This is a genomic window from Rubripirellula tenax (assembly GCF_007860125.1).
Lineage (GTDB): Bacteria > Planctomycetota > Planctomycetia > Pirellulales > Pirellulaceae > Rubripirellula > Rubripirellula tenax.
In genome coordinates this window covers 1-57671 of sequence record NZ_SJPW01000012.1, presented here as the reverse complement: position 1 = coordinate 57671, position 57671 = coordinate 1, and the positions used below count along the sequence as shown (strand labels likewise).

48 protein-coding genes and 1 tRNA gene (1 of these 49 running past the window's edge) are annotated in these 57671 nt (G+C 55.8%); 22 read left to right on the top strand and 27 right to left on the bottom strand.

The window, feature by feature from the left end; genetic code table 11:
* The 7 genes from Poly51_RS29100 to Poly51_RS29070 all read left to right on the top strand — a co-directional run.
* A protein-coding gene (locus tag Poly51_RS29100) for a sulfatase family protein (RefSeq protein WP_146462476.1) crosses the window boundary here: on the top strand, positions 1–360 show its final stretch. It extends 1245 nt beyond the left edge of the window; only the last 360 of its 1605 coding nucleotides appear in the window; the start codon falls outside the window, past its left edge; its stop codon occupies positions 358–360.
* A gap of 167 nt (positions 361–527) precedes the next feature.
* The gene (locus tag Poly51_RS29095) at positions 528–1931 is read left to right on the top strand and encodes a sulfatase family protein (protein WP_246114853.1); all 1404 of its coding nucleotides are present in this window, start codon (positions 528–530) and stop codon (positions 1929–1931) included.
* 260 nt (positions 1932–2191) lie between these two features.
* A complete protein-coding gene (locus Poly51_RS29090; RefSeq protein WP_146462475.1) occupies positions 2192–2806 on the top strand; it encodes a GNAT family N-acetyltransferase in 615 nt (204 codons plus the stop codon).
* A gap of 84 nt (positions 2807–2890) precedes the next feature.
* Positions 2891–3457, top strand: a complete 567-nt coding sequence (locus Poly51_RS29085) for a DUF1697 domain-containing protein (RefSeq protein WP_146462474.1) — start codon at positions 2891–2893, stop codon at positions 3455–3457.
* A gap of 431 nt (positions 3458–3888) precedes the next feature.
* Positions 3889–4530 (top strand): hypothetical protein, encoded by a 642-nt coding sequence (locus Poly51_RS29080; RefSeq protein ID WP_146462473.1) that lies wholly within the window; start codon positions 3889–3891, stop codon positions 4528–4530.
* A gap of 68 nt (positions 4531–4598) precedes the next feature.
* The gene (locus Poly51_RS29075; RefSeq protein ID WP_146462472.1) at positions 4599–4991 is read left to right on the top strand and encodes a VOC family protein; all 393 of its coding nucleotides are present in this window, start codon (positions 4599–4601) and stop codon (positions 4989–4991) included.
* An 88-nt stretch (positions 4992–5079) separates the two neighbouring features.
* Positions 5080–8001, top strand: a complete 2922-nt coding sequence (locus tag Poly51_RS29070) for a PSD1 and planctomycete cytochrome C domain-containing protein (RefSeq protein ID WP_186775896.1) — start codon at positions 5080–5082, stop codon at positions 7999–8001.
* A gap of 60 nt (positions 8002–8061) precedes the next feature.
* Here Poly51_RS29070 and Poly51_RS29065 read toward each other — a convergent pair whose 3' ends face one another.
* A complete protein-coding gene (locus tag Poly51_RS29065; protein ID WP_186775895.1) occupies positions 8062–8508 on the bottom strand; it encodes a hypothetical protein in 447 nt (148 codons plus the stop codon).
* Between the two features lie 76 nt (positions 8509–8584).
* Here Poly51_RS29065 and Poly51_RS29060 point away from each other — a divergent pair, with 76 nt between their 5' ends.
* Complete coding sequence (locus tag Poly51_RS29060; protein ID WP_146462469.1) at positions 8585–9430, top strand: alpha/beta hydrolase; 846 nt, start codon at positions 8585–8587, stop codon at positions 9428–9430.
* A gap of 18 nt (positions 9431–9448) precedes the next feature.
* On the opposite strand, the gene Poly51_RS29055 is transcribed toward Poly51_RS29060, so the two are convergent.
* Positions 9449–10186: an LON peptidase substrate-binding domain-containing protein gene (locus Poly51_RS29055; RefSeq protein ID WP_146462468.1), complete on the bottom strand. Its 738-nt coding sequence runs from the start codon at positions 10184–10186 to the stop codon at positions 9449–9451.
* Positions 10187–10279: 93 nt separating this feature from the next.
* Entirely contained in the window at positions 10280–11020 is a 741-nt protein-coding gene (locus Poly51_RS29050) for a Bax inhibitor-1/YccA family protein (RefSeq protein WP_146462467.1), read from the bottom strand.
* Between the two features lie 214 nt (positions 11021–11234).
* Here Poly51_RS29050 and dcd point away from each other — a divergent pair, with 214 nt between their 5' ends.
* From dcd to Poly51_RS29035, 3 genes are all read left to right on the top strand, one after another.
* The gene (gene dcd / locus Poly51_RS29045; protein WP_146462466.1) at positions 11235–11813 is read left to right on the top strand and encodes a dCTP deaminase; all 579 of its coding nucleotides are present in this window, start codon (positions 11235–11237) and stop codon (positions 11811–11813) included.
* 258 nt (positions 11814–12071) lie between these two features.
* A complete protein-coding gene (locus Poly51_RS29040) occupies positions 12072–14183 on the top strand; it encodes an efflux RND transporter periplasmic adaptor subunit (RefSeq protein WP_146462465.1) in 2112 nt (703 codons plus the stop codon).
* 155 nt (positions 14184–14338) lie between these two features.
* The gene (locus Poly51_RS29035; RefSeq protein WP_146462464.1) at positions 14339–16423 is read left to right on the top strand and encodes a M50 family metallopeptidase; all 2085 of its coding nucleotides are present in this window, start codon (positions 14339–14341) and stop codon (positions 16421–16423) included.
* On the opposite strand, the gene ligA is transcribed toward Poly51_RS29035, so the two are convergent.
* From ligA to csrA, 3 genes are all read right to left on the bottom strand, one after another.
* Positions 16420–18492, bottom strand: coding sequence for an NAD-dependent DNA ligase LigA (gene ligA / locus Poly51_RS29030; RefSeq protein WP_146462463.1), 2073 nt, complete (start codon positions 18490–18492; stop codon positions 16420–16422). The two genes, Poly51_RS29035 and ligA, sit on opposite strands and share 4 nt — an antisense overlap.
* Before the next feature lie 185 nt (positions 18493–18677).
* A tRNA-Glu gene (locus Poly51_RS29025) sits at positions 18678–18750 on the bottom strand.
* Between the two features lie 262 nt (positions 18751–19012).
* Complete coding sequence (csrA, locus tag Poly51_RS29020) at positions 19013–19249, bottom strand: carbon storage regulator CsrA (RefSeq protein ID WP_146462462.1); 237 nt, start codon at positions 19247–19249, stop codon at positions 19013–19015.
* A gap of 474 nt (positions 19250–19723) precedes the next feature.
* Here csrA and Poly51_RS29015 point away from each other — a divergent pair, with 474 nt between their 5' ends.
* Positions 19724–20191, top strand: a complete 468-nt coding sequence (locus tag Poly51_RS29015; protein WP_146462461.1) for a DUF2203 domain-containing protein — start codon at positions 19724–19726, stop codon at positions 20189–20191.
* Positions 20192–20215: 24 nt separating this feature from the next.
* On the opposite strand, the gene Poly51_RS29010 is transcribed toward Poly51_RS29015, so the two are convergent.
* The 4 genes from Poly51_RS29010 to Poly51_RS28995 form a co-directional block, all read right to left on the bottom strand.
* Positions 20216–20620, bottom strand: a complete 405-nt coding sequence (locus Poly51_RS29010; protein ID WP_146462460.1) for a TadE/TadG family type IV pilus assembly protein — start codon at positions 20618–20620, stop codon at positions 20216–20218.
* 27 nt (positions 20621–20647) lie between these two features.
* Positions 20648–21631: a vWA domain-containing protein gene (locus Poly51_RS29005; protein WP_146462459.1), complete on the bottom strand. Its 984-nt coding sequence runs from the start codon at positions 21629–21631 to the stop codon at positions 20648–20650.
* Positions 21632–21714: 83 nt separating this feature from the next.
* Complete coding sequence (locus tag Poly51_RS29000; RefSeq protein ID WP_146462458.1) at positions 21715–22146, bottom strand: TadE/TadG family type IV pilus assembly protein; 432 nt, start codon at positions 22144–22146, stop codon at positions 21715–21717.
* A gap of 63 nt (positions 22147–22209) precedes the next feature.
* Positions 22210–22671 (bottom strand): hypothetical protein, encoded by a 462-nt coding sequence (locus tag Poly51_RS28995; protein ID WP_146462457.1) that lies wholly within the window; start codon positions 22669–22671, stop codon positions 22210–22212.
* 416 nt (positions 22672–23087) lie between these two features.
* Between Poly51_RS28995 and Poly51_RS28990 the strand changes: the two genes are divergently transcribed.
* Genes Poly51_RS28990 through Poly51_RS28980 form a run of 3 tightly spaced genes read left to right on the top strand, consistent with a single transcriptional unit; the run spans position 23088 to position 28339 of the window.
* Positions 23088–23618 (top strand): DUF2760 domain-containing protein, encoded by a 531-nt coding sequence (locus Poly51_RS28990; RefSeq protein WP_146462456.1) that lies wholly within the window; start codon positions 23088–23090, stop codon positions 23616–23618.
* A 24-nt stretch (positions 23619–23642) separates the two neighbouring features.
* A complete protein-coding gene (locus tag Poly51_RS28985; protein WP_222435950.1) occupies positions 23643–25451 on the top strand; it encodes an Hsp70 family protein in 1809 nt (602 codons plus the stop codon).
* 35 nt (positions 25452–25486) lie between these two features.
* The gene (locus Poly51_RS28980) at positions 25487–28339 is read left to right on the top strand and encodes a hsp70 family protein (RefSeq protein ID WP_246114851.1); all 2853 of its coding nucleotides are present in this window, start codon (positions 25487–25489) and stop codon (positions 28337–28339) included.
* Between the two features lie 28 nt (positions 28340–28367).
* On the opposite strand, the gene Poly51_RS28975 is transcribed toward Poly51_RS28980, so the two are convergent.
* The 3 genes from Poly51_RS28975 to map form a co-directional block, all read right to left on the bottom strand.
* The gene (locus Poly51_RS28975; protein WP_146462454.1) at positions 28368–29945 is read right to left on the bottom strand and encodes a sulfatase family protein; all 1578 of its coding nucleotides are present in this window, start codon (positions 29943–29945) and stop codon (positions 28368–28370) included.
* A 71-nt stretch (positions 29946–30016) separates the two neighbouring features.
* Positions 30017–30400: a hypothetical protein gene (locus Poly51_RS28970; RefSeq protein WP_146462453.1), complete on the bottom strand. Its 384-nt coding sequence runs from the start codon at positions 30398–30400 to the stop codon at positions 30017–30019.
* A 36-nt stretch (positions 30401–30436) separates the two neighbouring features.
* A complete protein-coding gene (gene map / locus Poly51_RS28965; RefSeq protein WP_146462452.1) occupies positions 30437–31285 on the bottom strand; it encodes a type I methionyl aminopeptidase in 849 nt (282 codons plus the stop codon).
* 423 nt (positions 31286–31708) lie between these two features.
* Here map and Poly51_RS31655 point away from each other — a divergent pair, with 423 nt between their 5' ends.
* The 3 genes from Poly51_RS31655 to Poly51_RS28950 all read left to right on the top strand — a co-directional run bounded on the left by Poly51_RS31655 (position 31709) and on the right by Poly51_RS28950 (position 37719).
* A complete protein-coding gene (locus Poly51_RS31655) occupies positions 31709–34561 on the top strand; it encodes a secretin N-terminal domain-containing protein (RefSeq protein ID WP_261344146.1) in 2853 nt (950 codons plus the stop codon).
* Positions 34562–34613: 52 nt separating this feature from the next.
* A complete protein-coding gene (locus Poly51_RS28955; protein ID WP_146462484.1) occupies positions 34614–36302 on the top strand; it encodes a GspE/PulE family protein in 1689 nt (562 codons plus the stop codon).
* Positions 36303–36504: 202 nt separating this feature from the next.
* Entirely contained in the window at positions 36505–37719 is a 1215-nt protein-coding gene (locus tag Poly51_RS28950) for a type II secretion system F family protein (protein WP_146462451.1), read from the top strand.
* 51 nt (positions 37720–37770) lie between these two features.
* Here Poly51_RS28950 and Poly51_RS28945 read toward each other — a convergent pair whose 3' ends face one another.
* From Poly51_RS28945 to Poly51_RS28920, 6 genes are all read right to left on the bottom strand, one after another.
* On the bottom strand, positions 37771–38775 hold the full coding sequence (locus Poly51_RS28945) for a TIGR00341 family protein (RefSeq protein WP_146462450.1): 1005 nt from the start codon (positions 38773–38775) through the stop codon (positions 37771–37773).
* A gap of 44 nt (positions 38776–38819) precedes the next feature.
* The gene (locus tag Poly51_RS28940) at positions 38820–39254 is read right to left on the bottom strand and encodes a CBS domain-containing protein (RefSeq protein WP_146462449.1); all 435 of its coding nucleotides are present in this window, start codon (positions 39252–39254) and stop codon (positions 38820–38822) included.
* Between the two features lie 249 nt (positions 39255–39503).
* On the bottom strand, positions 39504–40064 hold the full coding sequence (locus Poly51_RS28935; protein WP_146462448.1) for a hypothetical protein: 561 nt from the start codon (positions 40062–40064) through the stop codon (positions 39504–39506).
* Between the two features lie 21 nt (positions 40065–40085).
* Positions 40086–40997 carry a hypothetical protein gene (locus tag Poly51_RS28930; RefSeq protein ID WP_146462447.1) on the bottom strand — a complete coding sequence of 304 codons (912 nt, stop codon included), beginning with the start codon at positions 40995–40997 and terminating at the stop codon, positions 40086–40088.
* A gap of 701 nt (positions 40998–41698) precedes the next feature.
* A complete protein-coding gene (locus tag Poly51_RS28925) occupies positions 41699–41971 on the bottom strand; it encodes a phage integrase N-terminal SAM-like domain-containing protein (RefSeq protein WP_146462446.1) in 273 nt (90 codons plus the stop codon).
* 388 nt (positions 41972–42359) lie between these two features.
* Positions 42360–42962 carry a hypothetical protein gene (locus Poly51_RS28920; RefSeq protein ID WP_146462445.1) on the bottom strand — a complete coding sequence of 201 codons (603 nt, stop codon included), beginning with the start codon at positions 42960–42962 and terminating at the stop codon, positions 42360–42362.
* Between the two features lie 333 nt (positions 42963–43295).
* Between Poly51_RS28920 and Poly51_RS28915 the strand changes: the two genes are divergently transcribed.
* On the top strand, positions 43296–43877 hold the full coding sequence (locus Poly51_RS28915) for a hypothetical protein (RefSeq protein ID WP_146462444.1): 582 nt from the start codon (positions 43296–43298) through the stop codon (positions 43875–43877).
* Between the two features lie 13 nt (positions 43878–43890).
* On the opposite strand, the gene Poly51_RS28910 is transcribed toward Poly51_RS28915, so the two are convergent.
* The 5 genes from Poly51_RS28910 to Poly51_RS28890 are packed head-to-tail and all read right to left on the bottom strand — an operon-like array spanning position 43891 to position 49042.
* A complete protein-coding gene (locus tag Poly51_RS28910; RefSeq protein ID WP_146462443.1) occupies positions 43891–45327 on the bottom strand; it encodes a DUF1501 domain-containing protein in 1437 nt (478 codons plus the stop codon).
* Between the two features lie 22 nt (positions 45328–45349).
* Positions 45350–46144 carry a hypothetical protein gene (locus tag Poly51_RS28905; RefSeq protein WP_146462442.1) on the bottom strand — a complete coding sequence of 265 codons (795 nt, stop codon included), beginning with the start codon at positions 46142–46144 and terminating at the stop codon, positions 45350–45352.
* The gene (locus Poly51_RS28900) at positions 46141–47076 is read right to left on the bottom strand and encodes an ABC transporter ATP-binding protein (RefSeq protein ID WP_146462441.1); all 936 of its coding nucleotides are present in this window, start codon (positions 47074–47076) and stop codon (positions 46141–46143) included. The genes Poly51_RS28905 and Poly51_RS28900 overlap by 4 nt, the downstream gene beginning before the upstream one ends.
* Before the next feature lie 3 nt (positions 47077–47079).
* A complete protein-coding gene (locus Poly51_RS28895) occupies positions 47080–48072 on the bottom strand; it encodes an ABC transporter permease subunit (RefSeq protein ID WP_222435948.1) in 993 nt (330 codons plus the stop codon).
* Positions 48059–49042 (bottom strand): ABC transporter ATP-binding protein, encoded by a 984-nt coding sequence (locus Poly51_RS28890; RefSeq protein WP_146462440.1) that lies wholly within the window; start codon positions 49040–49042, stop codon positions 48059–48061. The genes Poly51_RS28895 and Poly51_RS28890 overlap by 14 nt, the downstream gene beginning before the upstream one ends.
* Before the next feature lie 502 nt (positions 49043–49544).
* Between Poly51_RS28890 and Poly51_RS28885 the strand changes: the two genes are divergently transcribed.
* Together Poly51_RS28885 and Poly51_RS28880 are read left to right on the top strand one after the other, a co-directional pair.
* Entirely contained in the window at positions 49545–51197 is a 1653-nt protein-coding gene (locus Poly51_RS28885) for a Na/Pi cotransporter family protein (RefSeq protein ID WP_246114850.1), read from the top strand.
* 99 nt (positions 51198–51296) lie between these two features.
* Positions 51297–52145 (top strand): prolyl oligopeptidase family serine peptidase, encoded by an 849-nt coding sequence (locus Poly51_RS28880; protein WP_186775893.1) that lies wholly within the window; start codon positions 51297–51299, stop codon positions 52143–52145.
* Between the two features lie 66 nt (positions 52146–52211).
* Here the strand turns inward: Poly51_RS28880 and Poly51_RS28875 are convergent, their stop codons facing one another.
* Complete coding sequence (locus Poly51_RS28875) at positions 52212–53441, bottom strand: pyrophosphate--fructose-6-phosphate 1-phosphotransferase (protein ID WP_146462437.1); 1230 nt, start codon at positions 53439–53441, stop codon at positions 52212–52214.
* Between the two features lie 304 nt (positions 53442–53745).
* Positions 53746–54147: a group II truncated hemoglobin gene (locus tag Poly51_RS28870; RefSeq protein ID WP_246114849.1), complete on the bottom strand. Its 402-nt coding sequence runs from the start codon at positions 54145–54147 to the stop codon at positions 53746–53748.
* Positions 54148–54526: 379 nt separating this feature from the next.
* Here Poly51_RS28870 and Poly51_RS28865 point away from each other — a divergent pair, with 379 nt between their 5' ends.
* On the top strand, positions 54527–55816 hold the full coding sequence (locus tag Poly51_RS28865; RefSeq protein ID WP_146462436.1) for a PHP domain-containing protein: 1290 nt from the start codon (positions 54527–54529) through the stop codon (positions 55814–55816).
* A gap of 314 nt (positions 55817–56130) precedes the next feature.
* On the opposite strand, the gene tnpC is transcribed toward Poly51_RS28865, so the two are convergent.
* Positions 56131–57327, bottom strand: coding sequence for an IS66 family transposase (gene tnpC / locus Poly51_RS28860; RefSeq protein WP_261344143.1), 1197 nt, complete (start codon positions 57325–57327; stop codon positions 56131–56133).
* Positions 57328–57671: the final 344 nt, after the last annotated feature.

The following is a 57671-nucleotide window of genomic DNA, read 5'->3' as shown; positions in this document are numbered from 1 at the left end:
AAATACGCTGACGTTCAGGCCGAGCTCCTGAAAGAATTGAACGATTGGCGAGAGAACGTGATTCACGACCAAGGTGTGACCGATGAATTTCGCGCCGTCGATGTCTTCCCCGAATCCAATCCCGATTCGACGGTGAACGATTGGGTGACGGATAACGCTGGCAATTATGACTTCAACAAACATGGCTGGCCCGCGTGGTATCCCACCAGAACTTTAGCTGAATGGGAAAGTACGCTGGCGACTTGGGAGCCCTATGTGTTTCGCGCGCCCGACGAAGTGATGCCGCGACCTGGCGTGGTTCATTCGAAGTCAAAAAAGAAACCAAAGCCGAACAAGCAAAAAGCGGGTAAGAAACAGTGAACAACATGATTGATCAAAGTGTGCGGACAACGATGGCTGCGAATTATCTGCGATTGCTGGGCGGTCTTGTCGCTGTCGCGGGATCGATCGTTTTCTCGCAACTGGGGTGGTGCCAAGGTCGTACCGACAGCGGTGAATCCGCGTCGGCATCCCCCAGTTTTGTGTTGATGATCGCTGACGATATGAACTGGGACGATTGCGGCGCCTACGGGCATCCCGCCATCCGCACGCCGAATCTCGATCGGCTTGCCGGCGAGGGATTGCGGTTCCGACACGCGTACTTGACGACGAATTCGTGTAGTCCGTCGCGAGCAAGCATCATCACCGGCCAATACCCGCACAACACGGGCGCAGAACAGCTTCATTGGCCGATCCCGGCGGGAAGCAAGACATTCACCAACGCGCTGCGATCGCGAGGGTACTACACCGCCGCGGCTGGAAAGTGGCACATGGGCGATTTCATCCGTGACCACTTCGACAAAGTCTACGAAGCGTCGACGGCGGGTTTCGTCTTGCCGTCGGGCATCGACGGTGAACCGCCAAAAATGATTGCGGATCAACCCAGTGGTTGCGAGGATTGGGAAAGGGCACTGGAGGAGCGTGACATGTCGAAACCGTTTTGCATGTGGTTGGCGGCGCTCGATCCGCACCGTGAATACACTGACGGCGCACTCGATCCACCGCACCGTGCCGAAGACGTGATCGTTCCAGCGCACTTGCCCGACACGGCTGATGTTCGCGAAGACTTGCGTTTGTACTACGACGAAATCGGACGCCTGGACTCCTACGTTGGGAAGGTGATGGCGAAGCTGAACCATCAGGGCGTTGCCGAGAACACAGTGGTGTTGTTCATCAGCGACAACGGTCGGCCTTTTCCTCGTGATAAAACAAGTCTGTACGACGGCGGCATTCGAACGCCATGGATCGTCCGTTGGCCAGCCAGAATTGTGGCGGGGAATACGACGGATGCGCTTGTCAGTTCCGTGGACATCGCAAAGACTTTTTTGGAGCTCGCGGGTGAACCCGGTTGGGATGCGTTTGGCGATAGGGAAGCAAAGAGCTTTGCGTCGGTGCTATTCGATCCGACCCGATCCCATCGTCAATTCGCATTTGCCGAAGATCACTGGCACGATTACGAAGATCACGCTCGCTGCATCGTCGACCATCAATACAAACTGATTCGAAACGATTACCCCGACCTTCCGCCGACGCCGTCCGCCGATGCGGGACGCGGACTGTCATGGCAAAACATGTTGAAGCTGGAGAACGCGGGCGAGTTGACGCCACAGCAACAAACATGCTTCCGAGCCCCTCGCCCCGAATGGGAACTGTTCGACCTCCAGCGAGATCCGGGCGAGCTTAAGAATTTGATGGACGATCCCGCCTACACATCGATCCAAGAGCGGATGACTGCGGAACTTGCCGCGTGGACGGAACAAACCGGTGACTATCTGCCAAGCAAACGGACGCCGGACGAGTTCCATCGAGTCACCGGCGAGCCAGACCACAGCGTAAGGGTGCGACCGCGACCATCGAAGCAGGAAACGTTCGGCACCAACGGAAAGTACTAAGCCATGCTCTATGCTTGAAATCAAGACAATCATGAATTCAACGCAATGACTTACCGTTCTATCTCGGCGACACTCGTTGAAGCAAGTGACAATTGCGCAAATACGTTTCGCGCCGAGGACGGATTGCAAACAGTTTTTTTGATCTTATTTACATCAAGAACGAATGGATAGGCATGCTCATTCGATAACATTGGCTACGTTTCGGATCACGAGTTTCGCTGCCAGTTATTGCTTTGCAGGGTTGCCCACCGGTAGGCTCCATGACTCACGTTCCCATTGATTTCACGATCGTTCACGGAATTCCCGAGGCGATGCGATTGCCTGCTGCGGCACTGTACGAAGACGCGTTTGGTCCGAAGTTCGCCGTTGCGATTCCTTGTGCCGAACATCGCCATGCGTTGTTGTCGGAATCGCTGAATCTTGACTACGCATTCGCTGCGATCAAAGACGATGGACTCATTGGGTTGGCTGGGTACAAGACGCATGAGGGATCGTTGACCGACGGGATGACCTACAGCTCTTTGATCAAGCACGCTGGAGTGATTCGCGGAAACTGGGCCGCGCTCGTATTCAGCTTGTATGAGCGATCGCTCACCAACGGACAGTTGTTGATGGATGGTATCGTTGTGGATCCCTCGATGCGTGGCCAAGGCGTCGGGACGCAACTACTTCATGAACTGATGCAGTTCGCAGGGATAAGTGGTTTCGAGTCGGTACGGCTAGATGTGGTGGAGACGAACCCGAACGCCCGCAGAATGTATGAGCGAAACGGTTTCGCGGTAACGCGAATCGAACGATTCGGTTATCTGCGTTGGCTTCTCGGTTTCGGAGCTTCCGCTACGCTGGAACGCGCAACCGCCGTCAAAGTATCGTAAGAGACCAGACGTTTGCGTCCGCTGGGATTTGCTGCCGAACGATGCTGTTCTCTTGTCACAAGAAAAAGATTTAGCTGAAGCCTGATGAATACCTGGATCGCTCTGTTTCGAGGAATCAACGTCGGCGGTCGGAACAAGATGCCGATGGCTCCGTTGAGGTTGGCGTTGGAATCGATCGGTTGCCGATCGGTGCAAACGTATATCCAAAGCGGAAACGTGCTGTTCGATTCTGCTGCCAAGTCGAAAGCCAAGCTTACCCGTTTGGTTGGCGACGCTACTGAATCGGAATTTGGCTTTCGTCCGACCGTCTTGCTTTTGACTGCCGCCGAATTCCATTCCGCGATCGCGAATAACCCGTTTCCAGATGCTGTCGTCGACCCGAAGACGCTCCACTTCTTCTTTCTTGATTCTGTCCCGACGTCACCCGACAACGACGGGCTTGCAAGCCTCGCCACATCGACAGAACGCTATCAGTTGGTCGATAGTGTTTTCTACTTGCACGCACCCGACGGTTTCGGGCGTTCTAAGCTTGCATCGGCAGTTGAACGCAAACTTGGTGTGGCGACAACGGCTCGCAACTACAAGACGATCCACCATTTGGCGGCGAAGCTGAATGCAGGCAGAGCGTCAAAGTGTCGATCGACTAGGTAAAACTGGAGTCGCAATGGTTGGCGGAATTTGATCGAATTCGGATGTTACCGGATCGGATGCAAGACGGCATTTGACGGCTATCAATCTGGTCAGTTCTCGCAACCAGCGCGTTTTACGTTCCTCGCAGAAAGTACCTTGTTTTCATGGTCCCAAAGTCGATTGCCCATTCGTCTTGCCGCGCTCCCGCTGTGCTGGTCCGGTTGCTGGTGGCTGGAATCTGCGTCTGGATCGCTTCGACAAGCAACGTTGCGCATGCTCAGGATAAAAACTCGCAAAACGACCGAGTCACGGAGACGAAGGCAGACGTCGGTCCGCTTGAACCAGGCCCCAGGAAAGCGGCGAAAGTGAGGCGTGACGACCGAAACTGGATAAGACGCAATGCCGGTTTGTTTTTCATCGTACTCCACGCTGGCTGGATCGTGCCTATGGTGATGATCGGGGTACTTTTTCACCGTCACCAGAAGAAGAAGGAAGAGCAACGCCGTACCACATTGGGTGAAGTGGCCCAAGAATTGAACTTGGTTTTTCAGGAGTTTCCGACCGGCTTGTCGCTTGCCACCCGACTTTCGCCGCTTCCCCAATTCGCGATTGGCCGAAAGCAACAGATCACAAATTTGCTGGTCGCTGAAACCTCCGATGTCTGCATCAACTTGTTTGACTACCAATACACGACAGGACACGGGAAGAACCGGCGCGTCCACCGAGAGACCATCGCGGCAGTGTTAGCGACCGATTTGAAGTTGCCGACGTTCCACTTGCGCCCCGAGGGAACATTGGATCGACTTGGCAGCATGATCGGAATGCAAGACATCGATTTCCATGATCATCCCGAGTTTTCCAACGCGTTCGTTCTGAAAGCGGACAATGAAGCGTCGGTCCGTGAGTTACTTGACCGGCCGCTGCTTGACCACTTTGCCTCGCGACCCGGCATATCTTTCGAAGCGACGAACGGGCTGTTCGTTTACTTTCGCAAACACAAACAGGTTGAACACACCGTTGACGCGATGCGAGCCTTTCTGGGCGAAGGCTTTCAAACCCTGCAAGCGTTGCAAGAGAGATTGGAAAGAGTTTGACCGCGGGGCTACGTTAGGCGACAATCTGTGAGTTTCAGTTTTACTCGTTGACAACGAAAAGCGTTTCTATGAAGTTTGGGTACACCATCGTCTACGTCGCTGAGGTCAGCACCGCGATTAAGTTTTACTCCGACGCGTTTGGCTTCGCGACGCGATTCATTCATGACGGTGGTGACTACGCCGAACTGGACACGGGCGAGACGACGCTGGCATTTGCTGCACACTCGCTTGGGCAGTCAAATTTTCCGAACGGCTATACACCGCTCGCGGATCTTCCACAGCCCGCTGGAATCGAAGTCGCTTTTGTAACCGATGATGTTTCCGGATCAGTCGCGCGTGCGGAGGCTGCGGGTGCGACCACCATTGGTGAACCGGTCACGAAACCGTGGGGTCAAACGGTAGCCTATGTACGATCGCCCGATGGGACGTTGATTGAGCTGTGTACGCCCGTAAACAGTTGACCGGCACATAGGCCGGCGGGTATCGCGTCTATGTTAAACTTTTCGGGTTGGGGCCTATACAGTTCAAAAACCTATGCCAGTAACCGCCATGAAGTCGCAACGAGGTCTCACCGCAAGCATTCTTCGGATATGCCTGGGCGTGGTGCTGTCACTGGTCACTTTTCGGGTTCAAGCGGACGAGCCATCGCTGACCTACGAAAGCGAAGTTCTATTCGCACGCCGCATCGCGCCCCTGTTCCGCGAAAAGTGCATCGGCTGCCACGGTCAGGAGCCCGACGGCGTGGAAGGCGGTATTGACTTCCGAACGTTTGAGGCACTCGCCCGTGGTGGTGATAGCGGCGAGCGAGGAATCGTGCCGGGCGAATCCGACGCGAGTTCGATCTACCTGGCGGCGGCGCGGAGCGAGGATGAATTTTCGGCGATGCCGCCCAAGGAGAGCGAAGCGCTGGACGCAGAACAACTCCAATGGCTTCGTCGTTGGATTGAGACCGGAGCGACGTGGCCTTCCGAAGAACGGATCAGGTTCATCGAGGCCAAGTATGCTGATGCATGGTCTGTCGAAGATGGCGTGACGGTGAAAACATCCGGCGGATTGGACGGAAGTTGGACCGACCGACGCTATGACCCGGCTGGGTTGTGGGCGTACCAGCCACTTCCTGTTAGCTCGTCGAGTTTAGGCGAGGAGTCCATGCGAGTCGACGAAAACGAACGCGATCACGTGCGACGGAAGAGCCAGCAAATTGATCGCTTCATTGCCGATGCGATGCCGGAGGGGATAGGCGTTGCGGCGCGAGCTGATCGACGTACATTGATTCGCCGAGCGACGTTCGACTTGACCGGATTGCCGCCGAAGCCTGACGAAGTGGCAGCGTTTCTGAACGATTCCGCCGACGACGAGACGGCGTTCGCGATGCTCGTCGATCGGTTGCTTGAATCGCCTCACTACGGCGAACGGATGGCCCAGCATTGGCTCGATGTCACTCGCTATGCCGATTCATCCGGATTTGCTAACGACTATGAACGCGGCAACGCTTGGCGGTTTCGCGACTATGTGACGCGATCATTCAATACTGACAAACCGTACGACCGATTCGTCCGCGAACAGATCGCGGGTGACGAAATCGGACCGGACGATTCGGACAGTGTCATCGCCACCGGTTTTCTTCGCATGGGGCCATGGGAATTAACGGCCATGGAAGTGGCGAAGGTTGCCAGAATGCGTTTCCTTGACGACGTGACCAACAGCGTCGGTGAAACATTTCTTGGTCAATCGTTGCAATGTTGTCGCTGCCACGATCACAAATTCGATCCGATTCCGACCCGTGACTACTACAGCGTCCAAGCGGTGTTTGCGACAACGCAGTTGGCGGAGCGTCCGGTTAAATTTTCCCGCGAAGAAAACGTGAGCGGTTTCGACGAAAAGAAGTATTTGGAACTTCGGCAAGCCGAGTACCGAGAGACCAAGCGGCAGATGCAATCTGTATTGTTGGCGAACGCTCAGGAATGGTTCAGTACCAACCAGCGTGATTCCAAACGATGGGACGACGCCGTTGCCGAAGCCAAGAAAAAAGGGCGAGTGCAAAACATTTTTAAGTCTGTCCGCAGCGCCTTGATGGATGCGGGCGTCGAACAGACAGACCTGCCGCCCGTCAACGTCGGGTTCACCACCCAGCAATACGGGCGTGAGCGTGTCGCGGGCAAGGGTTTGGAACGGTTGGTGTGGGAATTTGACCGGTACAAACCGTTCGCACATTCTGTCTATAACGGCCACACCCGATCACTTAGGTCGGTCAATCAACCGCTTCGGCCTGCGAAGGATCCGACCGATGGCGATCTCGAGCATTCCGCGATCCACACCGGCGGCGATCCGTTTGCCGAGGGCGATGCTGTGCAGCCGGGTGTGCTGAGCGTCATTGCCGATCAGGTCCGCGCGAACATTCCACAGACCATCGACGGACGCAGGACGGCACTCGCTGATTGGATTGCGAACCCGAAGAATCCGCTCACCACACGCGTGATTGTCAACCGAGTTTGGCAATGGCATTTTGGGACTGCGATTGCGGGTAACCCCAATAACTTTGGTTCGACCGGTAAGCGGCCGACCCATCCCGAGCTTCTCGATTGGCTGGCTGTAGAACTGGTGAGGAGCGGTTGGTCGATCAAGAGCTTGCATCGGGTGATCATGAATTCAGATGCTTACTGCCGATCCTGCCAATACGATCGCGGCGCGGAAGCAAGTGAGACCACTGACCGTGATACTCTTGCTCTTGCGACGGCGTCATATGCAGCGTTCCTGCCAAGGCGTTTGAGTGCGGAAGAACTCCGCGATTCAATGTTGAGCGTTAGCGGAGAGCTGAATCTTAAGATTGGCGGCATCCCTTGCCGTCCCATCATCAACTCAGAAGTTGCGCTGCAGCCGCGTCAGGTCATGGGGACCTTTGCGGCCGCGTGGACTCCAAACCCCAAACCGGACCAGCGCAACCGCCGCTCGCTGTACGTCTTGAAACTTCGTGGTCTGGTTGACCCCAGCCTAGAAGTCTTTAACGCGCCGTCGCCTGATTTTTCTTGCGAGCGCCGAGACACTTCGACAGTCACACCGCAAGTATTCGCGATGTTCAACAGCAATAGCACGAATGCGAGAGCTTTGGCGTTGGCAAGCGAGGCCGCGAAAAACGGCGGCGATCGACCGGAAATGATTCGCAGTCTCTACAAATGCCTGTTTGGCCGCGAGGTCACCGATGCAGAAATCGACCGTTGCCTGTCGCACTGGAAGCACGTTGAGTCTTTGATGCCGCCCAAGGCGATTCCCAGCCAACGTCCACCTCGGGAGGTCGTTCGCGAAGCCGTGGAGGAAAACACCGGCGAAAAGTTCACCTTCGTCGAAACGCTTCACGCGGTAGACGATTTTGTTGCCGATTTGCAGGCGGATGAAGTAGATCGTGCGACATTCGCGCTAGCCGACGTTTGCTTGGTTTTGATGAATAGCAATGAGTTTGTGTACGTGTACTGAGAGAGCGAAATCCGTGCCCAACGATTTCTTCGACGTTGGGGTGTTCGCAAAGCCGTGTGTTCAGAATGGCAAATTGGGTAGGTGGAGCACGGCAAACGCCACGATAGAAAGCAGCATCGACGCTAGGATGTAAAAACACCCCCATCCAAAAACGAGAATGACCATCACGGGCATCCCGCCTTGTCGCCATCCGATCCTAGCACCAACTTGAAAGTTGGACCATGTCGAGGCAATGAAAGCGACGGCGGCAAGTAACATTTGTAAATGCGACAGCCGAGTTAGTCCCATCGTCGTAGCGAGAATCAAGATTCCGCAATAGCCAGTAGCGATCACAAGCAAGCAAGCAAAGTTTCTCGCCCAAGTCGAATGGTCACGATCGCTACCCTGTGTGCGGTCCGAGGCAGCGGTCGATGAATACGGGTTTTGATCTTTGCTCAACGTCATACTCTGATTCATCGCGGTCACGACGTACACGCCTGATTGCGGTGTGCCAGTGGCGCGTCCCACCTTTGCGTCTTAAGAATGCTACTCTTTTACTCGGTATTCGATTTTGTTGCTCCCAGTTACAGCATGAGAAACTTGCATGGTCAACGTCCAGAGAGTCGGTCTGATTGGATTTTTCGCAATCGCGTTTGCGACGAGCAATCTTGCTCAAGATAAATCGCCGAAGTCAACAAACTTTACAACCGACACGGACATTCTGTATCGTGTTGGCGAAGGCGTGACGGATGCGATGAATGAACGATGCCGATTGGACGTTTACTATCCCAGTGTCGAAAAGGACTTTCCAACGATCGTGTGGTTTCACGGTGGCGGATTGAAATCGGGAAACAAGTCGATTCCTAGCGAACTTAAGAACCAGGGCGTTGCCATCGTCGCGGCAAATTACCGACTGCACCCCGGCGCAAAGTCGCCTGAATATGTCGAAGACGCCGCCGCCGCGGTCGCTTGGACGATCAAAAACATTGAGCGCTTCGGTGGTTCCCGATCGAGAGTTTTTGTGAGTGGGCATTCGGCGGGAGGCTATTTGACGTGCATGGTCGGTTTGGATCGCCACTACTTGGCAGCCCACGACGTGAACGCGGACGACTTGGCGGGGCTGATCCCGATGAGCGGCCAGGCCGTCACTCACTTTACCGTTCGAGCGGAACGTGGGATCGGTAACAAGCAACCGATTGTTGACGACATGTCACCCCTGTTCCACGTTCGCGGCGATGCGCCGCCCATTCTGTTGATCAGCGGCGATCGCGACATGGAGATGATCGGCCGATACGAAGAGAACGCCTACTTGTGGCGGATGTTAAAGGAAGTCGGCCATAAAGATGTTGACCTGTTCGAGCTAGAAGGTTTCAACCACGGAGAAATGGCGAAGCCAGCCCACCCGCTGATGTTGAACTTTGTAAAACGCATCTGCGAGAGCCAGGGCTGAACCCCGAGCAGTCTTGGTTCAGTTCAGGCTGAACTTTGGCGGAAACTTTTCGTCGTTGGGATCATCGTTTTTGAACGACTGTTCTTCGTGTGATAGCGAATGCAATTTCACGGCGCCTTTTCGCAGCAACCGCACAAGGGATCGTGCCCGTGCATCAACGTCAGGCTCGGCAAGAAGTTGCAATTTCGCTTCGACTTCAAATGGAAGTGTGTAGGCGATGATGTCAGTGATTGGGCCAAGGCCCATTTGTCCGGCCATCAATTCGTGCAAGTTTTGTTGCACACTCTGGCTGGCCGGAATGATTTCGGCAAACGCGTCCAGCAGACTTCGCTTTAAATCCAACCTGTGTTCCGCACCGATTGGCGGATAGATATCGTCATTGACGTCGACTTCAGCAATGCGAAAAGTCCGGCCGGCATCGAGTTCTGAAACGACCTTTGCACGTTTCGCCCCGACCAACAGAATGTTGTGGCGATCATCGCCAAGATCGGCATGCGAAACAATTCGTCCGATGCAAACGGTCGACGCGATTGGTGGACTCTGGTTGGGCATTGCCGCGATCCCGCCCGTCAAGGTAGCCATCGCAATCAATCGATCGCTCGCCAAAGACTCGGCCAACATCTCGGTATAACGTGGCTCGAAAACGTGCAGCGGTTGCATCGCGTGAGGAAAGAGCACCAACTCTGGCAATGGGAACAAGCAAACGCGACTGTCGAAGTCGTCGGGCAGATTCGTGATGTCATCCAAGTTGTGCATGGTTCCAAGTTTCGCATGGTTTCTGGCCGCAAACGTTGGTTCGCGGTGACAGTGAGGAAAACCGAACGCAGTGTGCGTCGTCCAAGCCGCCGATCAATCGTTGCTGGAAAAAGCCATCAACAATTGAAGCACGTACCAGAACAACAACACAACCGATGCGAACAGGGCAAGCGAAGCAGCAACATATTGCGATGTGTTGTAGTGATGCAGAATGTTTGACGTGTCGTAGAGGATGTAACCACATGCCAGCGCGACCATCAAACCGCTGAACCAAAGGCCAAGCGAGAAGCCGAACGCGATTCCGGCGACAATGACTCCCATTGCGACAAAACCGCCGAGCGCCAGAAACTTGCCCCAACTAGCCAAATCCGCGCCGGTGACGAACACGAACGCGGTCAGACCGACAAAGCACACCGCGGTGATCGCAGCCGCCATGATGGGCAGATTGGGTTCGCCCATGACGCGAATGCAGACATACAACATCGGCAGCAGGATGATTGCTTGGGCGAAAACGTACAGACTGAGGCCCGCGTACTGCATTCCCTTCGATGTACTGCTGTTCGCCCATCTGCGTGCAATCCAGCTGACTCCCATGAACAGTCCGAGAACAATCATCCAGCCAAAACCGCCCAGCATGCGGCCGACCAGTGCGTTCATCGTCGCAGCAGGAACGACGGCAAACAGCACGGCTTCGATCGCGATCAAGGCCAGGATGGCGCCGGTCATGTGAGCGTACGTCTTCCGGATGAACCCTAAACGTTCATTCTCGGCCGCGAATGCAGCGGGCGTGCCCATGGAGGAAACGGCGTATGGGTTCGGGCTATCGATTTGCATTGGGTTCTTTCCGTGCGGTGGTGTCTAGATATTGGGTTGGCGGGGCCGTCAGATTGAGAGGATTTTCCAATCATTCCGAAACTGATGTCGCAACGGCCTCAATATACGTCGACTTGTGGTATTGATGGGAGAGTAAATGATTGACTCGACCAACGCGATGTCGGACAATGCGGGAACTTTCCAACCGACCAGCCCGAGCCCCAGTTAGGCGATCATGCTTCTTTCAGGTGATGAGATTCGGCGGCGCCAGAACGATACGCTACGAATTGAACCGTTCGACGAGGCTCGGCTCAACCCGAATAGCTACAACTTGTCGCTCCACAACGAGTTGTTGGTCTATGAGGAAGTCGTTCTCGACGCGGCATCGCCCAACCGATATCGGCGTATCGAGATCCCGGAAGAGGGGCTGACGCTGCAGCCAAACCAGCTGTTTTTGGGTCGGACCGTCGAGTACACCGAAACCCACGGCTTGGTTCCCATGATCCAGGGCCGTAGTTCGTTGGGCCGATTGGGTTTGTTCATCAATCCGGGCGGCAGCCTGGGCGACGCTGGATATTGCGGGACCTGGACACTAGAAATGCATTGCGTTCAGCCGGTCCGGATCTACGCGGGGATGGAGGTTTGTCAGATCTATTACCTTGGCCTGGAGGGCACTTGCGAAGGCTATTCCAGTGAGAAATATCAAAACAGCCGTGATATTCGTCCCAGCCAGATGTTTCGCGAACTCGGCGCCGAAGTCAACGAAACGCAGTTGGAACTGAAATTCGATGAACTGTTGCACGGGGCCCGCTAGACGCTTGGTCCCAAGGTCGTGATGGGCGTTCGTCAAGTCAGCATGTGCAATACAATTTGGCCCGGTCAGCAGCAGTTTTGGTCCGCGTCGGCAGGCCAATTTAATCGCGACAAACTGCGCATTCGACGCAATTTGTTGAGTTTGGCGTCTCTGGGGGGTACTCTAGTGGCAAGGTTGGATACGGCTGGGAGTAGCTTGTGAGGAACTTTCGGCGGTTCGAACCGCTTCACTTTTCCACTCGCCGCCGCAGACGCTGCCTTGAGCACTTCTTCTGAGCCCACCGAGACTTCTCCGACAACGCGACCGCCTGGGACCGCGACGGGGTCGACGCTGATATGGGACCGTGTCCACGCGATGGCGGAGGTTGCGGAAGACCGGACTGACTTTTACAAACGTCTGGCGGCAGAGATCGTCGAAAACTTTCGATGCGGATTGGTCGCCATTGAAGCCGCCCATTGGTCGGCGCCGATGATGTTGGTTGCCGATCCGGCGCTGTCCTCCCAGATTTCGCGTGACGAGTTGCTGGGTTTGTTGGCGTCGGCTAGCAGTTCTCCCGTGGCCTGCAACATCCCGATCGAAACGGATTCCGATTCGAACAACGAGTCAATCGAGTTTCCGGCCGGTGATGCGATGGCACGTGGGCTGAGGATCGAAGTGGCAGCGACGCCATCGCGAGCGGCGCTGTTGTTGGTATACCCGCTGCGAAGTCGACCGTCGGCAATCACCCAGATCGAAGACCTGCGGCTCTTGCAAACCTATGGCGAAGCGGCACGATCGTTGGTGGATCAGTTTCCAGTCGCATCAGGAAAGCGATCAACCACTGCACCAAGCGACACGGTCGAATCGCAACAGCTGATTGCACCAGAGGAGCCTCGCGGACTTGCCGGCAATCGGTCCTTGCGTGTACTGCACCTCGACCTGGATCTTGATGCGACATGCTTCCGTATCGCGAACGAATCACGACGGCTGCTCGGGTCGGATCGCGTAACGGTGTTGAAACGACGGGGATCGAAACTTCGCGTTGCTGCGGTTAGCGGTGTGACGGTCGTGGATAAACGAGGGAATGCAGTTCGCTGTGTCGAACGGTTGACGAACGCTGCCGTCGTGATGTCGCGGCCGCTGGTATTGCCGGGCGGCGACTTGATTCCGCCCCAGATTCAACAGCCACTGGACGACTATCTTGACGAAACTGCCGTCACCTCGGCAATCATCTTGCCGCTGCATGTACCGAGTGAGGATGCCGATGGCGTCGAAGCAGGTGATTTCGATCCGTTCTCAGGCGATGGCCCGTGCATCGGCGTCATCATGCTGGAGTACTTCGGCGGCGACGTTCCCGCGTCTGTCACGTTACCGATGAACATCGTTGCCAGCGAAGCGACGTTGGCGCTGCGAAACTCGTTGGAACATCAAAGCGTTTTTGGGCTTGGATTGTGGAAGGGTGTTGGAAAGCTGATTGGCAATGGGCGATTGCCGTGGGTTGTCGCTGCATTGATCGCACTTGCGTCGATGGCAACGGCATCTGTTCTGATCAACGTCACGCACCATGTCGTCGTCAGTGGTACCGCCGAACCGAGTCACCGACGCGATGTGTTCGCAACCATCGACGGCACTGTCAAGAATGTCTTGGTGAACGATGGCCAATATGTACAAGCAGGCGACGTGTTGGTTGCGCTCGAGAACGCAGACTTAGAAAGCCGCGCCGAAGCGTTGTGGGGCGAGATCCAAACGGCGATATCGCGATTGGCGTCCATCGAAGCGGTCCGACTGAGCGGCGAATCAGATCCGAGCCAGTCCGGTCGCATGGCCATCGAGTTGATGCAAGTGGAAAGTGAACTGGCCAACCTTCGAGGTCAACGCACGATATTGGCAGCTCAACAAAAAGAACTTCAGATCACGAGCCCAATTTCCGGCCAGGTCGTCGGATGGCAATTGTCCCGACGATTGGCTGACCGCCCGATCGGCCGCGGCAACCTTCTTGTCTCGGTCGTCGACCCAACCGGACCCTGGACTTTAAAGCTGAAGGTTCCTGATCGTGATGCTGGAACCGTGATCGAGGCTTCCAAATCGAACCCGCAGTTGCCGATCGAGTTCGCGGTTGCAACCCTGCCCGAATCGACTTTTTCAGCATCGCTTGAGGAAATCGCTACCGCTTCGCGAATGGACGATACCGGACAACAGGTCGTCGACGCGGCGGCGGTGATCCACATGGATCCCGAAAACGTCGTTCGATTTGATTCATTCAATGCGAGCGAAATGCGCAGCGGCGCCGATGTGACGGCAAAGATTGCTTGTGGTCGACGATCGATCTTGAGGAGTTGGTTCGGCGACGTCTTTGACTTTGTCCATCGCAACGTCTTGTTCTACTTCTAGGGACTGTTTTGAACCAACTTCGTCCCGTTCCGCCCACGCCAACGAAACCCACTTCCGCGGGCCATCGGTTGAACGTACGCAGGCGGTTGGATTTGAAGGTCGTCCGGACCACACACAAGCATGAATCGGCGGTCGTGGTCAAGGATCCAATCGCGATGAAGTACCATCGCCTTCGACCGGATGAGTACTTTGTGCTGGAGCAACTGGATGGCGAGCGAACGCTGGAAGAGATTCGCTTGGCTTACGAGGACGCCTATCGTCCACAGAAAGTCACGACGGCCGAGTTGAACCAACTGGTCTTTCGCTTTCACCAAATCAGTCTGACGATTTCGGATGTCGCGCTCCAGGGCGATCGGCTTCGCGAACGTGCGCAAAAAGAGATTCGTCAAAAATGGATCGGCCATCTATCCGGCTTGCTATTCATTCGATTCCCGGGGGTCGATCCCGAACCGCTGCTCAAGCGACTGTATCCCTTGGTGCGACCGTTTTTGGGTCGATTCGGCACAGCCGCGTTCCTGTTAACGCTTGCTTTGGCTGCAGCCGTTTTCGTGATTCACTTCGATACGTTTGCGGCGCAATTCCCGGCGATGGGGAGTTGGATTCGTTTGGAAGCCATGCTGGTGTTGGCGTGCGTGATTGGCGTTACGAAGGTGCTGCACGAGCTAGGACATGCCATCATGTGCAAACACTTCGGCGGCGAGTGTCACCAGATCGGGCCGATGCTGTTGGTGTTTACACCGGCGCTCTACTGCGACACGTCCGATTCATGGATGCTGCCCAGTCGTTTTCAGCGCGCGGCCGTCGGATTGGCGGGCATCGCTACGGAAGTCTTCTTGGCATCGATTGCGACGTTGGTTTGGGCCTCGACGGCGCCGGGAATGGTCCACTACGTCGCCATGAATGTGATGTTGGTCTGCAGCGTCAGCACAGTACTGTTCAACGCAAACCCGCTGCTTCGCTACGACGGATATTTCGTTTTGTCCGACTTGGTGGACGTTCCCAATTTGGGTGAAAAGTCACGTCGTCTGTTGTCGGGTCACGCCAACCGAGCGTTGTTCGGTGTTGATGAGTTGACCGATGAACCGATGTCCGGCTTCGAACGCGTTAGTCTGCTCGTCTATGCGGTTGCGGCGTTCGTGTATCGATGGTCGCTGACGCTGGCGATCCTATGGTTGGTGGCGACGTTGCTTCGTCCCTACGGCCTCGAGTCGGTCGGCCGAGTGCTATGTGCGTTCGCCGCAGGGGGAATGTTGTTCGCGACGCTCCGTGGCCCCTTCAAATTCTTTCGAAATCCCGCACGCCGAAAAAACATTCGCATGAACCGATTGATGATCACCACCGCACTTACCGCTGCGTTGGTCGCGTTTTCGTTCGTCCCGCTGCCGTCGGGCGTCTCGTCGACAGCCAAGATTGTTCCGCGCAACGAAACGCCGATTTACGTCGCGACCGCGGGCACTCTAAGCGTTCTAGAAAAACGCCCCGGCGACGCCGTGCAACAAGGTGAGGTGATTGCGAGACTGGAAAACTCTGACATTGAAATGCAATTCCAAAGGATTCAGGGTCGGCACAAGAGTCAGACATTGATGGTCGAATCGATGAAGCGTGCCGCCTTCGATGTGCCGGAAATTGCAAACGAATTGCCGATGCAGGAATCACTGTTGCAAGACCTGACGGCGCAGCTTGCAACTCATTCGCAACGTCGCAGCGGTTTGGCGATCAAGGCAACTAGCAGTGGCAGGTTGATCGCGGCACCCCACCGCGCGTTCGATTCTCAATCGGCCGTCGAAAACCGCTTGATCAGTTGGTCCGGTTTTCCGACGGATGCGAAGAACGACCGCTGTTACTTGGAATCGGGGCATGAATTAATGACGATCCTTGGCGATGACGCTTGGGATGCGGAGATTGTTTTGCAACAGAGCCAGGTCGAACGAATCGCTGTGGGAGCGAAAGTGAAGATGGTCCTGGAGACAATGCCTTCCGAGAAATTTTCCGGAACCGTCGTCGAAATCGCACACAGCGAATGGGACGAGATTCAGAACGCCGATCGACGCGATGACGTGCGAGCGGCTCGGTCCCAGAACCCTCTGGAGACCTCGTACGTGGTCCGTGTCGAGCTGGGAAAAGCTGACAACGCACCGCTAATCACCGGGGCGATGGCAACGACACGAATCGATGCGGCGCCGGTTTCGATCGTCGGCCGAGCATCGAGATGGCTGAGCGGCTTGTTGCGATTCCGTTAGACTGATTCGGAGTCGCTCGACGCATTGTCGAGCATTGCTTGAAACTCATCTTCGGTGATGATCTTCACGCCTAGTTTTTCCGCCTTTTCCAACTTGCTGCCCGCTTTTTCGCCGGCTAAGAGGAAGTCTGTCTTTTTGCTGACGCTCGATGATGCCCGGCCACCGAGTTTTTCGATCAACCCTTTGATCTCGTCCCGCTTGAACTGTTTCAGCGTGCCGGTCACCACGACCGACTTGCCCACGATGGGACTGCCTTCGATCTTCTCTGGCTCGGGGTCGGACAGCTTGACGCCCACCGTTTCAAGGTCCGCGAAAAGTTGCCTGCCGGTTGGACTACTGCAAAATTCGACGACACTCTTGGCGATTCGATCGCCTATTTCGTGTATCGACGCCAGATCATCGATCGACGCGTCCATCAACTTACCGATCGTGAAGTGGACTCGAGAAATCAGCTTGGCGACACGCGGCCCCACGTGACGAATCGAAATGGACGACAGCACGCGCGCCAATCCACGATCACGGCTGGCATCGATACCGCGAATCAAGGCTTCCGCGTTGAGTTGACCGAAGAGAACATCGATCATCGCGCCGTCTTTGCCCTTACGCTGTTTGGGCCATGCCAGCGCTGCTACTTGATCGACGTTCAGGCGGTAGAGGTCGGCATAGCCTTCGATCAATCGATGGCTCATCAACAAATCAACGACTTCTTCGCCGAGTCCATCAATATCCATGCCGGTCCGGCTTCCAAAGTAGACCAAACGTTGGCGCAATTGGGCCGGGCACGATGGATTGGGACAGCGGATGTAGACGCCGCCTTCATCACGCACCAGTTCCGATTCGCACTGTGGGCATTCCGTCGGGAATGTCCATTTCGGCAGATCGGTTTTGCGAAGATGCTTTTCGACGCGGACCACTTTCGGAATGATCTTTCCCGCTTTTTCGACGATCACGGTATCGCCCTCGCGGACGTCAAGCCGTTCGATTTCATCGGCGTTGTGCAACGAAGCGCGGGATACAGTGGTGTCGGCAATATCGACCGGAGTCAAATTGGCGACCGGGGTGATGGTTCCCGTTTTACCGACTTGGACGGTGATCGAGGTCAGGATGGTCGACGCTTCGTAGCGTTCGAATTTGTAAGCGATCAACCAGCGTGGGCTCTTGCTTCGCATTCCCAGTCGATCGCGTTGGTTGAAGTCGTTGACCTTGAAAACAATCCCGTCGACTTCGAATGGCAACTCGGGCATTTCTTCTTCGAGCGCGGCCACGGCTTCCAGTGCGGCCGCAGAATTTGGGAACAGTTGCACGTCGGGAGTGGGCGGAATACCCAATTGTCCAACTTCACGCAAAAATTCGATGTGTGTTTTTGCTTTCAGTCCGTCGGTTTGTCCCACGCCGTGACAGAAAAATCGCAGCTTTCGCTGTGCCGCGATTGCCGGATCCAGCAACCTGATTGTTCCGGCCGTTACGTTGCGGGTGTTTTTGTAGGGTTCTTCACCGGATTGGGCTTGCCGCAGATTCAGGTCGGCCAAGTCGGCGTTGGTCATGTAAACTTCGCCGCGAACTTCGATCACCGGCGGGATCTTTTGCCCGACCATTGCCAACGGCAGATCTCGGATCGTGCGAATGTTGTGCGTGATGTCATCGCCAACATCGCCGTTGCCACGCGTCAGGGCCAATGTCATCGCGCCGCCTTCGTACCGGATCGATCCGGCGACGCCGTCGATTTTGTATTCCATCACCCATTCGATGGGTTCGCCGTCGAGCAGCTTTTCGGTTCGATCAAAATAGGACTTCAGTTCCTCGCGGCTGTACGTATTATCGATCGACAACATCGGCACGGAGTGTGGAACTTGAACCAAGTGATCGACGGGGGCGTCGCCGACGCGCTGCGTTGGTGAATCGGGCGACGCGAACTGAGGATTCGCGGCCTCAAGTTCCTTGAGTTCCTCAAGCAGCCGATCGTATGCAAGGTCTGAAACCTCGGGTGTCGCCTCGACGTAATAGAGATGGTCGAGGCGGCGAATCTCGCCACGCAATTGTTCGATACGCTTCGCAGCAGAAGTAGCCATGGTGGTTTGGTTCACTTCGTAGAAAAGTCGAGTTGCGTGCCGAGTTGGCAACGTTTCTGAATTTTCTCACATTTGCGATACAACCGAAAGCAGGTGACGGTGGCTAACGTACGTGTCCACGGCGCATAAAAAAAGCTCGCATATAGCGAGCTTTTTGTGTTTCGACGTGAGAGCCGAAACAGAGATGATCCCTACGGGGTTCGAACCCGTGTTGCCGCCGTGAAAGGGCAGTGTCCTAGACCACTAGACGAAGGGACCGTCAATGTAACAACGACAGTTGCGGGCCAATGATTCGGCTCCAAATGTCCTTGTGGGCACCGTTGTAGCGAAGTGACGGCGAACCCGTCAAGGCGGTGATGGCCGCCCGCTAGAAATTCTTGCTGAGGAACAACAGATGGTGAAAATCAGCGTCGCAGGAACGCGACTTCGCTAATTATTTTCACGCAATCGACTGAACAACCCCGCTCGCCGAAAGGAACGCAAACGACGCTCCTTTTGGGAAGCGCCGATCGACGTTCAACTATGATTCAATAGGGGCATCGCCCGATTCAACGGGCGTATCAGTTGACTCGACGGTCAACTCACCCGCTTCCAGACTTCGCTGGATCGCGTCATAGACTTCGCGGCGGTGAACCGGCACTTCACGGGGTGCTTCCACACCCAGCCGAACCTTGTCACCACGGATTTCAACAACAACGATCTTGATGTCGTTGTTGATGACGATACTTTCGTTCTTTTTTCTTGATAAAACCAGCATGTTCCGTCCTTTACCTTAACCGGCCCAATTTTTTGTTTCTCGTGCGTGCCTACATTTCCGATGTCGTGCAGGATTCTAGAATCGACCCTGATTCCTGCTTCACCGCTACGTAGGCCGGTTGTGCCCGCGAATTCTTTCCGTGCGTATTCGCTGTTTCCGACACTTGCAACTCTAGGTCAAAATTTGGGCGCGTCAAGGAATCCCGCCTTGACAAGTGATAAATTTTGCCCTTCCCACGGCCGTTTTGACACAGAATCGCTAAAACCGTGCGGAAATGCTTTCAATTGGACAGTTTCACGGCGTTTTGGCGCCGAAAATGTTTTGTTGGTGGTCCGTGGAGCGGATGTGCGTAGAGTTTGTTCCGTTGGACGGTGACTTCATTCTGTTTGCAAACCGGAACCGTTTGACGGTTTGACTCGTCATAACACTTACACAGTTGAGATCGCCTCTTCTCCCTTTGGAAAAGGTATTCCCATGGTTCGCGCCATCAATCAGACCCACGACTCGAACGACGGAAATCCACTTCAGTCGATTTCCTACACCCCCGCTCGCGCCACAAAGACGCTGCCGTTGGTCCGTCGAATCGTTCGTGATCTTGCACGATTGAGCGCATCTGTAGCCACCCAGAAGGAGCAGCTGCGTGCCATCGACGCGTTGCCCGAGACCTTCAACGGTCAGGCATACCTCGATGAGGTGTCGGATATGCGAGATTCGCTGGCCCAGGACGTCAATCAGTTGAAGTCGTACCAAGACGAGCTGGCGTCGTTCGGTGTCGAAGCCCACGAGCCTTTTGATGGATCCGTCGACTTTCCGGCGCAATTGAACCGCCGGCCTGTTTTTCTTTGTTGGTTACCAGACGACGATCGCGTGGAATACTGGCATGAATTGGGCCAGACGTCGCGCGACCGCAAAAAGTGGGACGCGACGACCGTCGGCTGTTAGTCTTCGACTGATCCGTTTCAACGGCTATCGGTTGCCTTCACGGCGGAGCGTCAGTTCGCGGACGATCGACCGTCCGGCGACGAATTTGTTGGGCACGTAGCTGTTGGAATCCAGGGGGATTTCGATTTGCACGGTGACTTCGTCGGTTCGGTCATCGATCAATGCCGGTGTCACGTTCAAAGTGACATTGTTGACCCCGAGCGAGCTCATGATGCGAAGGGTCTCGGTTCGAATTTCCGCGTTTGTCGCACCGGGAATGATTCCGATCCGGCATCCTTCGTATACGGCGTTGTCGGCGGTATGGCGAATCATCGCGACGCGGACAAACTCCATTGCCGCAAAAAAGAACAAGAACAACAGCGGTGCCACCATCGCAAATTCGACTGCGGTGGTGCCTCGGCGTTGATTCGATTTTGAAGAGCGTTTCATAGTGATGATCCGGTGTTCTTGCTTAGGTTACTCGGTCATGATCGTGCTGAGCGTCAACGCGATTTCGCGATAGACTTCGATCAATTGCAAACCGGTATCGGCGTGGAAGTGACGTCCGCCGCCGATCAACGCGACTTCACGCATTCGCGGTTGGTCCGCGTCAATGCCGAATGTGATCGTGTGAATGGTTACGTTTGGAGCAGCTAGCGATGAGGCGATGATTCGTGGTTCGGCAGCGGTGTTGTGGATACCGTCCGTCATGACGATGTACGTCTGTTCGACGAATTGCGTTCCCGCGCTTCCCGCCATCACGTTTGCACCGGCTTGAATGCCGCGTGAAATGCTGGTGAGTCCGCCGACGCTAAGGGCTGCCATTCCACTGCTGATCTGGGTCAAGTCTTCCGTCAACGCAACGTCTTCGGATGCGAATTGGCTGTACGAAGCGAGCCCCACTTTCTCATCGACGGGCGTACCATCGAGCGTGGTGATGAACGTGTCGATCGCTGTTTGCAAATCTGCGAACTTTTGTCCCCTCATCGAACCGCTGCGGTCAACCACCAACACGATGTCACGTTCGATGTAGGTTGCGGTCGCGTTGCTAACCGGTTCAAAGAAGTTGACGCCGAATATGTTTCCAAAGAACAATGGAACGGGGCCCGAAAGAGAACCGGTCGTTCGCCGGCCGTTGACCGCGACGCTGTTTTGCGGCGAACCGCCTTGCGAAAAGGCGAATTTCCCGCTGGGTTGGATGTCGCTGCGTCCGAAGGTGAAGTCACCGCCGTCCAACAACAACGGTTCACCGTTGACGGTGTTCGCGGCTGCGATTCGTTGTCCTTCGGCAATCGCTTGGTTTTGGTCGAGCGTTTCGGCCAAACGTGCAGCCGCTGCCTTGGATGCTGCGTCGGTTGCCGACCGCAGTTCTGTTCGAGACAGGTGCATTTGCGCGACGTCGACGGAGAAAGCGACGGCGACCATGAACCCAATCATCATGACGACGATCAGAACTAGCATGGCACCGCGACGATCACATCCACGGCGGGTTGGGCGGGCAAATAGAGACGTGTTGAGGAGACGAGTTGTGTTCATCAGGGTGTTTACTCTTTTACCATCACAATGCGGGCAGTCAAAACTCGATTGGCCACGAACTGGCCAGCGAGAGGGCTATTGGTCGACGTGGGGGCGCTCACTTCGACGACAACTTCGTCACCACGATCAGCATCAAGGGCTTCGCCGTTGGGGAAACTGACGACGAAGTCGTTCACGTTCCGGGCTGACAAAATGTTGATGGCGCGGTTTTCGCCGGCAGCATTGTCGCTGCCGACACGAATCGATTCGCGAATGGCTTCGTACGCGGCTACGTTCAACGACTGTTTCAGAAAAATGAAACTCGCCGCTTCGATGGATCCAAAAACCAACAGCACCAGTACTGGCAAGCAGACCGCGAACTCAACCGCCGCGACACCGCGACGCTTTGTTGAAAATCGGCGTCGCCGTTGGACAATAGGACTTGAAGGAATATGGGACATGATCCACGGAACCAAAATGAAGGCAATCAACTCGAAGGACGTAGGCACAGCAACTGAAATGGACTACTTCGCTTCATCAACGTCATCAAGAATGGGGCTTGCATTGGGATCAAGCGTTTCGTTTCGGTCCATCAACGAGTTGAAGTTGTTGGCGATTTCACGCCAAAAGTCGTTGCTGCGGAAATGCAGGGGAGCGACGGCGCGACCTTCGCTGGCATCTGCCAGAGCGGCACGCAGCCGAAGAATCGGACCGGCAAACCGGTTCGTCATCTTGAGCGTGTCCCAGACGAATGCTGGGATCAACGCCAAGGTGATCACGAAAAACGGCAGGAACCGCCGCATGGTGTCACCGAACGTTTTTCCCCACGCGACATCGGGTTGTTCGAACAGGCGAATCCAGATCATCAGCGCCAAGGCGTTGCAGATAAAGAACACCAACCAGTGAAAAGCGATCTTGCGGAGTACGCCGCCTTGGACTTCGGGATCAACCAGTGCCTTGCGTCGTTTGGTCGTTGTCTGGCTCATCTCTTAGCGCCCGTGTATTCGCGTTGGTTTGAAGTACTGAGAACGAAGCCGTTCTGCCCATCGTGTGCAATCGCACGCCGGGGGGTTGGCTTACGGTGGAAACCTACAACACAACTGACGGTCAAGTGGATTAGGAAAGAGAAATTGGCGGCAACTTCGTCGGTTGTCTCTGTTGCGGGCGATAGAAAAATGGATTGATAACGGATGTTGCCGCCACACCACCGGCCGGACAATCGTCACGAAACGCACAATTGGCAACTTGGCGACGGTCGGCCCGGTGGCGGTGATTCTCTGTTTTTGCAACCGCAGCTACGATAGCGACGACGTCGCTGGGGTTTTGCGCCCGGTTGACGCAGAACCGGTGATCGCCAAGCTTGACGACTCCACCACGCCTCGCACTTCAACGGTAGACACTCATGGGACTTGGCATCGCCATCAAAGCCTTCACCTCAGCGCTGTTTGACGCTCAAAAGTCCGCTGACATTGCCGATTTGCTGGCCGGGAAAACGGCGCCACCTGCGATCGCCCCGCCCACGCCGGTCGCTCAACCCGCACCTGCCCCTGCGAAGCCCATCCGCGATTCGGCGGTCACGCTGCTGGCGACGTTGCAACGGGAATCACGCTTGCTGGATCTGCTGCAAGAAGACCTTGGCAAGTATTCCGACGCTCAGGTCGGTGCAGCCGCTCGTCCGTGTCTGGAACAGAGTGGTGGCGTTTTGAAACGACTGTTCGATATTCAACCCCTCGTCGAAGCCGCTGACGGAACCAACATTGACGTCGCGAGTGATTCGTCGCCGATGCGGTATCAATGGGTTGGCGAATCCAGCGGTACCTCGGGCAAAGTGATTCACCACGGCTGGGTGGCTACGAAAGTCGCGCTGCCGACTTGGACGGGAAACGAGAACGACGCTAACGTGATCGCGCCCGTGCAAGTTCAAGCGAACTAGTAACCAACGAATCTGGAACCTTTGATGACGTCTCGCTTTACCGTTGGCATTGACCTAGGTACGACAAACTCGGTGATCGCGTATGCGCCGATTCCGGACTCGAGTAGCGTCAAGAAACAATATTCTGCACCAGAGCTTAGGCTGCTTCCGATTCCCCAATTGGTCGGCCCCGGTCAAATCGAGGCGAGAAATTCGCTGCCCTCGTTTTTGTACCTGCCGCGTGACGGCGAGATCGAGTCGTTGAAAACGCCATTGGTCCAGGATCCGTCGCAGGGCGTTGCCGGTCACTACGCGCGTCAGCAATCGGCCGAGAATCCGCAGCGCGTTGTTGTTGCGGCGAAGAGCTGGCTGTGCAACGGCCGAACGGGCAGCACCGAAGCTGTTCTGCCATGGCAATCGCCCGACGAAGTCACCAAGGTTTCGGCGAGTGACTGCACGCAGCGATTTTTGTCGCACTTGGTCGCGGCTTGGCACGACGCGCATCCCGACGCTCCGATCGCCGATCAACAGGTCGTTTTGACGGTCCCAGCGTCGTTCGATCCGGCCGCACGTGAACTGACGCGACAAGCCGCCGTCGCGGCCGGTTTGCCCGCGGACTTTGTCTTGTTGGAAGAGCCGCAAGCCGCCGTCTATCACTGGTTGGCCGATCACGCGGTCGATTGGCGAAAGCAAATGTCGGCAGGCGATGTGTTGCTGGTCGTCGACGTTGGCGGTGGGACGACGGACTTGACGCTGGTGAGCGTCGAGCAGAGCGACGGCGATTTGAACTTGCGCCGATTGGCCGTTGGAAACCACCTGTTGTTGGGCGGCGACAATATGGACTTGGCGCTCGCTCACCATGTTGCGACGAAACTGCAAACCGAAGGCCACGATCTTGACCCTTGGCAAAGCGTTTCGCTTTGGCACGCGTGTCGTGACGCGAAGGAGCAGTTGCTTACCGCGGACGGACCCGAAGAACATACGATTTCGATTTTGGGCCGTGGCAGTTCGCTGATCGGCAACACGATCTCCACTCGCGTGACCGGGGACGAGGCACGCAGCCTGGTTGTGGACGGCTTCTTTCCGAACTGTGGAAAGGACGATCGGCCCCAACGCAATGTTGTTTCGGGTTTCCAAGACATCGGGTTGCCGTACGAAGCCGATCCGTCGATCACGAAACACGTTGCCGCGTTCTTGGCGGACCATGCGGACAAGGCATCCGCGCCGACACATTTGATCTTCAACGGCGGCGTGTTCCGCAGCAAAACGTTACAGCAGCGGATGCGACAAGTCGTTGAGAGTTGGTGTCCGTCTGCACCCACGTTGTTGGGCACGTCGGACGGTCTGGACAATGCCGTCGCAGTCGGAGCAACTTATTACGGTTGGTCGAAACGGTGCGGCGGAATTCGCATCCGTGGTGGAACGGCCAGGTCCTACTACATCGGGATCGAAACGGCCGGATTGGCGATTCCCGGCGCCCCAAGACCGATGCGAGCTTTGTGCGTTGCGGCACAAGGGATGGAGGAAGGTTCCGAGGCGGCAGTGCCGGGCGGAGAAGTCGGATTGGTCGTTGGTCAGTCTGCACGCTTCCGCTTCTTTTCGTCTTCCATGCGTAGCGACGATACTGTCGGAAAGACGCTCGATCGATGGACGCCGGACGAGTTGGTCGAAGGCCAACCGATCGAGTTGACGTTGACCAGCGAATCGACCAGCGACCCCAAGGGGGACGAACGATTCGTCCCCGTGCGTTTCGTCAGCCGAGTCACCGAGTTGGGGATGTTTGAACTTTGGTGTCATGCGTCTCGTAGCGATGACCAATGGAAAATGGAATTCAATACCCGCGAGGGTGACTAAAGTACGTCGTCGCAGCTTTGCCGACCCGAATCCCGTTGACACCGTCGATTATCTTGCCCAAACCGCACGCCTCGCCTGAAACCAACGCACCCGACGAAACGGCCTCGCGGTTCGTCGTCGGGATCGATCTTGGCACGACGAATTGCGCCATGGCTTTTGTGGATACTGAAGTATCCGATTGGGTCGTCGAAACCTTTGCGATCACTCAATGGGTCGACGTCGGCCAACTGGAAGCTCGCGAAACACTGCCGTCGTTTCACTACGAGCCGCCGATCGCGGAAGATATCGACGCGAAGTTGCCTTGGGAACCAAGCCGCGATGCATCTCGTTACCATGTTGGCGTGACTGCCCGAGACGGGGGCGCACGTCATCCGGGGCGGCGCATCGCTTCGGCCAAAAGTTGGCTGTCACATGACGGTGTTGATCGCTCGGCCGATTTCCTGCCGTGGCACGGCGACGCCGATGTGACTCGATTGTCACCGGTCGACGTTTCCGCACGCTACCTTTTGCATCTGCGTTCGGCCTGGGATCACGCGCACCCCGACGATCCACTCAATCGTCAAGACGTGGTGATCACGTTGCCTGCGTCGTTCGACGAGGTCGCTCGCGAGCTGACGATCCAGGCGGCCAAGCAAGCGGGACTGCGACGGGTCTATCTGATCGAAGAACCCCAAGCCGCATTCTATGCGTGGATTGATCGACATCGCGACGATTGGACCGATCGAGTCAGTTCGGGCCAGCTGATTCTGGTTTGTGACATCGGTGGCGGTACGACCGACTTGACCCTGATCCGAGTCAAGCCGGCGGGCGATGAAAGCGATCAAATCCAGTTTCACCGAGTCGCGGTCGGACGCCACCTGATTCTAGGCGGCGACAACTTGGATCTGGCTATCGCGAAGTTGGCTGAGTCAAAGTTGGCGGATTCGGGATTGGTTAATTCGCTTTCGTCGAACCAATGGGATCGCTTGATCGGCGCTTCGCGAAGCGTCAAAGAAACCATGCTGGCTGAATCTCGGCCCGACGCCTACACCATCAACCTGCCCGGCGAAGGGTCAAGCTTGCTTGCCGGTGCGGTCCAAACCGAATTGACCGCTGACGATGTCGACGCGGTCCTACTGCAAGGGTTCTTTCCGGATGTCGACTTGAGTGCTCGTCCGACACAAAGTCAAAGCGGGTTTCAAGAGTTCGGACTTCCGTACGCGTCCGACCCGGGCGTCACGCGGCATCTGGCCGAATTCCTGTCGCAGCACCGTCGCACCGGGCTGGAAGCATCCGATGATCAATCGGCTGATCGTCCTGATTTGGTTCTGTTCAACGGTGGTGTGATGGTGTCGCCGCGAGTGCGTGACCGGATCGTCGCATCCATGCAGCGATGGTTTGCACGCGACGGCGAATCATGGCGTCCCGATGTTCTTTCGTCCCCTCGACTCGATTTAGCGGTTGCCCAAGGCGCCGCCTACTATGCGATGGTTCGCCGTGGACAGGGGATCCGGATTGCCGCCAACCTAGGCCGATCGTATTACATGCAAGTCAGCGACGAGGATCCTTCGTCGGGAAAGCCCGCAACAGCGATCTGCTTGATCCCCGGCAGCGCCGAGCCTGGGCAACGATTTCGCGACGACCGGCATCCCCTGGAGCTACAAACCGGAGCACCGGCGCAGTTTCCGTTGTGGGTCAGCAGCACACGGTTGGCCGACAACGTAGGCGATCTCGTCGACATCGATCGTTTGCAGATGTCGGCGCTGCCTCCGATCTGTACCGCGCTGGTTCGAGGTCGGCGGCGGGACGAGTTGCAGATGAATGTGGTCATCGAGTCGGAGTTGTCCGAGATCGGTACCGTCGGTATGTTCTGCGTCGACGTCGATTCAGGAAAACGGTGGAAGCTAGATTTCGATATCCGCAGCACACTGGAAACCGACCGCGCCGCTCACGATGGCGTCGGTGAATCGGCGGGTATCGTCGATACAGAAACGATCGGGCAATGCGCAAATGCGATTTCCGCGACGTTCGGTGATAGCGCGGAAACAAAGCCCAACCGGATCGTCGACCAGCTACAGAAGCTGACCGAAACGAATCGCAACGGTTGGCCGCCGTCGCTATTGCGCGAGTTCTGGCAATTCCTGATGGACGATGAACCGGGGCGGCGAAAATCGCCGCAACACGAATCGCGATGGATCAATCTTGTCGGTTTCTGCTTACGTCCCGGATACGGCGTCGCCGTTGACGATTGGCGTGTCGCGACGACCTGGCGATTGCTGCACGGACGACTCGCTTTTGCGGCGGCTCAGTCACGGACGGAGTCTTTGATCCTTTGGCGACGGATCGCAGGCGGATTGACCGCGGGCCAGCAACAGCAGTTGGCGGCACCGCTGTTGGCCAGTTTGCAGGGTAAATCAGGCAAACTGGATACGCATGAGTCGGTCGAGATCTGGCGATTGCTCGGGTCGCTCGAACGTTTGCCAGTGGTGGACAAGATCCGACTGGGCGACATAGCGATCGAAGCGCTACCACGCAAGAAAAACGAAAGCCTGCGACCGGCACTGCTTTGGTCGATCGGCCGGCTCGGCAGCCGACAACCGGTCTATGGGCCGCTCAACACGACCGTGCCGGCCGACAAGGTCCAGTCGTGGATCGCGTCACTGATGACTGTCCAAATCGCAGAACCTCTGTTGCCGCTGACGATTGCACAACTGGGTCGCATGACGGGCGATCGCTATCGAGACGTTCCCGAGACGCTGCGCAGCGATGCAGCCGAGTTTCTTGAATCCAGCGATTCTTCGGCGCACTTGGTACAGTTGCTTCGTGACGGAGGATCATTTAGCCGCGACGAAGAAGCCGCCGTCTTTGGCGACTCGCTGCCACTGGGCATTCGATTGGTCCGCGGATGAACGACGGAGTCGATCGTACGTGTCGTCTCTATTCCTGAAAGTCTGAACCTTTGACCCAGCCCGCTTTTACGCTGGCGGGGTCTTTCATGTACGCTTCGTAAAAGCCTTTGTTTTTTTCGTCCGCCGATTCGTACTGTTCAAACACGTCGCCGTTGCCAAGCACGCGAGGATCGTTTTCGTCGCGCAGTGCGTCGGTCATCGTCACCATCATTTCCTCTCGCTCGCGGTCGTAGCGTTCCACCGAGGCCAAGTTTTTGACACAGTCGGGATCGGTTTCGACGTTGTACATTTCGATCGGCGGCCGTTTGCCAAAGTCTTCTTGCCAGTGGCGATCGTGATCGCGACCTTCGCGCAGCGCTGCGAGGATCTCCGTCTTTGTAGGACTACCGTCCGTATTGAGGTATCCCGTTTCGGGGTTGCCCGACGGCCATCGCGACGGTTCGTAGTTCTTGATCAACAGGAACGAATCTTTGATGATTCCTCGGATCGGGTAGCCGGCATCCATCGGACGGCCGATGTCGTGCCGCTCTTTCCCGATCAAAACGAAATCGCGATGAGGTTTGTCGGCTTTGTTTTTCAGTAACCCCAGCATCGACCTACCGGACGTCGGCGACATTCCGCTGGTGGACCAATCGATGCTCGCGACATCAAAAAACGTCGGTCCAAAGTCGATGAAAGAAACCAAGTCGTTGATTTGGCGTCCGGGTGAGACGATGCCGGTGGGCCACATAATGGCAAGTGGCAAGTGGTTGCTCATTTCGTACTCATTTCCCTTCACTCGGGGAAATGGCATTCCGTTGTCACTGGTAACAACGATCAGAGTGTTTTCCAACTCGCCGCGGCGCTGCAGTTCGTCAATCATGCGCCCCAAGTGCGTGTCGAAATGTTCGATCTCCATCGCATAGTCCAGCATGTCGGTGCGTGTGACATCGTTGTCGGGCCAGAAATCGGGGACGTGTTTGATGTCGTCGATCGACTTCCCCGCCTTCGTGGTTCCGCTGGCGTATTCATAGGCGCGATGCGGTTCAAAGCCTCCGTACCAAAAGAAGAACGGTTTCGTTGAATCGACGTCATCCAAAAAGTCGACAAAGTTCGCGGCGTAGTCCGTTGACGAAATACCACCGGCAGGAGGTTTTTGACGTCGCTTGCCGTATTTCTTTCCCGTCATTTGGCGAGGCTTTCCGTCGTCGGTCAAGGCAACGCCAGGGCCCCAGCCTTTTCCGGTCATGCCCGTGTGATACTTGTGGTCAGCGAACGCTTCCACGAACGATTTGAATTTTGGCGGAAAGGTACACCAGTGGTTTGCGGCGGCTTCGAGTTGCCAGGAGTTGCGGCCGGTCAGGATGCAACTTCGTGACGGCGCGCACTTCGCGTTGGGCGTATAGCAGCGATTGAACAACAGACCCTCGCGAGCAACACGGTCGAAGGCGGGCGTCTTGGTCCACTCGGTACCGTAGGCGCCCATGTGGGGGAACGATGCGTCGTCGGCGATCGCGAACAGTATGTTCGGTCGGTCGGGCTGGCGTGATTCGGCGGACACCGTTTGCCACGCTGTGCAAAGCGTCACGATGCCGAAAAGGAGACTAGCGATCTTGGTCGGATTCACTCGCGTGCGCTTTCATGGTTGTATGAAATGGCAACCTCAGAGCGAGTCAGCGGCACAAGGCGCCGCGTTTCTCAGGCCTCTTCGAACAGCTGCAGATCGGCAAAATCGTACGTGCCCGATGCGTGCGAATTTCGGCACTCGACGTAATACTGCCAATGATGACGTGTGAAGTTCCACGTCATTTCGGTGATCTTTCCGTCCTGTGTCGATTCCGGCAACTTCAACGTCACCTCGTCGAACAAATACAACTTGGGCGTCCCGATATGGTCGGGGTGCGGGTTCAATTTCTGGACAAGAGTCTTCAGTGCGAGTCGAAGGTTGTCGCGTGGTGACACGGTGTCTTCGTTGATGACCTCGACGCGTTCGGTGCGATGAGCGACGCGAACGGCCGCCGACGGTGCTCCCTCATCGGGCACGAAGCGATGCACCAAGACGTCTTTAGCGACGATAATCATGAGACTGCGCTTCCGTTGGGAGAGTGATCGCCGGTGTTACGCCGACTCCACGTTGCTGGGTTCGATCTTTCGTGCTTGCGCGAGCCCTTCAAACTGATGGCCCTTCTTCGGACCATATTCCGTAAGCGTCAGAATCTCGGGCCCGTCTTCGGTCATCAAGATCGAATGTTCGAATTGAGCGGAGGCACGACCGTCTTTCGTGCGAACGGTCCAGCCATCAACTTTGTCGCTTCGTGTGTATCGCGTTCCCGCGTTGATCATCGGTTCGACGGTAAAGCACATGCCCGGGTACAGGCGATCGATGCGACTTTGGCGATTCGGAAAGTGTGGGATCGAAGGGTCCAGATGAAATGACCTGCCCAATCCGTGGCCGACGTATTCTCGAACAACCGTGAAACCACGTCGATGCGATTCGGGGACAACTGTTTCCCCGATCGTGCTGACCCGACAACCGGGCGTCAGGGCGTCTATAGCCAGGTACAAGCAATCAAGGGCGCACTGCGTGACGGAGCGACGTTCTTCGGAAACATCGCCGATCAAGAACGTCTCGCTTTGATCGCCGTGCCAGCCGTCGACGATCGTTGTGATGTCCACATTCACGATGTCGCCATCACGAAGTTCGTAGTCATCGGGAATGCCGTGGCAGATCACGTCGTTGATGCTGGTACAGCAGCTCTTGGGAAAATTCTGGTACCCCAGCGTCGCCGGTACGTGGCCGTTATCGATGGTCCATGCGTGGATCAATTCGTCGATCGCAAGGGTCGTGATTCCGGCTTGGACGTGCGGTCGGATGTAGTCCATCAGCCGTGCGTTGACTCGGCCCGCACGCCGCATCGCGTCCTGCTGTTCGGACGTCAGGATTAGCTTCTTTTGCTTTGTCAGCATCGATTTCATTCTAGACAAGTTCCCGCTGGATCGATTCGCAACGTCACGTGCCGCTACGAAGTCCAGCGACCTGATGATGGACATGGACGTGGACAATGGACCTGGAAAAGAGGGTTGGCTCCGGTAGACGCCATCTTAACAGCCGGAAGTGGCTGGCCCAAGTCTTGTCAGCAGTAAACGATGGTGACGGCTGGATCGATCGTAATGCCTCGATCGGCTGCGAAAATACGTCCTAATTCGGTCGCAACTGCCCGATGGAACCAGAACTCACGCCAATAAATGGGGTTAAACGACCTGGGCGTTCGACGCGGCCATCCATTTGGCAGTCGAATCTGATTCCGGCATTCGTCTGTGAAAGCGGCGATTAAGATGTCCCGGAGCCGAACATTCTCTTCCGACCCGGTCTTTCCAATCAATATGAACGTGAAATTTCTCCATCCTTCCGCTCTGATTCTGGCGACGTGTTTCGCACTTGCGATCAATTCGGCAGCTGCCCAGGAAATCGCGGAGACTCAACAGGCCTCGGCCCCCCAAGACGACGCTGGTTCCCAGCCGCTTGTTTCCGATGTCGATCTGGTTCCAGCGACCGTCGCGGTCAGCGATGACGGGCTGCGGTTTAATTTCAACGGTGCAGACTGGAAATCGGTTTTGGAATGGTTTTCGGACCAAGCCGATTTGTCGTTGCAGTTAGACGCCATCCCGATGGGAACGTTCACGTTCACCGACCCGACTCGGTCGTACTCGTCCGAACAAGCACTGGATGTTCTGAACCTTTCGCTGATGAAGCGAGGATACTCGCTGGTTCGCCGCGGGCGTCTGTTGCAAGTGATCGACTTGGAAGTTGCCAACGCTGACAAACTGATCAGCGAAATTGCCGAATTGGTTAAGCCGGAACAACTTGACCAACGCGGTAAGAGCGACATTGTCAGTTCCGTTTTCCCGCTCGGAAGCCTGACGCCGACGGCCGCAAGAGAGGAGCTGGCGTTGCTGATCGGTCCCTGGGGGCGTGTCGTCGTCCTCGATAGTGCTCGCCAAGTCAAGGTAACCGAAACAGCTAGTAAGTTAATCGCAATCCGCGATCTGCTTCGCAACACATCAGTCGCCGATACGAACGTCGTTGAAATCGTCTTGAAGCATCGCGGCGCCGAAGAACTGCTCGAAATTGCACGTCCGCTTCTCGGACTCGAGTCGGGTGTCAATGCATCCGACGACGTCCGCATTTCGATCGGACCACTAGGCGACCGGATTTATGCAACCGGATTGCCAGGCAAAACGGGTTTGTTGGAATCGATCATTGCGAAGGCTGATCAGCCGCTCGCGATCGCCGCAGCCGGTGACGGTGTCGAAGTGACGCTGCCCAGTTTTCGTACTCACCGTGTCGAGAATGCGGACAGCGCGACTGTGTTCGATGTCTTGCAAACGTTGCTGGCGGGAACGCCTGACGCCCGCATCGCGATCGACCCAAAGACCAATGCCATCGTTGCTTTCGCGCGACCGGAAACGCACGAGATGATTACGAAGAGCATCGCCGAAATGGAAGGTAGCGGTCAAGAATTCAAGGTGCTCGATCTGCGTCGACTCGATCCGGCACAAGCCCTGCTGACCATCAATAAGTTCTTTGGTGTCACGGCCGAAGGCGGTGAAGGTCCCACCGTCGACGGTGATCCCACGACCGGAAAATTGTGGGTTCGCGGAACCGCGGCGGAAATCCGCCTAGTCGAACAGCTACTGGAGGAACTCGAAGGCGAGTCGCAGTTCGGTGACATGAACGAAAAAGTTCGCATCCTTCCCTACACCGGTCGCGCCGCCACGGATGCATTGAATCAAGCACAAGGCTTGTGGCCGATGATGGGACGCGAAAATCAAATTCGAACCATCGCTCCCGCGAGCGGCGGTGCCGGGAATGGATCTGGCGGCATTCCCGAACGGCGCGTGATCCGCGGCAATGAACCGATGCCAAGCCATGATCCCGAACCACCGACGATCGGTTCGGAAGCACGCCATCCTGCCGCGAAAGCCTCTGATCAAACGTTTGTGATGATGCAGAACGATGGCGGAATCGAACCATCGTCTGGCGATACTCAAACGTATTCGATTGGCGGCAAGGACATCATCGTCCAATTCACGCCCGCAGGAATGCTGATCGCCTCAGACGACGTCGAAGCACTCGATGCTTTCGAGAATCTAATGATTTCGCTCGCCGGCCCCTCGGCGGCACAGTCGAATTTGCCAACCATATTCTGGCTCAAGTATGTCAAGGCAGAAGAAGTCGCCGAACTGATTTCCAAAGTCCTGGGCGGCGCGGAGAGTTCTGTTTCTTCGGCCGTCGATTCGATGGTCGGCGGTTTCGGTGGCGGCATGCTCGGCGGATTGATGGGCTTGGGTGGTGGTGGCGGTGGTGAAACTTCATCGGCCAAATCGATTCTTACAGCGACAGGCTCCGTCAGCATGGTTCCCGATCCGCGATTGAACGCGTTGATCGTGCAAGCCGGTCCGACGGACATGCAGATGATCGAAATGATCCTTGAAAAGATCGACATCCAAGAGAGTCCCGAAGACATCGAAACGGCGGCCAAACCGTTGCTGATACCAGTGATTTACCAAGATGCGAAAGAAGTCGCTGATGTTGTGAAGGCTGTATTCGGTGACCGCATTGTCGGGCAAGAAAGTAGCAGCGGCGGTGGTGGACGAGGCGGCGGCGGAGGAGGCCAACCCTCGCCACAAGACTTCATCCAAGCGCTTCGCGGTGGTGGTGGACGAGGCGGCGGCAATGCCGAAACCGCAACCAGCACGCCGTCAAAGATTGGCATTGCCGTCGATGCGAAAAGCAACTCGTTGATCGTGATCGCGACACCTCAAGACTTCAATGAAGTTCGTGCGCTGGTGGAACAGTTGGACGAAGGCGGAATGACCACCGAAGAAACGATCAGCACGTACACCATGCGGGGTGCGATCAATCCAGACGTGCTGAAGTTGGCGCTCGAGTCGATATTGGGCACTCAAGCAAAATCGACTTCGTCAAAGTCGGATACCGGATCGTCTTCCTCCACTGCGTCTTCGTCGTCGCCAGGAGGCGACGCCGCTGCACAATCGGCAGCCGACATTCAGCGGCGAGTGGAATTTTTCCGATCGATTCGTGGCGGTGACACTGGCGGCGGAAGTCCGTTCGGTGGACGCGGCGGTGGCGGATCGCCATTTGGCGGCGGTGGTGGTGGCGGTGGTGGTGGCGGTCGTCCAGGCGGTGGCGGTGGCGGTGGCGGTCGAGGCGGTCGCTAAACGCGAATCCAATCATTCAAAACTTGAAACTGACAATAGAAAACGATCTTCCATGCATGCTGGCGAAATTCTTCGACGACGGGGTTTGTTGACTGATGACCAATTGAGTCAGAGTCTGCAAAAAGATCCGAGCGACGTTGTTCAAACGGCGGTGGCGCTCGGCTATGTCGATGAACGCGAAGCTCTGCGAGTGTTGGCCGAAGAAGTGGGCTTGGACTTTGTCGACCTGCGAGAAATCGATGTCGACCTGAAGGCGCTCGAAGGCTTTCCGCAAAAGCTGATCTATCGCAATTCGTTGTTTCCGATCGGATTCGAAGGCGATTCGATTTTGGTCGCCACCTCGGATCCGCTGGACCTGTATCCGTTGGATGAAGCCAGTTCGGCGACGGGTAAAAACATCATTCCTGTGGTCGCGGCGAACGACGAAATCGCACGGTTGATGAACCAGCACTTGGGCGTCGGTAGCGAGACGATCGAAGGCTTGATGGCCGCGAAGGGCCCCGAGGACGAAGTCGAACTGCTAGAACAGATCGAATCGGACGGCAGCGAACTGAGCGAGATGGCTCAAGAAGCGTCGGTGGTTCGTTTGGTGAACGAAATTCTGCTCGAAGCGATTCAGTCGCGGACCAGTGACGTTCACATCGAGTCGCAAGGCAGCGGATTGGTCGTTCGTTTTCGAATCGACGGGATCCTGCACACCCAGCCGACGCCTCCGGAAATCAATCGTTTTCAAGCGGCGATCATCAGCCGCTTGAAGATCATGGCCAGATTGAACATCGCCGAAAAACGATTGCCTCAAGACGGTCGAATCAAGCTTCGCGTTCACGGGCGAGACGTGGATATCCGGTTGAGCGTGATCCCGATGATCCACGGCGAGAGCCTGGTGATGCGGGTTTTGGACAAGTCGTCGATGAAGTTCGACTTGCAAGGTTTGGGAATGTCGCCCGACATCTTCCAGCGGTTCAGCAAGATCATCGAACTGCCTCACGGAATCATCCTGGTCACCGGTCCGACGGGTTCAGGTAAAACGACGACGCTGTACAGCAGCTTGCTGCAGATCCGTTCGCCGGCGACCAAGATCATCACGACCGAAGACCCCGTCGAGTATCAGTTGGACGGCATCAACCAAATTCAAGTTCACCCCAAGATCGGCTTGACGTTTGCGGCGTCGCTTCGCAGCATTTTGCGTCACGACCCCGACGTCGTTTTGGTCGGGGAAATTCGCGACTTGGAAACCGCCGAGAACGCGATTCAAGCTTCCTTGACCGGGCACTTGGTGTTTAGCACGTTGCACACCAACGACGCGTCGGGCGCGTTCACTCGGATGGGCGATATGGGCGTCGAGCCCTTTTTGGTAGCCGGAACGGTCGAAGCCGTGATGGCCCAGCGGCTGCTTCGTCGGTTGTGCAAACATTGCAAAGAACCGTTCACGCCCACCTCCGACGACGCGCCGCCGGACTTTGCGTGGGATAGCCTTGGCGATGGACAAATCTATCGCCCCGTCGGATGCCGCGAATGCCGCGGATTCGGATACAGCGGGCGAATGGGTATTTACGAATTGTTGGTCACCAACGATGACATTCGCCAGTTGGCCCAAGAGCGGGCTAGCAGTTGGGACATCCGTCGCGCCGCAGTGAAAAACGGAATGCGAACGCTGCGGATGGACGCATGGGATAAGGTCGTCGCGGGCGACAGCAGCGTCGACGAAGTCCTTCGCGTCACCAAGGGAGAGCAAATGTAAGCGGTTCAGCGCTAGCACACAGATTATCAAACGTGGGATAGGCTTCCAGCCTGTCGTTTCAGTCTTGACAGGCTGGAAGCCTATCCCACGTTTTTCGGTATTGAAACCCTGTTCAGTACCAAGTACGCGCCTAATCGATTTACCACCGTGCCTTCTTCTTTCCTGTTCCCTAAAACCTAACGCCCAAAAACTAACTCACTCCATGCCTGTCTTCTCCTACACCGCTCGCGACATGTCGGGCAAGCAGATCGTCGGGACGCTGGATGCGGCAAACGAGCGTGAGGCCGCCACGCAGTTGTCGGAACGGTCGTTGTTTCCGGTCGAAGTCAAAGACGCTTCGTCCGGATCGTCGATGGCGGTGCTCGGCGGCCGCAAGAAAAAGGTTAGCGGCCAAACGATGGCGATGTTCTATAACCAACTCGCTTCGTTGCTGCGCGCCGGCGTGCCGATGATTCGGTCGCTGACAGTGCTGTCAAACCAATCGGGCAGCGCAACGCTGAAGGAAGTGATCACCGACATCAAGGGCAAGGTCGAAGACGGCCAGACGCTAGGCGACGCGATGGCCCGGTATCCCAAAGTCTTTAGCGACATGGGATGCAATATGGTCCGCGCGGGCAGCGAGGGCGGATTTTTGGAAGATGCTCTCGAACGCGTCGGCGCTTTCACCGAATTGCAGGAAGATCTGAAGGGCCGAACGGTCAGCGCAATGGCGTACCCAATCTTTCTGTTCTCGGTCGGCAGCGTGGTGTTGTCAGCACTGTTGGTTTTCTTTGTGCCGAAGTTCGACATGCTGTTTGAACGGCTTCGTAAGAAGGGCGAAATGCCGGTGATGACGGAATGGTTGCTCAACTTCAGCAATTTTTTGCAAAGCTATGGTTGGATCCTACTGGTCGCCGCCGCCATCGGTCTTGTGATCGTCAACGCGAAGCTGAAATCGGAAGCTGGCAAAGAACTGGCCGACCGAGTGAAGTTGAAAATCCCCGTTCTGGGCGAAATTCTGATGAGCCTGGCGGTGGCCCGCTTCTGCCGCGTTTTGGGAACGTTACTTGGTAACGGTGTGCCGATTTTGCGATCGTTGGAGATTGCCGGGTCGGCGGCAGGCAATCGGTTGCTGTCGCGTTCGATCGCCGACGCGACCGAGAATATCAAGAGCGGTGAAAGTTTGGCGTCGCCGCTTCGCAACAGTGGCTATTTTCCGCAATCTGTCGCCGAAATGATCAGCGTCGGCGAGGAAAGCAACTCGCTCGATACGGTCCTGCCCGATATCGCCGACTCGCTAGAGAAGACGACTTTCCGGCGACTCGACCTGTTCGTGCGTTTGCTCGAACCGATGATGCTCTTGGTGATGGCCATTTTGGTACTCGGCGTCGTCATGGCGTTGCTGGTACCGGTGCTCAAAAGCAGCACGTCGCTTTAATCGAGTGTCGAATCGAATCCGCAAAGACTCGTTGACGAATCGGTTCACCGGTCACGAGTTTGTCGCTGCAAGTGCTATCAGCGCAATCAGGATCAGCAGCAACGTCGACCACGTGGCCACCCCAACTCGCATCGCTTTTTTGGCGCGATCTGCTTCCCACCATGTTCGCGGTCGGACGCCTTGCACTTGAAACGTCAACACGCCTGCAAGATTCACACAAATCACATTCGTTGCGACCAACATCAACGCGCCGACAGCCAATTCAATTTCGCCATTCGCCAAAAGCAAACCGAAAACCGCGAACGGCGGAAGCAACGCTACGGCGACCATGACACCTATCAACGCCGACGGCGCCCCCGCTGTGAATGCGAGCACACCGGCACATCCCGACGCCAACGCAAGCACGATGTCGCCACCCGACACGCTCGTTCGCGACGCAACCGCCGGCCCTTCGGGGTCGATCGCGAAGACCAGGCCGATGAACAACGACGCTGCTAACGCGATCGTCAGCCCAACCGCGTTTGCTTTGAGCGCCCGTCGTGCCAGCTCAATGTCCCCCAAGCATGTCGCAAAACACAACGACATGTTTGGCCCCAGAAGCGGCGCGATCACCATCGCGCCGATGATGATCGCCGTATCGTCGCGAATCAGTCCGACCGCTGCGACCATCGTGGCCAACACCACTTGGGTCGCGAAGACCCAGGAGATGTCGGCCGATTCCGCGATATCATGATACAGCTCTTCGCGACTGATCCGTTCGAACAATTTTGTTGATTGAACGCCACCGGTTGGTTCTTTCGATGGTTCGGCCGGACGCGGCAGCGTGGCTTCGATGGGCAACAAGATCACTCGGAAGCCATCCGTGTTTCCAAACCGATGTTCAAGGTCGTCCAACAACAATTCGGTTTGCTGAACGTCGACCAACATCCTGATCAGAGTCAAGTCGCCCGCCAATTGATCATCCCAGCGACCCAGCACACCGCCGACACTCGCCAATTCAGCAACGGCGTCGACCGAGGTCGCGGGGATCACTAGCTCGACGAGACGCAGCGCCATCCGGTTTGCCTTCGGGTAAAGGTGCTTGAGGAACGGTCAAATCGTTAGTCGCCCTGCCCGTCAGCAGCTAGCCTAACGAATTCAATCGACGAAACCATGCCAACTAGCTTTTTGTTGCTGTTTACGATCGGGATGTGATGCACCTGGTGCTTCAACATGAGATTTGCGACGCGGCCGAGCGTTTCATCCTGTCGGGCGGTGATCGGCACGCCAGACATCACCGCGGCGACTTCGTCGTTGCCAGCCGGTTGGTAGATAGACGCGAAAATAATGTTGAGCCCGCCTTGTGCGTCTTCGCTAACCGCGTCGAAAGCATAGACGCCAAGCACGCAACAACCAGCAAGGGCGAGTGCGATCACAACACGAGCGAACCAAAACTGAAGGTTTCGGCAGGCGAGCCAAATCAGTAAGTACGGCGCGGCGACTAGGCCAGCGACCGAAAGGACGAAAGCCGAAACGCCGCTCGAAAGTTTGAGCATCCAAAAAACGAAACCGAGTGCGGCGACCAGCGAAGCGACGCCAAGAATGCCCCCGAAGGATCATACGGATTTGTTTCGTGCAACGTGAGGTCGCTCCGAGAGCAGTGTCGGTTAGACGAATAGCGGTAGCGTAAACCAGGGAAGCGTGACGGGTGCGAAGGCGGTCACAAACCGAGGGCAACTGCCGGGACGGACCATAAGCTGCCTCAGGTTCATCGCAATCATCGTCCGCTTACCCCTTGCTGGAAATCAAGTGCCGCCCAAGGTTAGCTCAATGCGCCAGCGTCCGTTGATTCGGGTGAACCATATTTGGCCAGAAGACCTGCCATCCTTTTTTACTTTCCCCTTTGCCCTATCCGCGGACCTCTCTGTAATTTCCAAGGTTCGTTCTTCGTCCATGTGGTCCATTCCTCTTGGGTTCTCGCGTCGATCGAGATGAGTCATCATCTCGAGCACGAAGCGATCATTCTCATCCGCTGTTTGCAAAAGACGTTCCGCCTCAGTGATCCAGGCGTCCAACTCACCAGAATTCTGGCTTACGCTGCCTTCTGCTTTTGATTTCGCAAATGAAACGACCAAAGGTGCGGAAAACAGCAAACCAGTCGCTTGCGATTCTCTCGCTTCCGGAGTCATGCATTCAAACCAGGTCGCCCAGTCTCTTTGCGTTTGTGCTTCACTCCAACAAGCGAACAGTTCCTCAACGGTGCGGTCTTCTAGCTTGCTCGTTTTGCCTGCACTCGGAACGCAGCCAGAAACTGCCACCAAAACCACAAGCATCAACCTCAGATCTAAAGTCTGTATCGTGTTCATTTTTCGATTCCAAGGCGTGTATTAACGTTCGCTAGGCCAATGGTGTGCAAGCTCATCGCGGAAAGGAAGTTGCACCAGCCATTCTTGTAACGCGGTCGACAGCGATGCAACGTCGTAGTGTGGGATCCTGCTCTCATTGCTTCGAACCCACTGATAGAGCCCATTGTCCCACGGCAAGCAGCGGTCCGGATTGAACTCTGAAACCAATTCGGCATCATACCATCGGCATAGCTCGTAGAGCCCGTGTGGTTCGAGACAAATATATTTAAAAAGATCGTAATGCTGAAAAATCTTCCGACTCGCATTGATGAGCGCATCAAGACCTTGGGCAACTTGAACAGCGTCTGAATCCAGCAGTCCCCGCAGTGTCGCGTACATGCAACTGATGTACGTCTTCGGTTTCTTCCATGTCTCGTATTCATCGAGAGCATCCGCAAGGCGCTCGCGATCATGGCTAATGACCGCCGTGATGCCTGCATGCAGTAATTTCGCGGCCATTGGGCCAGTGATTGCACGTTGAGGCGTCACCGCCGTGTATCGTTGAACAAGCTCAATGTCACCAGACGCCAATGTCTTCAACAAATCATTTGCGTTGCACAAGAAACCGTCGTTTTCGTCGCGAGTGCCCCACCAAAAGCTTAATCGACCAAACGTGCTCGCCGCGCGTGCTAGCTCCTCCGGTCGATCCTCGTGAATACGCTTGGCGTAGCCGCGTTCCAATAACGCGTAGCCGCTCATGAGATGTTGCGTGGCGCGCGCGACATGCTGGTCGGATGACCAATCGACTTCACGTATTCGATTGACACCGAACAACTTTGGGAAATGCTTCTTCTGTTCGGCCGAGATGTACTCGTAAATCGACTGGTCCGTGCCATAGCTCTCCACCAGCACTTCGATGTCACGTCGATATCTTTCGGGCAGGGAGTCAATCATGGTTCAACTATGTAGACAAGCAATATTCATGGACGATAGTTGGCATCACCTGGCGAAAACAGAAGCGGCAATCTCTTTATGACGCTTGCAATTCATGCTCCGCTGCGTGCCGTGGCTACCTGCCGCAATCCGTTGCCTGGTAGTCGCAATAAAGCCAGAAGTCTTTCACGTCTCCGTTACGCAGCAGAGCATATCCGCATTCAGATCCGCTATCAAATTCCCAAAGTTCGCAAGACCGAAGATCCTTACCCTCCAACCACGTTGCAAGATGTTGCGCAGAGGTTCTCCGGGGACCGTCAACCAACCTCCAGAACAAAACAATCAGCCACAATCCCGTCAAGCCGAAGAACAACGTCGTAGCCAACCTCGACTTCCAGGTAGGTGGAATTACGCCATCGTCGCTGCTATCGAGTCTCGCCAGTGCGGCGGAAGCCGTCGTGGATCGCACCAGGTTCTTCGAGATTTCCGCGAAACGGTCTTGCGTCTGGTTACGGATGCGTATGTCGGACATCGGTAGACATCACCGAGCGGGGCGAGAAAGAGAAACGACTTTGAAACGTCTGTGAATTCGGCTCCAGTGCAAACCTTGGTCGCCTTCATTGCGACCGGATCATAACGTCAGGGCGGGTCCGTTGGCAGGAGCGATCTTCAGATGTTCGAGGTCAATTTGATTCGAGTCGAGGTTGATGGTCACCAGAAACTTAGCCAGTTTCACGTAATGAACGATTCGCCAATCGCAAAACGGCCTGGTTGAAGGAGCTCCAACCAAACTTTCGCCGTTCGATCAAGTGCAATTGGAATGACCGGACGTGTTCGGGTGTGGCATCGACCACTTCGGTGGCGCCGAGAAAGTCGGCGAATCGATCGATGTGGTAGGTGTAGGCATCGATGGTGGCTTGGGCGAAGTTTCGGATTTTCATGTCGCCGGCAACGCGGGCGGTGATTTCGTTGAGCCGGTTTTGATAAGGAGTCATGATGTGTTTCCAGGTTGAGAGCGTTGAAAGACACCAGCATGCATAGCGTTCTCAAAAGCGCAAGACTCTACAACCGGCCCCAGGCTCGGGATGCCGTCCGAAGCAACTTTGTAAGAAGACGACCGCGCACCAGCCCCAGAGCAACGACCAACTACAAGAAAAACGCCAACGACCCAAAGCGGCTATGCTTATCGTCCGGCAATAACCGGGTTAATTGATCGTAGCGGAGGCGGTAAAACGGCGAAGCCAACTGCCCAAGCGGAAATCACAAAACTCCGGTTCATCGACATGGTTACCCCCCGTGTGAATTCAGCTCCGAATCGAAACATTTGGACGGTGTTGGAACGTATTGGCTGGTGTTCGGAATTGGAGTTTTACGCGCGGGCGGTCATTGAGTGCGGTGACCGCCGTCTGGTTCGCTCGCTCGTCCGCTGGTGCTTGGGGGGCTAATGCCACGCAGTTTGCTTCGAGCGGCTCGACTTTCAATCGCGTTTCGAAATGCGATTTTCTTTAAGAATCGAATGCTGCGTTTCGGCTTTGAATTCACAATCATTTGATTTCGTACTCGCGGGCGTCGCTGCCGATGCGGCGGGGAAGTCGTGAAAAGACTGACTTCAAATAGGTTCGCGGAGGGATGTGCAACGCGTTCGCGTTCGTTGAACCGCTTGGCGCTTGGCGCGAGGTTCATGTCAGTACGACCAAAAAGGCGATCGACTGGGCGGGCGACGTTCAGTGGCTCGTCGGTCACCGACGCGATGTAAACGCAGAACGAATCACATTGGTTAGGCACCCACTGTACCGGATCGCGCCATGCGGCTTCGTCCACATCCACCAAACGATCGCCTGTATTGATTTCATGAATTGCCAGCCAACCGCCGACCATGACGGCAAGCACGAACCAAGTCGGCCCCATCTTGGCGATCAAGTGAAGCACTCCATGTTTCGCTTTCAAAGATTCCTTGAGTGTGGATGTTTCGGGGGCGATGGACATCAAGTATCGCTATGGAAATGGTCGTCGAAGTCAACTTTGGTCCTTTCTAATGCACGAACCATGCCATGTGCTGAAATCCAGTGATTCGACATAAAAGAGCTTCGTAGCGTGCCAACGGCATTTCGCAAGAGAAAGACTTTCACCATCGCTGTGGAAACAATCTGTCCACACGTCGCATGGCGGCTCTTTGCGTGTCACGGCAGGTTTTGATGACCCGATCGGACGCCTTTGCCCGGTACAGCTGCGACAACCGATGCAAATCCAACCTCGATATGAATTTACCTGTCAGGTAAAGCCGTTTTGATGGAGGTCGGTGGGTAGGGAATTACGCTGATGTCCATGAAGGGGCAACATCATAAAACTGTCGGGCACGGATCACGATCCAATGCCTTTCGTCACCAGCGATTCTGGCAAATCGCGGCGTTCTTGTTTGCTTGCTCGGCGCCGGAGCTCTGCCAAGGCCAGATCGCCCAACAGAGGTTTACCGTCACGGTGCCCGAGGGCGTTGGATTGACGACACCTTCGCAAGCCGATGTCGATTTGGAACTGGTTCCAGGGACCAACGCGTTCCCACAGCAGACCTGGGGCATTCGCAGCAACAGCCAATCGGGCGTCGTTGTCGGGTTTGCGGTCGAGTCCGCATTCGCACACCAAACGATCCCGACGATCAAAGTCGATGCCGGATTGGATGTGTCGGTTCCCAACCGAACGGGCGCGGCGAATTGGCAGATAACCAAATCCAGCGATCAGTCTTCGGTAGCGGATGGCGACGAAACCGCCGTCGTGCAGGTCGTTGCCGATGGTGCTGGAACGGCCGAAGTAGGACTCGTCCTGAAATTCATTCTGCCGGCTTTGGATGAAGTTCCCGTCGGAAAGTATTCCACCGACGTCGTTTGCACCATCACGATTCCGTGACCAAGCCATCGCGTCACGCGATCAGATCGTGAATCACTTTGCCACCAAACTGACTCAGTTGTTTGAAGCGTCCCGCGTGGTAGTACGTCAGCTTGTTGTCATCGAGACCTAGCAGTCGTAGCAGCGTGCAATGAAAGTCGCGGACGTGATGTACGTTCTCAACGGCATTCGTTCCCGTCTCGTCGGTAGCGCCAATCGTGTGCCCAGCATTGCAACCGCCACCGGCCATCCAGATCGTCATGGCATTCGGATTGTGGTCACGTCCGTACGCGACGCCGCCGCGGACGCCGTTGTCGGGCGTGCGACCGAATTCGCCACACCAAACGATCAATGTGCTGTCGAGCAATCCACGCTGCTTCAGGTCGGTGATCAGTGCCGCGATCGGTTGGTCGACGCCGCGAACCAGGTTCCCGTGGGCGCGCTCGATGTAGTCATGGCTGTCCCATGACCCGTTGTAGAGCTGGACAAAACGCACTCCCTTTTCGACCATTTTTCGCGCCAGTAAACACTTGCGGCCGAAAGAGTCCGTGGCACCGCCACCAATTCCGTACATCGCTAGCGTCTTAGCATCCTCACCAGACAAGTCGACGGCGTCCGGCACTTCCATCTGCATTCGGAAGGCAAGTTCGTAGCTTTCCATTCGCGCGTTCAGATCATCGTGGTCGGGATGTTTTGCCGCGTGATCAGCGTTGACCTGACTTAGGAAGTCAAGGTTCGCCCTTTGCCGCGCCGATGTAATTCCCGGTGGTGGCTGTAGATCAAGAATCGGCGAGCCCTTTGCGCGAAGCGGCGTACCTTGATAGAAGGCTGGTAAGTAGCCGTTGCTCCAATTTGCTGCACCGCCTTGAGGATAAGACACCTCGGGCAGCACCAGGAATCCGGGAAGGTTCTGATTCTCGCTGCCAAGCCCGTAAGTCACCCACGATCCGATCCCCGGGTCACCACCGAAACGATCGCCGCAGTTCATCTGATACATCGCCGTCGGGTGATTGACACTGTCGACCTGACAACCGCGATAGAAACACAACTCATCGGCGACGGAGGAAAGGTGGCTCCAATTGTCTGCCATCGCGGCTCCACTTTCGCCGTACTTCGCGAACTTGAACGGGCTAGCGACGTAATATCGTTTGCCACTCTCCATCGCTGATTTCATCTCTCCCTCGCGCGTGAACTCTTTCAAGTGCAACTTATCGAGTGCCGGCTTAGGATCGAATGTATCGATATGCGAAGGGCCGCCCTCCATCATCAAGAAGATGCAGTTTTTTGCCTTGGCAGGAAAGTGTCCGATCTTGGGCGACATCGGGCCTTCGGCGCCGTCCGATGATCTGGCGTCTTGGGCAAGCATGGCCTCGGTTGACCGCGCGTCCTGGGCAAGCAAGGCCGCCGATGCGATGCCACCCAGCGATGTGCCAAGCCGGAAAAGACTCTCGCGCCGATTGATCTGGTTCATGGTTCGATTCACAACAAACGCCTCACCCTTCTTGCTGGGTCGGATACTCCGCATGTTCAACGTAATAGAGCGATATCCCCAGCATAGTGACCGTGATCGCGGTCAAAACCAAAAGGTGAGTCGATACGGGCTCAATTCCAAAAATGTTTTCGGCGTTCGTGCGCACGTTCTCCCACTCCATCCAATTGGCCAACAGGCCTCGCAGTCGATAGTTGATCGTGAACTTGTTCACCAACGCCGGAATGAACGACAGGCCGTACTCGACCACCATTGTATAGGCCACGGCGCTGACCATCGTACGGCGATAGAACACGACGCCGATCAGAAGGAAGACTGCGGCGTGCGCAAAACACGAAAGCAACACCAACGCGCTCATCACGCACCACATTCTGTGCATCTCGGGACCGCCGATGACCAACACGCACGCCGATGCGGCAATCAGCGCCGCAGACGTCGTCCATGCGACCGCCGTCAAGTATTTTCCGAACAGCACCATGCGACGACCGGATTGCCGCATCGCTAAGTAAATCCAGGTTTGCCCTTCCACTTCGGTGCTGATCGCCGGAGTAGCCCAGAGCAGCAGACCTAACAGACACGTCACTTCGGGGACGAGAAAATACACGGTGAACCCAAACGGTTCGACAAAATCCGACGGTTCATATTTTTCGCCCAGCGTTACTTCCGCGATCGCCCGCATGGTCGCAACGATCGCTATCGGAAACACTACAAGCACCAACCACATCGCCATGCGTCCAGGAGTGAGCGAACGGCGAAGTTCGAACTTCATGATGTCCCAAATCATCGTCAATCGATTCATGAAGACTCTCCACGATGCCGTCGCAGCAGCGAATCGAAAACGGCTTCCAAATTTCCATCGGGCGTTCGCAACTGCATTGTTCCAAGGCCATCATCATGAATCCACTTGGCGATGCACTCGTAGAACGCCAGCGGCTCGCGAAGCGAAACTCGTAACTCAGACTTGCCTTGGTTCCATTCCATCGCGTCGACCCAATCGACATCCGCCAACCGATGAATCAGCCTTCCCGCATCAGCGCCGACCAAGCAGATCTCTTGCGGCGCGTCCGCCAAAAGGGATTCGATCTCATCGGCCGTCCCCGACGCCAGCAATCGCCCACCGTGAATCAACAAGAATGATGACGTTACGGACTCGATCTCCTGCAACACGTGACTGGCAAAGATCAGCCCACGTCCGTTGCGTGTCCATTTCTTCAACAACCGCGTCATGTCGTTTCGACCGACCGGATCAAGTCCGTTGTACGGTTCGTCCAAGATCAGCAGGTCGGGTTCATGAGCAATCGCTTGGGCGATCTTTGTCCTTTGCCTCATGCCCAATGAATAGGTTCCCATCGGTCGCCGCATCGACGATGTCATGCCGACGGTTTCGAGCGCGGCTTCGGCGCGCGATGTACAATGTCGCCTTTCCATGCCATGCAGCCGAACCTGATACGTCACCCATTCCAGTGCCGACACGTTCGGATAGAGCACATCGGATGCGGGGCAAAGACCGATTCGCCTCAGCAACCGCCGATCGTCGGCCGGCACCGAGTCAAACAAGCGAACGCTTCCCAGCGTCGGTTGCAGGTGGCCGATCAGCAAATTGATCAATGTCGTCTTTCCGGAACCGTTAGGGCCGATCAACCCGTACGCGCCGGTGTCAATTGTCAGCGTCAAGTCGTTCACGCCGACGACATTGCCATACATTTTCGTTACATGGTTCAGTTCAATCATCGCTTAAACACTAAGCCTCGCGTTGATACGCCGTCGAACCAACCAAAATGAAACGACGGTGATCGCACCCAGCATCACAACCGCCGGCACGACGCTTGCCGATGAGGTGTCGAGATCAAACACCCACGCCTCGACCTTGCCCAGCGTGTGATAGGGCGAAAGCAAACGGTATCGATCGGCATCAAATTCCATGTTCTCCCATCGGCGGCTACCTCGCCCGCGTCCCGTGCCGACCGAAGCAACGATCGCGGTCGTCGACGTCAAAACTTGATAGGCGACGAATCCCAACGCCCATGTCGCAAACCACGCGAACGTTGCATATCGACTCTCGGAAGTCAACGAAGAGTATGCGACCGCCAATGCCGTCGTCGGAATCATCAGAACAGCCGAAGCGGCAAGAATCCTGAACGGCAGATCCCAAGTCTGCATCACCACGGAAAGATCAGGAGACAACAACACGCCAAGGACGTACAACAGCAGCGCCGGTATGGTCGCAATCATCGCCAGCAGAAACCATATCACGGCCGACTTACCGAGGATGTACTGCGACGGCGAAAGCGGCCGCGAAAAGTACATCAGATATGCCTTCGTCCGTAAGTCATACGAAACCAGCATCGGCGCGATCAACCCGATCAAGACGACCATCGCGACGAGCTGTGGATATCGAAAGAAAACCAGAATCAACGTCGCCCAAACCTGGTGACGAGCCGCTTGCGGGTCGTCGATGATCTGCCGGCCCAATTCCGGTTGCCGAAGCGGGCCGCTGACGAGCTGAACGATCGCTCGTTGCAAATCGGGTTCGGTCGACGAATACTCGAATGCGAAGATGCCCATCGCCGGGACAACGACCGGCAGCCAAGCGAGCATCAGCATCGTTCGTAGCCAACGCCGTCGCCAAACCAATGAGATCCCGCTGCGAGCAACGACCCATGGACGAAGCCACCTCGCCATTCGTTCGCCACGCCAACCTCGATACCCAAGATCATGAACTGGCATCGTCAACTCCGTCAGCGCGAGTCGAAGACATCGGTGACTTGCCCAAAGCCACATCCATAAAAATCTGTTCCAAAGAATTGACCGCGGGCTCAAGTCGACGAATCGAAGTGTTCGACGCCGCGGCAATCTGCCAAAGCACAGACGCTTGTTCTTCCGCGATCCCTTCGACACGCAAACTGTTGGTTTCTATGTCGCGATGAACCGTGTATCCGGAACGCTCAACCTGTTCGATCATTCGCGTCGGATCACCGATCGTTGAAATGTGCATACACGGTTTGATGGGGCGACTCAAGTTCTCAAGCGAATCAAAAACCCGAACCGTACCGTCAACCAGGATGACAACATGATCACACACGCTGCGAACGTCGGGTAAGATGTGCGTCGACAAGATCACCGACTTACCGTGCTCCGTCGCCAAATTGCGAATGCGACGCAACATTGCAACTCGTTGATCCGGATCCAACCCCGTCGTCGGTTCGTCAAGAATCAAAAGCGGGGGATCATGCACGAGCGCCTGGGCGAATTTCAGCTTTTGTCGCATTCCGGTCGAATACGATTCAACCTCGCGATAGCGTTCTTCGCCAAAGCCACAGTAGTCCATCATCTCATGTGACCTGCGCAAGCCCTCCCGAGAAGGCAATCCCGATAGCCGGGCCATCAAGGTGACGGATTCAATGCCAATCAAGCCCGCGATGTAACAATCGTCTTCGGGTAAGTAACCAATGTGATCGCGAATGATCCGTGCATCTCGGGGCCACTGGAAATCGAGCACGCGTCCTGCGCCCGATTGAACCTTCAACAGACCAAGCAGCGACTTGATCAGCGTGCTCTTGCCCGATCCATTCGGCCCCAGCAAGCCGGTAACTCCGACCGGGATACGTAACGATACATCCCGCAGCGCATCAATCGCTCCGTATCGTTTGCTAACAGAATGGATCTCGACGATCCCGTCGGTTTCATGCGATGTCAAAACTGTCCCGTCGTCGTGATGTCACCGGTAGGCCATTTAACGTTGCAACAAAGCGTAGTCGAAAGCCTCCTCAACCGAGACACCGTACGCCATTTCTATGTCCCCACTTCCGTCTCGGTTTGCGGCCGAGCCCGCGATGTCTGTCGGTCCGAAAATGGGGCGACGTTGCCGATCGCGCAAGGGTTGCCGGTCCGGCCGTTCCGTGGCGTGCAAGGATCCGTCGCAATGCGGTGCTCGACGCAAGCATTTTATGCGGTCCATTTTGGGATCCTATCATAGACGCGGGCGGCTTAAAGCGATCCAGACTCCCGTAAATGTGCTTCAATGACCACTTTTCGCGTCGTTTCGACCGCTGGACTCGAAACGGTCGTGCTGCCGCCAAGCGTTGTTGCAAACGATGTCCCCGTGGCCAACAATGGCGCCGACATTTGCCCGAAATTGACAGTCTGTACCCCCCCGAACCCAGAATAGCAACACCTTGGATCCTTCAACGCTCTTGACGATGATCTTTGAACTGGTCGGCGGATTGGGCTTATTCCTACTCGGAATGAAGAACATGTCTGACGGGATGCAAGCCGTCGCGGGCAGCAGTCTACGTAGACTGATTGGTGCCGTTACCAACCACCGTTTGCTGGCAACCACCGTCGGCGTTGTCGTCACATGCATTGTTCAGTCCAGTTCGATCACAACCGTGATGGTGGTCGGCTTCGTCAACAGCGGCGTGATGGAATTGGCCCAGGGTGTTGGCGTCATTATGGGCGCGAACATCGGCACCACGATCACAGGCTGGATTCTGGTTTTGAAAGTCGGCAAGTACGGTATGCCGCTGATGGGATTTTCAGCATTCGCGTATCTGTTTTCGCGAGGCGATCGATATCGATATTGGGCAATGTTCTTGATGGGCATTGGCATGGTTTTCTTCGGCTTAGAAATCATGAAGGACGCATGCAGCATCATCAAAGAGCTGCCTGACTTCGAAGCATGGTTCGCAAGATTCAACGCCGACACTTACATCGGCGTGTTGAAGTGCGCGGCCGTCGGTTGCATCCTGACGACGCTCGTGCAGTCGTCTTCGGCAACCCTAGGCATCACCATCTCCCTAGCGACGCAGGGTGTGATTTCGTACCCGACGGCGGCTGCATTGATCTTGGGCGAGAACCTTGGAACAACCATCACTGCGTTTTTGGCATCCTTGGGGACGACAACCAACGCCCGACGCGCGGCGTATTTTCACGTGCTGTTCAACTTGATCGGGGTGTTTTGGATCACCCTGATCTTCCAGTGGTACATCGGTTTAATTCAGTCCATCATTGGCGTCGATGTCGCTAAGATGGTGATGGTCGATGGAACGGAAACCTACCCGAACACGGTTGCGGCGATAGCTGCCACACACAGCGTGTTCAATATTGCGAACACGATCCTATTCATACCATTCGTGACTCCAATCGTTCGATTTCTTGAGCGTGTCGTGCCGTCACGACCGTTCAAAGAGAAACCCCGACTTACCGATCTGGACGTGCGGATCTTGGACACGCCGCTACTTGCGATCGAGCAGTCTCGTAAAGAGATACTGAAGATGGGCGACGGCTGCTTAAAAATGCTCGATTGGTTACTTGAGCTGATGAATGCCGAGGAGCCGGACAAATCGCTTGCCGATCGACTAAAACAACGCGAAAAAGTTTTGGATTCGGTTCAAGACGAAGTTGCTGAATTTGTAACCGGCTTGCTTTCTGCAAACGTTTCACATGCGACGGCCGAGCAGGCGCGGCGACAATTGCGGATCGCTGATGAGTACGAATCGATCAGCGACTACATCGCAAACCTAGACAAGTTCGATCGCAAACTCCGGCGCGACGGGTTTCGGTTCACGCCCGAGCAGCGAGCCGACCTACAAGAGTTGAACCGGCACGTTGCCGAATACGTTGCAGCCGTGCACAAGGGGCTGTCAACCGAGAATCACAACGTGGCGACCAGCACGAGCGCCAGTTCCAAGCGGATTCGTGATGAAGTGAAGGCGCTGCGGCGTAAACATCTCGAGGAACTCTCGGCTGGATCGATGCCGCCGGTGGTCAGCGTGGCGTTTATGGCCGCGCTCAATGCATATGTCCGTGTGAGGGACCATGCATTGAATATCGCCGAAACAATCGACGGCTGATATCGCTTTGCGTGGAAACTCGACGCCATCGATATAGCCAGGACGCTCTGGCCACACTTTTGGCGAGCCAGTTTTCGGATGAATGTTAGGAAGAAACCAATGCAAAAGACCATCGCCGCCGTAGTGGCTGTTTTGATTTGGGCGTCGATAGGCGACGCCAAGGAACTGCCCGGAACGTCGTCGATGTGGCACGGATTCGATCGGCATGACTTTGTCATCGATGGGCGTAACTGCATCGTCGTCGCGCCAGAGTTGCAAGCAGTCAAGCGGCAATTAGAACCTCGGCCATGGATTTGGCGAGCGAGATTTTTCGGCCACGAGCCGCAACTCGACATCGCACTTTTGGAACGCGGCTTTTACGTCGCGTACTGTGACGTTTCCGACTTATTCGGAAGCCCGCAGGCGGTCGCACATTGGAACGCTTTCTACGACTACATGGTTGCGGAGTATGGGTTTGCGAAACGGCCTGCACTCGAAGGCATGAGCCGCGGCGGCTTGATCGTCTTCAATTGGGCGATCGCAAACCCGACCCGCGTCGCATGCATCTACGCCGACGCGCCGGTCTGTGACTTCAAAAGCTGGCCTGGCAACCAGGGGAAGGGCGGCGGCGATCCCAAAAGCTGGAAGAAATGCCTTGACGCGTACGAGCTGACCGAAGCTGAGGCATTGCGGTACAACAAGAACCCGATCGACTGTTTAGATGCGCTGGCGGCAAACAAAGTTCCGCTGTTGCATGTTGTCGGAGACGACGACACGGTCGTCCCCGTCAACGAAAACACGGCGATCGTCGAAGAGCGTTACAAGGCGTTGGGCGGATCTATCAAAGTGATTCACAAGCCTGGCGTCGGCCACCACCCCCATTCGCTTGTCGATCCGGCGCCGCTGGTGGACTTCGTTCTGGAGCACACAGCGTCAAGCGTTGAAGTTTCACCTGTTCATGCCAAGTGATTCATTGCCCGACCGAAGTCGCTGTCGGTCGAGCGTCACAATTGTCTGCTTTACGACATTCGTCGTTTAAGCGTGAGTCGTCTCGACGACTCCGCCTTTGGGTTGGCCGATCGCATCGAGTAGGTCGCCGAACCAGGACACGCTGATGTCAAACGGCTTTCCGCCCTTGATGCGTTCGAACTCAATCGCTCGCAGTTCGTTGCCTCGGTCTTCGTCTTCGCCAATGACTCCGCCGTCATGTGTCAAAGCGCACTCAACTGCTTTCGCCGCACATCTTCCGATCAACGCGATGTCTTCCGCGTTGGCCCGCGCGGCGCGACTGTAATATCCGCTCTTCTGAATCAGCGTCTTGTCGGCGCCAAGCATCTGTGCGAACTGTTGGCCAAACCATTTCCCGGGATTCACGGCGTCGAGCTTGTAGTGGCCGAACGCATCTTTCGGGACCGTTTCGCCACGAGACTCCATTTCCTCGACGATCGATTCCAGACCGGCGCCTTCGGAGATGAAAATGTTCACGCAATCATGCTGCTTCATGATCTTGCTCAATCGCTCGGCTTCCTGTTTCATGTCCATGTGCATCTCGGGCACATAGACCCCGTGGATCGCCCGGCGCTGCCGACTAAGACCTGCTTCGGGCAGAAAGTTCAAACGGTCAAGTCGCTCGTTGTACTTCGCAGCCGTTGCCGCGGTCAGCCATCCACAATTCCGGCCCATGACTTCATGGACGATCAGCATCTTCGGGTTCGCGCTGTGCTCACCAACAACATTCTCGAAAAACTTTGCACCTTCTTCGGCGGCCGTCCAAGCGCCGAGACTCTGTTTGATGGGGATGACATCGTTGTCGATGGTCTTGGGCAGACCGACAACCGCCAGGTCATAGTCGTGTTTGGCCAAATAGGCAGCCAGATCGGCGGCGGTCGTGTTGGTGTCGTCCCCGCCGATGGTGTGCAAAACGTCAACCTTGTCAGTTTGCAACTGTTCGGCCGCAACGCGTAGCGGATCTTGGCCTTCTTGGACGAGGCCTCGATTTACACAATCGGCGACATTGGTCAGCTTGACACGACTGTTACCGATCGGGCTGCCACCATGCTGGTGCAACAGACTGGCTTGATCGCGGATCGACTGGGTGACAACGAAGCTGTCACCCAGCAACAAACCCTTGTAGCCCGAGCGGTAGCAGATGATTTCGATTTCAGGTGCCTTCGCGGTATAGGACTCGATCAGCGCCCCAATCGCAGACGAAAGACAGGGGGCAAGTCCCCCAGCGGTGAGAATCCCGACTCGCTTAACCGACATGATCAATATTCCTGGCACGAAGTGTGTGGACAAAACCAAAGACAGGCAAACCGTTGGACGTTTGCGTCCCTATAGGTTATCCGGTTTTTCGAGAACATTTCCAGGTTGCACGTCGCAATTTGGCGAGCGAAGTCGTCAATTCCGAGGCAGTTACGTCCACCACCCTTGTCGTGACCGGATCAGCACTTCGCCCAAGACTTGCCCCCCGTTGCACCTGCCACATGGACAGCGGCAACGTTCCGGCCGTTATGCGTCCGAGGCGGCAACACGCCGACCGTACCAGCCATCATTGGCAACGCCCGATTCACTCGTGAGCGTTTCGCATGTGGTCAGCAGTCTGAAAGAACGAAAACTTCAACTGCGAGGCAAGTTTTTTATCCTCGATAAGTTCGTCGATCGCTTGGTTCATACACAGCAACCACTGATCGCGCTCGCTTTCGCCAATCGCGAACGGCAAGTGCCGAGCTCGAAGCATTGGATGGCCATACTCTTGGATATAGAGACTGGGCCCGCCAAAGAATCCGGACAAAAACTTAAACAGCTTGTCGCGAGACTCGGTCAGATCGTCGGCGTGCATCTTGCGGATTGTTTCAGCAGCCGGCAATTCAGACATCAAGTCGTAAAACCGATCGACGAGCAGGCGCAACGTCGATTCACCACCGATCCGGCTATAAGTTGTTTCGGCGTCCATCGATTCGGCGTCCACTGGGTTATTTCGGAAATGGAGTGAAAGCGTGGGCGTGGCCCTGCCCCCTTTATCCGCCCCTCCACCACATCATCGCTATGATCACTGCATCCAACAAGCCGATGCCGGCTCTCCGTTGGGCGGCGTGATTGTCGACGACACCATCGCGACAAGCATTTTGGATGGATACGTAAGCAAGTTGTTTCAACGGTGCGCGGCAACCTACAGCTTGACGGTTACAATGCCCTTGTTCGCAACAAAGTCCAATACCCATTCCCTTCGTTTTCGCATCGTAATCGTCCGACTCGCTCGTAAATATTGATTCGCAAGAACGAGTTCCGGCGTCGTTCTGAACGAGAGCTTGAGTGGTCGCGCAATTCCCCAATCAGAGAACCGCTCGATGAAACTTCCGCTCTTGGTCGCTCTATTCACTTGCACCTTGACGCTTTCCGCATCGGCACAATCGCCGCCGGAATCCAGCAAAGCACCGCGTTGGTGGAAAGGGAACCTGCACACGCATTCGCTGTGGAGCGATGGAGACCAGTTTCCCGAAATGATTGCCGACTGGTATCGTCAACGCGACTACAACTTTCTGGCGCTGACGGACCACAACGTCCTAAGCGAAGGGACGCGTTGGATGTCCATGTCAAAGGTAATCAAGAAAAGCGATGCGGGGATTTTGGGTCGCTATCGCGATCGGTTTGGCGAGGCGTGGGTGGAAACGCGCGGTGAACCAGGCAACAAGGATCACGAGGTTCGCCTCAAGCCGCTCGATGAATTTCGATATCTCCTCGAGCAATCGGGAAGGTTCATTCTGATTCCGGCGGAAGAGATTAGCGACAAGGCGGAAGGAAAGCCGGTCCATATCAACGCCACGAACATTGCCGAAGCATTGCAACCGATCGGCGGAGAAACCGTGCGACAGACGATCGAAAACAATTTAAGAGCGATCCTGGAACACGAGAAGTCGCACGGACGGGAGGTGCTGCCGCATGTGAATCATCCCAACTTTTTTTACGCGATCACGGCTGATGATTTGGCTGCGGTCGTCTCAGAACGTTTTTTTGAAGTCTACAATGGTCACCCCGGAGTGAACCAACTGGGCGATGCGGATCATCCAGGTGTCGAGAGGTTCTGGGATATCGCTAATGCGATTCGACGCAACTCGCTGAACATTCCACCGTTGATGGGGATCGCGACGGACGATTCTCACGAGTATCACGGCCAACCCGGCTCGCGACCCGGACGTGGCTGGGTGATGGTTCGCAGTCGGTATTTGACGCCCGAACATTTGATTCGAGCGATGAAGCGTGGTGACTTCTATGCGTCCAGCGGCGTCACGCTTTCCGATGTGAAGTTCTACGAATCCACCAGAACGTTGTCGATCCACATTGATGCTGAACCCGACACAACGTACCGCACTGATTTCATCGCGACGCTTGCCCGCGAAACCGATACCGATACCGATACCGATACCGAACACGCAAGCGCCGAAGATGTGAAAGCCATTGATGAGCATCGCATTGGCGTTACGGTCGCCACATCGGACGACGTTTCACCCACGTATTTGATGAATGGACAAGAACTGTATGTTCGTGCCGTCATCACCAGTAGCAAGCCACACGACGACCCGTCGTTCAGTGACCAAAAACAACAGGCCTGGACACAGCCCGTTGGGTGGAGTGAGTAGAACGACGCCCGTGTGATCTTCGCCACATGTGGCACGGCAAAGAAATCAACGTGTTTTTGCATATCGTTGGCAGCATATTCAAAATGACCGAACGTGAGCATTTTACGGTCGTAGAGATTCTGTCAATATTTGGCGGTCATGATGATGTTCGGAATGACGTACGCATCAAAGTCGATAAGCACGCAACCTCTCAGAGCATCAAACGAAACACTCACTACCCGCAAGTAGCGAGCGTTGATGCATCGCAATAGCGAGAAGTGCTTAGCTTGACACAACTGACTTGCTCTCCAGTTCTGTACCAACCGCAGTGGTAACTATTCAGCCTTCTGTGGCATCGGTGGCATGTTTCCGGTTGCCGCGTAGATAGCGAGGGCATCGAGGATCGTCGCCAGTGGTTCACGTCCGCGAAGCCGAAGCGTGCGAAATACCGTCATCAACACCGACTGAGTCAACGCACCGCGTTCACTGTGGTTGCAATAGCTGTTCTTGCGAATCATTACGGCCGGACGAATCGCTCGCTCCCCGGCATTGTTGTCCGATGGAACATCGTCATGCCACAAAAACGTTAACAATTCGTTGCCGTACTTCGACAGACGCTTCGCCAGCCTTGCCGCATCGGCATGCTGCCAAGATTCACTGCCCAGTTTTGCCAAGCGACCCTCCAAGCGAGCAACCGACATGTCGTAATCGGGTTCGGCAAGCTCCGTTCGCTGCGACGGTAACTTCTTTGCATCACGATACACACCGATCAAGCGACGTGAAAACGATTTCCACTCCGGATCATCCGAATGTTTCTCACTGACTGCCGCAGCATCGCGAAGCAAATGAGGCCAGCATTTCTGTTTGTCGGCGCAGACGACCGCGTCGTACGGTGACCAGAAATCGGTGATCAACGTGCCTTCAAATGCTTCGACGAAGAACTTCTGCAAAGCCGGAGAACCGCGACTGCGATCGATCATATAAAACGCGCTGTCGTTGCTCGCAAAGCACCACAGCCAGTACGTCAATCCGCGGACTCGCCAACTCGTTTCGTCGGCGTGAAGCTTTGCACTTGCCAAGCTCTCGCGATGAACTTGTTCGTACCAGGAAAACAGCAAGTCCGCCAAGCGGTGCCACATTTGAACCAAACCACCGGGCGTGACTTTCATTCGCAAGTGAAAGTTGAAGGTGTCAACGATTTGACCGATCGTCAGACCTTGCAGAAAGTGCAGCATCGCCGAAAGCACCAGCGTTCGATTGCCCAAAGTGCAGCGTGGCAGCACGTCGGGCAGTTTGGGTTCGACCCGCTTTTGACAGGCCGGGCAATAATCGCGGTGCAGAATGTCTTCGGTGATGACGGGTTTGAGATCTTCAGGAATGTCTTCACTGCGGCGTTTTCGAGTGTCGCCGGTTCGCTTCAAGGGGCCCTGACAATCCGGGCAACAGGGAAGCATGTGTTCTCGGGTACGATCGGGCTGAGTGTCACGGGGCGCTGAAAAGGGACCAGTGATGGGCGCCTGAAAGTCCTCCACATAGTGAGGGGGGTTGGCCGAACTACTGTTGTTCGTTTTGCAAACAGCGAAGCGGAGAATGGGAGACAGTGGCCAATCATTTAAGCGTGACCAAGTCCAATGCGATCAAGAAGTTACATCAGAGTGCACCTGACGGTTTGCGATTGGCATGGTCTTTGGTCGGGAAACAGATCAGAATCCTGGTTGTCGTGTTGAACGTCGGTAAACCAGGAGGGCTTGGGATGCCCCCAATTCCTGTACCAGGCGTTATGAAAGATTGGGTTGGGGAATTGGGATCGGTGATTCGCAGTGCTGCTGGAGTGAGGCCGTAGGCCGAACGGAAGCAGCACTGCGAAGCGCGAACT

Bases quoted from the DNA above. Each gene is read 5' to 3' on its own strand.
- Poly51_RS29095 (WP_246114853.1), top strand. From the start codon at position 528: ATGATCGCTGACGATATGAACTGGGACGATTGCGGCGCCTACGGGCAT.
- Poly51_RS29090 (WP_146462475.1), top strand. From the start codon at position 2,192: ATGACTCACGTTCCCATTGATTTCACGATCGTTCACGGAATTCCCGAG.
- Poly51_RS29085 (WP_146462474.1), top strand. From the start codon at position 2,891: ATGAATACCTGGATCGCTCTGTTTCGAGGAATCAACGTCGGCGGTCGG.
- Poly51_RS29080 (WP_146462473.1), top strand. From the start codon at position 3,889: ATGATCGGGGTACTTTTTCACCGTCACCAGAAGAAGAAGGAAGAGCAA.
- Poly51_RS29075 (WP_146462472.1), top strand. From the start codon at position 4,599: ATGAAGTTTGGGTACACCATCGTCTACGTCGCTGAGGTCAGCACCGCG.
- Poly51_RS29070 (WP_186775896.1), top strand. From the start codon at position 5,080: ATGAAGTCGCAACGAGGTCTCACCGCAAGCATTCTTCGGATATGCCTG.
- Poly51_RS29060 (WP_146462469.1), top strand. From the start codon at position 8,585: ATGGTCAACGTCCAGAGAGTCGGTCTGATTGGATTTTTCGCAATCGCG.
- Poly51_RS29055 (WP_146462468.1), bottom strand. From the start codon at position 10,186: ATGCACAACTTGGATGACATCACGAATCTGCCCGACGACTTCGACAGT.
- Poly51_RS29050 (WP_146462467.1), bottom strand. From the start codon at position 11,020: ATGCAAATCGATAGCCCGAACCCATACGCCGTTTCCTCCATGGGCACG.
- dcd (WP_146462466.1), top strand. From the start codon at position 11,235: ATGCTTCTTTCAGGTGATGAGATTCGGCGGCGCCAGAACGATACGCTA.
- Poly51_RS29035 (WP_146462464.1), top strand. From the start codon at position 14,339: ATGAAGTACCATCGCCTTCGACCGGATGAGTACTTTGTGCTGGAGCAA.
- ligA (WP_146462463.1), bottom strand. From the start codon at position 18,492: ATGGCTACTTCTGCTGCGAAGCGTATCGAACAATTGCGTGGCGAGATT.
- csrA (WP_146462462.1), bottom strand. From the start codon at position 19,249: ATGCTGGTTTTATCAAGAAAAAAGAACGAAAGTATCGTCATCAACAAC.
- Poly51_RS29015 (WP_146462461.1), top strand. From the start codon at position 19,724: ATGGTTCGCGCCATCAATCAGACCCACGACTCGAACGACGGAAATCCA.
- Poly51_RS29010 (WP_146462460.1), bottom strand. From the start codon at position 20,620: ATGAAACGCTCTTCAAAATCGAATCAACGCCGAGGCACCACCGCAGTC.
- Poly51_RS29005 (WP_146462459.1), bottom strand. From the start codon at position 21,631: ATGCTAGTTCTGATCGTCGTCATGATGATTGGGTTCATGGTCGCCGTC.
- Poly51_RS29000 (WP_146462458.1), bottom strand. From the start codon at position 22,146: ATGTCCCATATTCCTTCAAGTCCTATTGTCCAACGGCGACGCCGATTT.
- Poly51_RS28995 (WP_146462457.1), bottom strand. From the start codon at position 22,671: ATGAGCCAGACAACGACCAAACGACGCAAGGCACTGGTTGATCCCGAA.
- Poly51_RS28990 (WP_146462456.1), top strand. From the start codon at position 23,088: ATGGGACTTGGCATCGCCATCAAAGCCTTCACCTCAGCGCTGTTTGAC.
- Poly51_RS28985 (WP_222435950.1), top strand. From the start codon at position 23,643: ATGACGTCTCGCTTTACCGTTGGCATTGACCTAGGTACGACAAACTCG.
- Poly51_RS28970 (WP_146462453.1), bottom strand. From the start codon at position 30,400: ATGATTATCGTCGCTAAAGACGTCTTGGTGCATCGCTTCGTGCCCGAT.
- map (WP_146462452.1), bottom strand. From the start codon at position 31,285: ATGCTGACAAAGCAAAAGAAGCTAATCCTGACGTCCGAACAGCAGGAC.
- Poly51_RS28955 (WP_146462484.1), top strand. From the start codon at position 34,614: ATGCATGCTGGCGAAATTCTTCGACGACGGGGTTTGTTGACTGATGAC.
- Poly51_RS28950 (WP_146462451.1), top strand. From the start codon at position 36,505: ATGCCTGTCTTCTCCTACACCGCTCGCGACATGTCGGGCAAGCAGATC.
- Poly51_RS28945 (WP_146462450.1), bottom strand. From the start codon at position 38,775: ATGGCGCTGCGTCTCGTCGAGCTAGTGATCCCCGCGACCTCGGTCGAC.
- Poly51_RS28940 (WP_146462449.1), bottom strand. From the start codon at position 39,254: ATGCTCAAACTTTCGAGCGGCGTTTCGGCTTTCGTCCTTTCGGTCGCT.
- Poly51_RS28935 (WP_146462448.1), bottom strand. From the start codon at position 40,064: ATGAACACGATACAGACTTTAGATCTGAGGTTGATGCTTGTGGTTTTG.
- Poly51_RS28930 (WP_146462447.1), bottom strand. From the start codon at position 40,997: ATGATTGACTCCCTGCCCGAAAGATATCGACGTGACATCGAAGTGCTG.
- Poly51_RS28925 (WP_146462446.1), bottom strand. From the start codon at position 41,971: ATGACTCCTTATCAAAACCGGCTCAACGAAATCACCGCCCGCGTTGCC.
- Poly51_RS28920 (WP_146462445.1), bottom strand. From the start codon at position 42,962: ATGTCCATCGCCCCCGAAACATCCACACTCAAGGAATCTTTGAAAGCG.
- Poly51_RS28915 (WP_146462444.1), top strand. From the start codon at position 43,296: ATGTCCATGAAGGGGCAACATCATAAAACTGTCGGGCACGGATCACGA.
- Poly51_RS28910 (WP_146462443.1), bottom strand. From the start codon at position 45,327: ATGAACCAGATCAATCGGCGCGAGAGTCTTTTCCGGCTTGGCACATCG.
- Poly51_RS28905 (WP_146462442.1), bottom strand. From the start codon at position 46,144: ATGAATCGATTGACGATGATTTGGGACATCATGAAGTTCGAACTTCGC.
- Poly51_RS28900 (WP_146462441.1), bottom strand. From the start codon at position 47,076: ATGATTGAACTGAACCATGTAACGAAAATGTATGGCAATGTCGTCGGC.
- Poly51_RS28895 (WP_222435948.1), bottom strand. From the start codon at position 48,072: ATGCCAGTTCATGATCTTGGGTATCGAGGTTGGCGTGGCGAACGAATG.
- Poly51_RS28885 (WP_246114850.1), top strand. From the start codon at position 49,545: ATGATCTTTGAACTGGTCGGCGGATTGGGCTTATTCCTACTCGGAATG.
- Poly51_RS28880 (WP_186775893.1), top strand. From the start codon at position 51,297: ATGCAAAAGACCATCGCCGCCGTAGTGGCTGTTTTGATTTGGGCGTCG.
- Poly51_RS28875 (WP_146462437.1), bottom strand. From the start codon at position 53,441: ATGTCGGTTAAGCGAGTCGGGATTCTCACCGCTGGGGGACTTGCCCCC.
- Poly51_RS28865 (WP_146462436.1), top strand. From the start codon at position 54,527: ATGAAACTTCCGCTCTTGGTCGCTCTATTCACTTGCACCTTGACGCTT.